This is a genomic window from Acinetobacter lwoffii (genome assembly GCF_024129735.1).
Taxonomy (GTDB): domain Bacteria; phylum Pseudomonadota; class Gammaproteobacteria; order Pseudomonadales; family Moraxellaceae; genus Acinetobacter; species Acinetobacter lwoffii_H.
Map to the genome: position 1 here is coordinate 1 of NZ_JAMXXK010000025.1, position 48,279 is coordinate 48,279.

Here is a 48,279-nt window from a genome sequence, read left to right on the forward strand (position 1 = left end):
ATCCTGGTCGTTAAAGTGTTTGTTTGCACTCATATTTTAACTGTTAGGACTCAGGTTTTTTTATTTAAAGCAAACTATGGGACAGCAGTGGCTCGAAAGCCTCTTTTTAAATGTGATTAAAAAAGATTAAGTATGAGAATAATCCATTAACCACGGAAGTTATTTAACAATGCCGATGTAATTGATTTATTGTGTGTTGCCACTTTGGTTTTTTTAGCTTTCTTTGAGTTGTCTTCGACACGTTCAATCTTGATCGCTTTGTACTTATCGCCATTTTCAACAACATTAAATTTCACGCGTTCATTGCGTTTTGGCTCGCCTTCTGCCGCAGGGAAGTCTGAAATATGGAAGAATACATCTCCCTCAGCGCAGCCAATAAAACCGAAACCTTTGGCAGGGTCATACTGTTTGATTTTGCCCTGATACAATTCATCTTTCATGCTATTGTCCTATCCTGAAAATGCCCTGTCTACATTATATAAAAAAGAGGCTGTAGTAGCCCCTTTTTTCATCATATTCAAAAATTAGTCTTTTTGAACTGAACCAAAGATTTTATCCCCAGCATCGCCAAGACCTGGAACGATATAACCATTTTCATTTAAGCCATTATCGATAGAAGCAGTAAAAATCACAACATCCGGATGCGTAGCTTCTACACGCTTAATGCCTTCTGGTGCAGCAACTAGAACCATCACACGAATATCTTTACAGCCGCTGGCTTTCAGTACATCAATTGCAGCCACTAAAGAAGAACCGGTCGCCAACATTGGATCAATGATCATTGCGATACGGTTTTGTACGTCTGGAACCAGTTTTTTATAATAGGTACGTGCTTCCAGAGTTTCTTCATCACGCTCTAAACCAAGTACTGATACTTTTGCACTTGGAATCAGGTTCAGGAAACCGTCAAGCATGCCAATACCGGCACGTAGAATTGGCACAACCGTGATTTTTTTACCCGCAATACGATCAACTGTAACAGCACCATTCCAGCCATCAATATCATGTTCAACCATTGGCAGGTCTTTAGTTGCTTCATAAGTCAGAAGCATGGTCACTTCTTGAGCTAACTCACGGAAATTCTTGGTACTGATATCTGCACGACGGAGTAAACCAAGCTTATGTCGAATGAGCGGATGACGGATTTCATGGATTGCCACGGGAGAACACCTAAAAGGTTAAAGATAAATTTCCGCTATTATAAAGGCTTTTATTGATTTGTATAAATAAAAAAGCCCCCAATCATGGAGGCTTTTTTGTAATAACGTCAATCTTTGCAGATATTAGTTAAAACCACTTTGAACCAAAGTGAAAATGAACTGTTGCAATTCAGGTGACATGGCAAAGAATGCATATTTAGATACTGCAATCACTGGATCTGGGTAGACACCGATCACAAGTACCGCAAGCGCAGCAAGAAGTACCATGATACCACCGACTTTTTGACCCCAATGATTCACCGCATCTAGACGTGGTGTTTCAGGTGGTGTCATGTAAAGCACAACCATCACACGTAGGTAGTAGTACAAACCGATACCAGAACCCAAGATAACCATCGCAGTCAGGAACCAGGCTTCGCCTGCAACCGCAGTTTTAATTACCAGGAACTTACCGATAAAGCCGGCAGTTAAAGGAATACCTGCAAGAGACAGCATCATCACCGTCAATACAGCAGTCAATACTGGACGGCGCCAGAACAGACCACGGTATTCAGCCAGACTACCCGCTTCATCCGTATTGTTATACGGACTAGACATCAGCGTAACAACACCGAACGCACCGATCGTGGTTAATACATAGGTAATCACGTAGACGTTTACACTTTCAAAAGTCGCGAAACCTTGAACCTGTAAGAAATCCGTATTACGTGAACTTACGATGGCAACCAGCAAATAACCAAAGTGTGCAATTGAAGAGTATGCCAGGATACGTTTCAAGTTCACCTGGCGAACCGCCAGCAAGTTACCTGCAAGGATAGACAGAACCGCAATAATTGAGATGATCGTGACGAAGCTGTCTGCCAGAATTAGACCCGAAGACAACGCATAACGAACAAACAGACCAATCATGGCTACTTTCGCAACAGTCGCAAGGAAAGTCGCGATTGGCGCTGGTGCACCAGCATATACGTCTGGTGTCCATTTGTGGAATGGTGCCAGCGATAATTTAAATGCTACTGCAAATACAATTAATGCCAGACCAATCACGACAGCCGGTTGACTGAATACAGTAAACAGTTTGCCTGGTTCAGCCACGAAACTTAAAGTACCTGTATATGCATAAATATATGCCATACCCATGAGCAGCATTGCTGACGCAGTTGCTGAAAGCACCAGATATTTCACACCCGCTTCAAGCGATTGAGAACGTTGATGTGTATATGCCAACAAGCCATATACAGGAATCGACATCAACTCAAGGCTGATAAAGAATGATGCATAGTGTGAGCTAGCCACCATTAGCATGGCACCCGCAACGGATGTCAGCATCAGGATATATAACTCTTCACGGTTATCTTTATAGGTTTCGATATACGCGTGAGATAGCGTTGCACATGCAAGTGCAGCAATCAGGATCACAAACTGGTACAGCATCGTAAATGGATCTACGATGAACAGATTCATCACGTTGGCAGGTGCAAACACGCCTGCCAACAAAACGAAAATGATATAGAACGCAGCAAGGTTTAAACCAATCACCGTGGTGGTAGCCACTAGGTTATGGTTACGCTTGATTGCGGTCAGCAACATCACGACGATCGCAGTTAACGACACGATCATCACAGGTGCTAGAGGCATAAGCTCAGAAAAAGACATTGTGAAGTTCATGGCTTATTGGATCTCCACATTTTCAAGTTGAGTCGTTACTTGATCAGCAACTTCAACCACTTCTTGAACTGGAATGTAGCTATTCGCTAACCACGCCATGCTTGAGTTAGAAACGTCAAGGAAGCTTTGTGGATATAGACCAAGCCAAAGTAGACCAAACGCACAGATCAACAATAATGCGATTTCACGTGCATTTAGATCTTTTAATGGATTTGTATAGTGCTGCTGTTGTGCTTCATTTGGTACACCAAACAGGGCTTTGTGAATCAGGATCAAACCGTACAAACCCGCAAATACCAAGCTGATTGCCGCAAGAATGGTAAACGCCGGAAATTTCGCATAAGCACCCATCAGGATCAGGAACTCACCAATGAAGTTACCTAGACCTGGAATACCAACCAACGCCGCAACGAAGAACATCAGGAAGAATGCAAGATACGGGAATTGACCACGCATACCACCCATCAAACGCATATCACGCGTATGCACACGCTCATATACCTGACCACACATAATGAACAGTGCAGCAGATGAAATACCATGTGCCAACATCATGATCATCAGACCTTGGAAGGTCAGGATGTTACCTGCGTAGATCGCAAGTAAAACGAAGCCCATGTGTGAAATAGAGGTATAAGCCAACAGGCGTTTCATGTCGGTTTGCTGGAAAGCACACCAAGCACCGTAGAAAATACCGATTAAACCAAGAATGATTGCGAAGTCTGCAAACTGTGCAGACGCTGCCGGGAAGAACGGAATCACGAAACGTAATAAACCGTACGCCGCAGTCTTAATCAAGATACCTGCAAGATCGACAGAACCCGCTGTTGGTGCTTGCGCATGCGCATCTGGTAACCAGCCGTGTAATGGGAAAACTGGAAGTTTTACCGCAAAACCGATGAATAAACAGATCATGAATGCATAAGCCACCGCTGGCGCCTGAGCGTCAAGCGTATTCGCCACACCTAATAGATAGTTGTAGTCGAAACGGATTTCGCCAGTCATGGTATAGCCCACAGTCACCAGACCAAGGATACCAATCAGCATCACCAAACCGGCAACCTGCGTGTAAATGAAGAACTTGTTAGCTGCATAAACACGTGACTTGCCTTCTGCCCCTTTATGACCCCAAAGGGCAATCAGGAAGTAGATCGGTACCAGCATCATCTCCCAGAAGAAGAAGAACAGGAATAAGTCAATCGCCAGAAACACACCGATGACACCACCTAAAGACCATAAAAGGTTCAAGTGGAAGAAACCAACGTTCTTTTGAATCTCGCCCCATGAACAGCCTACTGCCAATACACCCAGGAGTGCAGTCAAGCCAACCATAAGAAGTGATAAACCATCCACTGCTAAGTGAATGTTAATGCCCAGGGTTTGAATCCAAGGCAATTTGAATTCGGCAGCCCACGAAGGTGTAGCACCGCCTAATTCATAGTTGTAAGTACCAGTCTGCCAAAGGACTATGGTCAAGACCAAGGTCACCAGCATACCGATCAGCGCGATATAACGCGGCAAGTGTTGGTCGAGTTTATCGACCAACCAGCATATGAAACCTGCAATGAACGGAATGAGGATCAGAGCCGGCAAAATAATATTGTTTGGAGCTTCCATTTTATTTCCCCACGACCTGAATCACGATCAAGATCATCAGTAGGACAACGACACCGAGCCCCATACTAGATGCATATTCACGCAGTGAACCGGTTTGACGTGAACTTGTAAAGCTGTGACCACCTTTAACAAGTGCAGGAAGTACCAGCCATAGGCCATCAATTGGATCACGACCAAAGATCTTCGCGAACATTAAATATGGCTTCACGAAAATGAGGTCATACAGCGTATCGAAACCTAATGCGTTACGGCAGATGTTGACCAGGCCAGCACCTACAGAAGTGGCTGCAAAACGTTTGACTGCATTGTAAGCAAAAGCGAACAGCACGACACCGACTGCAAGACCTGTTAAAGCAACAGCGATTGCGATGTATTCAGCACCATGTGCACCTGCTTCAAGCGCTTCAGGAATAATGAAGGCTGGAATTTGGGCTGCATCCAGAATGCTCATTACCGGTGCTTTCAGGACGATCGCCAGACCTGTTGAAAGTACAGCAAGAATCGCCAGTGGCGCCCAGTAAGTTGCACCTTTGATTTCGTGATAAGGCGTATTTTCTTTGCCGAAGAATACAACCCAGATTAAACGGAATGTATAAATAGACGTTAAGAATGCACCTGCAACACCGACCCAGTACAGCGTGTTATATACTGGTAAACCAGCAATATGACTTTGCGTCCAGACTGCAGCAAGAATCGCGTCTTTTGAGAAGAAACCAATGGTCAGGAATGGAATCGCTGCCAATGCACCGCCACCAATCGCGAAACATGCAAACAGGAATTTGTTCTTGTAGAACAGACCGCCCATCTTGAAGATGTTTTGTTCGTGATGATAAGCCAGAATCACTGCACCAGACGACAAGAACAAGAGTGCCTTGAAGAATGCGTGAGTCAGCATATGGAACAGACCTGCCTGGTATGCTTCAGCACCTACCGCCATAAACATATAACCGAGCTGACTCATGGTTGAGTATGCCAGAATACGTTTGATGTCGGTTTGAACCAGTGCAGCAAAACCAGCCACAAGCAAGGTCACCGCACCTGTGATCGAAATAAATACCATCACTTCTGGTGCAAGTTCAAAGACTGCGAACAGACGGCAGCACAGGTAAACACCGGCTGTTACCATTGTTGCAGCATGGATCAATGCAGAAACAGGTGTCGGACCTGCCATCGCATCGGCTAACCATGTTTGTAACGGGATCTGTGCAGATTTACCTGCCGCACCCAAGAATAAGAGCAATGCTGTCCAGATGGTCAATGAAGAACTTTGCGTCATTACAGTCGCCGCATTTTCGACGATGTACTGAATGTTCAAGGTACCGAATTGCTGGAAGATCAGGAACATGGCAATCAGCAGGAATACGTCACCAATACGGGTCACGGTAAATGCCTTGATTGCCGCCAGACCGTTTGCAGGGTTCTGGTAGTAATAACCGATCAGCAGGTATGAACACAGACCTACGCCTTCCCAACCCAGGAATAACAACGCCAGGTTGTCACCCAATACCAGCAATAACATGCTTGCAACGAACAGGTTGAAGTAAGAGAAGAAACGTGCGAAGTCTTCTTCACCGCGCATGTACCATGATGCAAAGATGTGAATTAAGAAACCCACGCCTGTCACCATGCCCAGCATCAATAAAGACAAGCCATCCAGCTGCAAGCTGATGCCCGGAGCAAAACCGCCAACACTGAACCAGGTCCAGAGATGTTGCACAACTGCAGTTGAACCATTATTCACAAAGTCCATACCCGCAATCAGTGCGAACAGTGCAGATAAACCGACTGCACCGACACCAATCATTGCTGCAACAGATTCCGGAAGCTTGTTACGCCCCGCCGCTAACAGGACAAAACCAATGAGCGGAAATAAAATTGTTAGATATAAATAACTCATCCGCGCATCTCACTAGCAGCATCCACATCCAGGTGATGGAAGCGATGATAGAACTGAAGGACGATCGCAAGACCAATACAAGCCTCTGCCGCAGCAAGCGTCAGGATCAGGATAAACATGATCTGACCATCTGGCTGTGCCCATGCACTGCCCGCCAGGACGAACGCTAAAGCAGCAGCGTTCATCATGATTTCAAGGCTCATTAAAATAAATAGTAGGTTGCGTCGCACCATTACACCGTAAAAACCCAGTGCAAAGAGAATAGATGCAACGATCAAACCATGCTCTAAAGGGATGTTGCCCATTATTCTTTTTCCTCTTCTGCATCTGGTTCACGTTTACCTAAATGGAATGCAGCTACCAGGGCAGCAAGCAATAACATCGCGGCAACTTCAACCAACAACAAGTATTGCGTAAAGAGTGCTTGACCCACTGCTTTCGGGCCCACCATTTCTGTACCCATTACCAGTGAAGCTTGTGTGTAATCAGAGTTTAATACCCATACCAGTACCAAGCCGATCAGGAAGCTCATCAACGCCGGATAAGCCCAAGCCGATGAGGTCAACCATTTGCGTTCTTGTTCAACGGTCTGCTCACCCAGGTTCAGCATCATCACTACGAACACGAACAACACCATGATCGCGCCCGCATAAACAATCACTTCCAGCGCACCAGCGAATGGTGCACCCACGATCAGGAACATGCCTGCGACTGCAAGCAATGACACGATCAGACTTAATAAAGCATGTACCGGATTCGCGTTAGTGACCACGCGAACCGTAGAGACAATGGCCACGAGGGCCATTAAATAAAATGGCCACATCATGGTAATAGACTCCGTACATCAACAGGTGCACTTTCACGCTGTGCTTGACCTTTGTCCTTACCAGCAACTGCCATACCGGTGACACGGTAGAAGTTATAGTCAGGATATTTACCAGGACCAGAAATCAGCAGGTGTTCTTTTTCATAGACCAAGTCCTGACGAACATATTCGCCAAGCTCAAAGTCCGGGGTCATCTGAATCGCAGTGGTTGGACACGCTTCTTCACACATACCGCAGAAAATACAACGCGAGAAGTTGATACGGAAAAATTCCGGATACCAGCGACCATCTTCACGTTCTGCTTTTTGTAGTGAAATACAGCCTACCGGACAGGCAACCGCACACAGGTTACATGCCACACAGCGTTCTTCGCCATCAGGGTCGCGCGTCAATACGATACGACCACGGAAGCGTGGTGGCACGATTTCTTCGGCCGGCACTTCCGGATATAAAATGGTGTCACGTTTACGTGTTGCGTGGCTGAACACCATCCACAACGAACGAACGATTGACCCGAATCCAGCTAGAAATTTAAACATTTTGTTCTCCCTGCTGTCTTAGGCCTGATTCATCAGAATCACAGCACCAGTTACCAAAAGGTTAACCAACGCCAATGGCAAGCAAATTTTCCAACCAAAGTTCATCACCTGGTCATAACGTGGACGCATTAATGAACCACGCGCCAGTACAAACATCATTACAAAGAATGCTGTTTTGATAATGAACCAGAATGCTGCTGGAAGGAACGGAATATCAAGGTTGAATGGCGCAAGCCAGCCACCGAAGAATAACGTCACGATCAATGCAGAGATCAGTACCACGTTGACGTATTCCGCAACGAAGAACATCCCCCACTTCATACCGCCGTATTCAACATGGTAACCTTCTGCCAGTTCCTGTTCTGCTTCTGGTTGGTCAAATGGATGACGATGCGTTACCGCAACACCCGCAACCACGAAGATCAAGAAACCCAGGAACTGGGGAATTACAAACCAAACATCTTTTTGCGCTTCAACGATTTCACGCATGTTGAATGAGCCGGCAATTGCCACCACACCCATCAACGAGATACCCAAGAACACTTCATAAGAAATGGTCTGAGCCGCAGAACGTAAACCGCCCAGTAAGGCATATTTGTTGTTTGATGACCAGCCACCGAACAGGACTGCATAAACTGCAATACCCGCCATTGCCATAAAGAACAACAGGCCGATGTTCATGTCTGCTACACCTAAATAAGGTGATACAGGAATAACCATGAACGACAGCACCGCAGTTGCCATCGCAACTGCTGGCGCCATACGGAACGTCAATTTGTCAGCAAACTTAGGTGTCCAGTCTTCCTTGAACATGATTTTCAGCATGTCGGCAACAATCTGGAACATACCGCCCGGACCAACACGGTTCGGACCATAACGGTCTTGCCACAAGCCGAGTAAACGACGTTCAATAAAAGACATCAACGCAGCGATCAGTACTACAACCAGCAAGATCACAATCGCTTGAATGACTGAATAGGCAATTGGCCAGTTTTCAGCCCACAGCGGCGTTTGACGGATTAATTCTTGTTCCATGAATTACACTCCTACCGCGACTGAAACAGGCTCTGCAAGAGATACCGTCGGTGCCAGACCGATTGGGTAGCCAATATAACCTGTCGGTAAATATTCAATCACTTGAACTGGAAGAACGATTGATGTCTCACCTGCTTTCACCGTGATTGTCTGACCATCTTGAACATTCAGGCGCGCTGCATCCTGCTCACCCACTGCAAATACCGCTTCAGGAATACGCGTTTCCATCGCTGGTGTTTTTACCGTGAATTCACCTGAACCAAAAATATGGTGCATCGGTACTAGACGGAAGCTTTCAGCATTGACCAGAACAGGTGCCGGTGCAACGAATGTACGTGCCGGACGTTTTGCCAAACGGTCGAATAAACGAACGCCTGAATCACCACCTTTCAGTGAACCACCCACAGTTTCCTGGAACTTGTTCCAAGCTTGTGGCGAGTTCCAGCCTGCAGACCATGCAAATGGAACCAGTGGAGATGGAGTCTGGTCTCCGACATAACCTTCCATCGAGAATGTTAATGCAGAGTCTTTATCTGTAGGCTGTTTCGGCTCATGTACAGACAATGGCGAACGCATTGAAGTACGACCTGAGTAACGACGTGGTTCACGTGCCACTTTCAAGCCATGAACACGGAAGCCCGCATCAGGTGCAACATCCAGAATGCCTTCAAGCGCAGGAACGTTTTTCGCCACTGACTCGATCACATCATCCAGTAAAGTCCAAGAAATCGCTTTGCCTTTTACGCCTGTTTCCAGAGCGTGTAACCAGCGCCAAGATTCCTTGATCGCCAATTCAGGATTGTAGTAGCTTGGGTCATACACTTGGTAGAAACGTTGTGCACGGCCTTCTTGAGAAACGACAGTACCATCACCTTCAGCAAACGATGCAGCAGAAAGTACGATGTCGGCTTTTTTCACTGTTGCAGTTTCAGAGTGATCCAGTACGATCACATCTTTACCTGCAAGTGCAGCATCGACCTGTGCAGCAGGAAGACGACGGTAAAGGTCGTTTTCAACCACAATTACAGTATCGTAATCTTGTGCAAATGCTTGCTCTAGGCTTTGACCACCAAAGATTGCCATACCCATCGAGTTCACTTCAGGAACCGTCAAAGTCAGACCTGCATTACCCAGATTCTGTGCAACTTGTGCAGCAGCTTCCATAATGGCAGGATCTTGCAAGCTTGTACCTGAGATGATCAGTGGTTTCTTCGCAGCTTTTAAAGTGTCCGCAATGGTTTGTGCAAATGCTTTGGCATCGTCATCTAAACCAAGAATCGTTTCACCCGCAACTGCTGCAGCAACCGCAAAACCTAAACGCGCAATATCGTTTGGAGAAGCAACCACTTCACCTTCGGCAACATCAGACAAACGGGTTTGTGTCGCAGCCAGGATGTAAATCGGAGATTTGGCATCTTGGGCAATACGTTGTACCGGTTCAGCCAACCATTCTTGCGTACGGCGCTCTGCCGCCATCTCTTTGCCTTTATTTTTCGCAGCCTGGCGAACAGATAAAGCCATACGAGGCGCAGTTTGGGTCAGGTCTTCACCTAAGATCAGCACTGCATCGTAGCTTTCAATTTCACGCATGTTCGGGTTGTAAACACCCTCGGTTTGCATGATAGAAGCTGCCAACTCAACCAGGTTTTGCTCTTTTTGAGACAGACCTGTAGAGAAGTTCTCTTGACCCACCAACTCACGAAGTGCGAAGTTTGATTCAAGTGATGCACGCGGTGAACCAATACCCAGTACTTTTTTGCCCTGGATATTTGCAATGACCGTGTCGAGTGCTGCATCCACTGAAACAGTTTCAACAGTTGCACCTTGACGGAATTGTGGTTGACGTGGACGGTCTGCACGGTTCACATAACCTGTACCGAAACGGCCTTTGTCGCATAGGAAGTATTGGTTGACTTCACCGTTATAACGGTTTTCTACGCGGCGAAGTTCGCCATAACGCTCACCCGGAGAGATGTTACAACCTGAAGAACAGCCTTGGCATACGCTTGGCGCATACTGCATGTCCCATTTACGGTTGTAGCGAGCCGAATGAGTTTTATCGGTAAATACACCTGTTGGACAGACTTCAGTCAGGTTACCCGAGAATTCAGATTCTAAAGTGCCTGATTCCGGACGACCGAAATACACACGTGATGCGTTGGCATATACGCCAAAGTCCGTACCACCTGCATAGTCTTTGTAATAACGCACACAACGGTAACACGCGATACAACGGTTCATTTCATGAGAAATGAATGAGCCTAGCTCTTGGTTGTAATGGGTACGTTTGGTGAAACGGTAGCGACGACGGTCATGCTGCGTCATTACGGTCATATCTTGTAAATGACAGTGACCACCCTCTTCACAGACTGGACAGTCGTGCGGGTGGTTGGTCATCAAGAATTCAACAATCGAAGCACGGAAATCTTTGGCTTCTTTGTCTTCAATCGAGATGTAGGTATTGTCAGATGCAGGCGTCATACATGACATGACCAAACGACCACGGGTATCTTCCGGATTCGCGTATTGAGTCACGGCACATTGACGGCAAGAACCGACAGAACCTAAGGACGGATGCCAACAAAAGTATGGGATATCAATGCCAAGACTCAAACATGCTTGTAGCAAGTTTTCCGAGCCGTTGACTTCATACGATTTGCCATCGACATGAATTGTAGCCATAGTCGAATTCCTTAAGCTTGTTCTACGGAGCTAACTTGAGCAGCGGCATTCACCACCTTCGCTTCAAATTCGCCACGGAAATGTTTGAGTGCGCCCATGAGCGGTTCCATTGCACCCGGTGCGTGGGCACAGAAAGTTTTACCGATCCAAAGCTTACGCGTTAACTCTTGTAAGTGATCGATATCTTCCTGTTTACCTGTGCCATTTTCCAGCGCTTTTAACGCTTTCACTGCCCAAGGCAAGCCATCACGGCAAGGGGTACAGAAACCACATGATTCGCGTGCAAAGAATTCTTCCAGGTTACGTGTCGCTGAAACCATACATTGGGTTTCATCTACCACCATCAACAAACAAGTCCCTAAACGCGAACCTGCTTTCATGATGCTTTCCGCATCCATAGGAAGATCAATATGCTCGGCAGCCAGGAAGTCAGTCGATGCACCACCCGGTAACCATGCTTTCAGTTTTAAGCCGTCGCGCATACCACCAGCATGGTCTTCAATTACTTCACGTGCTGTTGTACCAAATGGAAGTTCCCATAGACCCGGGAATTTCACCTTACCTGACGCACCATAAATCTTGGTGCCTGGATCTTTCGACTTACCCGCAGATAAGTTGATATACCATTCAGGACCACGCAGCATGATTGCCGGTAAGTTGTTGTAGGTCTCTACGTTGTTGACAATCGTAGGACGACCCCAAGCACCTGCAACTTGCGGGAATGGCGGTTTGGTACGCGGGTTGGCACGGCGACCTTCAAGCGAGTTAATCAATGCAGTTTCTTCACCGCAGATATAACGACCCGCACCAGTATGCACGTGTAACTCGAAGTTCCAGCCTGTACCAAGGATATTATCCCCTAAGTAACCTTTGGCACGAACTTGCTCAAGTGCTTCATTTAAGTACTGAGCAGCTTCGATGTACTCGCCACGGATAAAGATATAACCATGTGTTGCTTCAAGCGTATAACCCGCAATCAGCATCCCTTCGATCAATTGATGCGGAAGATCTTCCATCAACAAACGGTCTTTAAAGGTACCTGGTTCCATCTCATCGGCATTACAAATCAGGTAACGTGGACCTGAGTTGTCGTTTGGCGCCATGAGTGACCATTTGATGCCTGCCGGGAAGCCTGCACCACCACGACCTTTAACAGTCGCTGCCTTAACCACTTCCAATACATCTTTAGGCGACATGGTCAGTGCTTTTTTAAAGCCTGCATAACCTTCCAGCGCTTCGTAATCATCTGCATTACGTACGTTGGCTTGTTTGCTTAAACGCCATGTTAATGGATGCGTTTCCGGGTTACCGTCGCCATAAATTGGTTTTGGTTCAGTATTCATACATACTTCTCCAACAGCTGTTTCACCGAAGTCACTTCAACCAGACCGTGCGTGTCTTCATCAATCATTAAGGTTGGACCTTTGTCACAGTTGCCCAGACAGCAAATTGGCAGCAAAGTAAAACGACCATCTGCAGTCGTTTGACCAAACTGAATGCCTAATTCGCGCTGGAATGCTTCTGCCAAAGTTTCCGCACCCATCAAGAAACACGCAATCGAATCACATAACAGAATTACGTGACGACCGACCGGCTGACGGTAAATACGGTTATAGAACGTTGCCACACCTTCAAGGTCTGCAACGCTCATGCTCAGCATTTGTGCGATGGCATTCATTTGCGCATCATCTACCCAGCCATTACGGCGTTGTACACACTTCAGCGCATCTAGACACGCTGCACGTGGGTATGGGTAGTGCCCCATGTGATGTTCGATATCGTGAATTTCGTCCTCAGTCAAAATTCCTTCAACATTCACACGTGGCTTTTTATCAGTCAAAATCATCATAATGCGTTTACCCCTTAGCGATCCACGTCAGCCATTACGACGTCAATGGTCGCTAAATAAATGATTAAGTCAGACATTAAGCTGCCGTTAATCACAGAAGGCATTTGCTGTAAATGCGTGAAGGTTGGTGTACGGATACGGGTACGGTAACTCATAGTTGACTTGTCTGAAGTCAAGTAGTAGTTCGACGCGCCTTTCACCACTTCCGCCATCACAGATGCTTCACCCGCCGGCATTACAGGACCCCATGACACGCTCAGGAAGTGCGTAATCAAGGTTTCAATATCTTGTAATGTCTTGTCTTTTGGTGGTGGAACAGCCAGTGGATGGTCTGCTTTGTACGCACCAGACGGCATATTATCTAAACATTGTTTGATAATTTTCAGTGATTCTTCGATTTCACGGTAGTGAACGATGACACGTGCATAGGCATCGCCTTCGTACTCAACCGGCACTTCGAAGTCGTAATTTTCATAACCGCTATATGGACGGTATTTACGTACGTCAAAGTCGATACCTGTAGCGCGTAGACCTGTACCTGTTACACCCCAAGCCAATGCAGATTTTGCATCGTATTGCGCAACATTACGGGTACGACCCACAAACACCGAGTTTTTCAGCGCTGCAGTATGGTATTCCTTCAAACGTTTCGGCATCCAGTCCAGAATTTCACGGATCAGGTGCTGCCAGTTGTTTGGAAGGTCATGTGCTGTACCACCGATACGGAACCATGCCGGGTGCATACGGTAACCGGTGATCGCTTCAATCGCGTCATAGATTTTTTGACGGTCAGCGAACATGTAGAAGACTGGCGTCATACCGCCGGCATCCTGAATCGCAGTACCAATGAACAGCAAGTGGTTATTGATACGGAACAGTTCAGACATCATCACGCGGATACATTGCGCACGGTCAGGAACCGTAATACCGGCCATTTGCTCTACGCCAAGCACGTAAGGCATGTTTTGCGCACAACCACCGAGGTAGTCGACACGGTCTGTATACGGAATGAATGAATGCCAGGTTTGACGTTCAGCCATCTTTTCCACACCACGGTGGTGATAACCGATATCAGGCACACAGTCTTTCACTTCTTCACCGTCCAGCTGCAAGATCACACGGAACGCACCGTGCGCAGATGGATGGTTCGGACCCAAGTTCAGGAACATGAAGTCTTCATCGGCATTGCCGCGCTTCATACCCCAATCTTCAGGGACGAAACGAAGATGTTCCTGTTCGTAGTCCTGTTTGGCTTTATCTTGCAAATACGGCGTATATTCGGTCGCACGTGCAGAATATTCTTTACGTAGCGGATGACCTTCCCAATAGGTTGGCAACAAGATACGACGGAGCATTGGATGCCCTTCGAAATTGATCCCGAACATATCGTAAGCTTCGCGTTCATACCAGTTGGCATTTGGCCAAATATTGGTTGCCGTTGGAAGATTCAAATCGCTTTCAGCTAAGGCAACTTTAATACGAATGTCAGTATTACGCTCGAGCGACAACAAGTGATAGAACACGGTGAAGTCAGACGCAGGTAAACCGTCGCGGTGCGTACGCAGACGCTCATCTACCGCTGACAAGTCGAACAACATCACGTAAGGACGTGACACTGTACGCAAGAACATTAAAACGTCTTGTACACGTGCGCGCTCAACCCAGACTGTCGGGAAATCCTCGAAAGTCGTTTGCACAAAGAAGTTCTCACCAAATTTGGTTTTGAGTTCTTCAATAATGGCAAATGCTGGGCGTGAATCAACAGGCGTTGATTCTGGCATAGCAATGTCAGTTTCAGCCATTGGCTTGGCTTCCTATTTAATACAAATTCAGTCAACCTAAACGACAATTACACCCATAGCGGGTGCACAACAAAACAACCTGTCGTTTAAATTATTTAATTTCATCCATTGAGCGCAGATTTTTCACAGCAACACGCTGGTCTTTCTTACGGTCACGTTCCGGCATCATCTTTGGCTTATACACTGGCTTAAGATCATCACCGATCACCGCAGAAAGCGGACGACGCTCTAGTTGAATCTGGTCTTGCAACAGCATTAATGCCTGAATCAAAGCTTCAGGACGTGGTGGGCAACCTGGAATATACACATCGACCGGGATGATTTTATCCACACCTTGTACGACTGAATAAATATCGTACATACCACCTGAGTTGGCACATGCACCCATTGAAATGACCCATTTCGGTTCAAGCATCTGTTCATACAGACGCTGAATTACCGGCGCCATTTTCACAAAGCATGTACCCGCCACAATCATTAAGTCCGCCTGACGCGGTGAAGCACGGATAACCTCGGCACCAAAACGTGACAAGTCATGCACGCCGGTCAAGGTCGTTGCATATTCCACGTAGCAGCAAGATGTACCAAAGTTAAATGGCCAAACTGAGTTTTTACGACCCCAGTTGACTGCTGTATGTACCACATCCTCTAAGCGAGTCATGAATACATTTTTATTCACTTCTTCTTCTAGCAACGGATCTTCTACAACAATACGTTCCTGAAGTGGATATTGGTCAGCATTCGGATTCGCACGGGTTAATGTATATTTCATCCCGTCTTACTCCTTATCAGATAATTGAGTTTGTGACTTTTTCACAAAACCAGATGATTGAGCCGGGATTTGACCCGTTGGATCCATCACCAATTCTTCAACCGAGTTGAAGCGCGTAATTTCTGCAAGATCCATATTTGGCGAACCAATCTTAGCTTTAATTCCTGCTGCCTTACGTCTGTCTGAAGGTGCCCAATTGAGTGCGCCTGTCGATAATTCGTAAATCAAACCAACAAGTAAAACTATGATAAAGATAGCTGCAGTTGCAAAACCAATCCAACCTACTTCACGAACAGAAACCGCCCATGCATATAGATAAAGTGCTTCTAAATCAAACACCACAAAGAAAATTGCAACTAAATAGAACTTTGCAGACAAGCGGATACGAGCTCCACCTGCGCTAACTACACCTGACTCAAACTGCTCCTGCTTGGCACGGCCCCATGATTTACCCCCGAGGAGTAATGGGACAGTCAGCATAAAGACGCATAAAAATGTAACGCCGATCACGAAGGCAATAATTGCCCATTCGTATGGAGTAATAGCACTCATGCGGGGATAACTCCTGGCAGGCCTATTTGTTAACAAAGAATGTATGTATTGGCCTTCAAATACACCAAACACAAAATTAATCCCGCCAATTGTACCTGATTTTGGATTTCACTTGCTAGTTTATAAGCCTTAGTCTTTGGGATGATTTTTTAGACATTTCAGCATTTAATTTGACTTTAATCATTCAGAATTCGTTTTAATCGTTTTCCTAAATTAAATTTTAATTATCTATTAATTTTTCTATAAATAGCGCTACCAGAAAACAGACTGATCGATAAGCTGCTTTTCTCGTCTACCCATTTAGATATAGTCCTTTTCACTATTGAATCCAAGTTAAATCGGATAAAAACTTATTTTAACAATAATTTTTTCTTTCAAACCAATTGATTTAACTTGATATTTAATATGATTTTTTACACTTAACGGTTGATTTACCTCCTGCAGCCACTTGGTAATCTTGGATTGGCAATTGTGTCTTTTTGCAACATGCTCAACGGACTGATTCAGAATATGTTATTTCTATTTCTAAACCACATCATGACATTAATAAAGTAACAATAAGGAGTCCTTGCATGTCTCTACGCTTTTCGCATAAGCCGAATTATTTTTTATTTGCTCAATTACTGGTTCGACATATAGAAAATTACATCCAGAAAAACCCCAACATAAGCCAGGCAGCTTTTGACTTACGTGACATCCATGCACTTTTTCAAGAGGACCATGCTTCTTCCAGCATCAATCTGGATGGCATTATGAATATCGCTGACGAATATAAAGTCGAAACGTTATCAGGCGACCAAAAACTGATTCAGCGTTATAACGTCGATGCGAAAAATACCAAACTGGTGATCGACTTTAACTCTGAAGCGCTACAAAGCTTAAAAGAGGGTAAATCACTCATTGAACCTGATGCGACCATTCAGGAATAAAAATCGCTCCTAATAAAAAACGATGCCGATGCATCGTTTTTTATGACTAAAATCATTTATACAATATCAAGCTAAATGATCACTCGCTTCCTCAGGCTTTTTTTCTAGCATCTTGCGCTTACTCTTCTTGACATAACGCTGTGCCGGCCAGGTCATGGTAAAACGCGCGCCACCCAGCGTCGGACTTTGATCCACCTGAATCGTACCACCAAACCAGTACGCAATCCGGCTGACAATGGATAAACCCAAACCATAACCACCCGAAGCACGGGTGCGGCTGTCATCCAGCCGGGCAAAGGCTTCAAAAATTCGGGCACGATCTATTTCCGGAATCCCCGGCCCATCATCTTCAACAGAGACATAGGCCTGACCATCTTGGTCCAGACCACCGCTAATCAAGATTTTATGATCACAATAACGGATGGCATTCCCCACCAGATTCTGAATCACACGATGCAGATAGCGACGCTCCGCCTCTACCGTGACTGCAACAGGCATTGGATGTAATTCAATGATTTTTTGGGTTTTCAGCGCCTCAGTTTCTTGTGCCACCTGATTCAGTACGTCATACAGATCAATCTGCTCAAACTCAATCGACGGCATGCCCTGTTCCAGTTTGGCATAGGTCATGATCTCATCAATCAGGGTATTCAGCGCTTCAATATCTTTATCAATCTGCTCCACCTGCTGCAGACGATAATCGTAGTCATCTTCATCCGCCATCATTTCCACACCAAAGCGGATCCGTGCCACCGGTGTACGCAACTCATGCGACACCGCACGCATCAGCTCACGCTGCGCTTCGATCAAACGCTGGATATGGTCTGACATATTGTTATAGCTAGATGCCAGTGTAGACATCTCGTCACTGCCTTCCACAGGAAGACGCAATGACATGTTACCCGATTTCATTTTGTTTAAGGCATAGCTGACTTCACGTAACTTGCGCTGCATCGGAACCAGCAGACCATAAACACCCAGACTCAACACAAACAGGCTTAATAAGGTAATACCGGTCGCCAACTGGAATGGCATCCAGTTAAACAAGGGTACCGGCCCCATGACCAATACTTGCGAGGTCGAACCAGGAATCGGTGAAATAATTGAAATTGTGGTACCACGAATAGAGGCATTATCGCGGTATAAAATGATGCTGTGATCCAGACGCAGACGTCCGATTTGCTCGGAGTCTAAAGGTAGATTCTGGACATTTTCGATAGAAACCGGATAAGAAAAATAATCCTGAATACGAGCCAGATATTCTTTTTCCTGACCTGGATAGTAGACCAGATAGTCCAGAATAAAGACTGGTAAGGCCTTCATCTGGCGCTCAGTAATACTGTCGGCCTTAATATAAAGGTAATGACCCGGGTCATCACGCAGCCCAACCACAATATAGGCAATACCCGATTCAGCGTCCCAACGCACCACCGCTTTTCGTTCGGCAATACGGCGCCCTTCAGCACGGGTAATGTCGACCTTGCTGGCTTCTACATAGTGAATGGGCAATTCCAGCAAATCGGAGGCATCAGAAACCCAATCCATCTTTTGCTGGAGATTTGGCTGGCGTGCAACCCCTTCACTGATGATATATGCCATACCATCAGTCAAGGATTCGCGATATTCTTGCGCACGCTGATAGTTGATAATCTGTACCAACAAATAGCCGAACACCGCCACCAAGACGACAAGGATGACGAGTCCTGCGTATATACGCAAAAATATACTGTGTTTAAACACCTATAATTTATCCTGCTTGTTCAAGCAACAAACCACATTTGCTTAAAGACCATTGGTCTCTTTAACGAAAAGATAACCTTTACTACGTACTGTTTTAATACGCTTCGGATTTTCTGGATCGTCACCGATTTTTGGACGGATACGAGAAATACGCACATCGATTGAGCGGTCTTGACCATCATATTCGATACCACGTAAACGCTCGAAAATATCTTCGCGAGAGAGAATACGGCCAGCATTCGATGCAAGCAACCATAACAGGTCATATTCTGCACTGGTAAAATCAACCAGATCGCCATTTAAGGTCACTGAACGGCCGCCATTGTCGATGACCAGATCATCAAATTCGATGCGCTGTGCCACTTCATCTTCAGGCACCTTGTCAGTACGACGCAACAATGCACGGATACGCGCCAGCAATACACGCGGCTGAACAGGCTTCGCGACATAGTCATCTGCACCCATTTCCAGACCCAAAACCTGATCCATGTCTTCAGTACGCGCAGTCAACATCAAAATCGGTTGATGATAATGTGGGCGCACTTCACGGCAAATGGTCAAGCCATCAGCACCTGGTAACATCACATCCAGCACCACCATATCTGGCTGCTCGGCAATAATCCGACGAATGGCACGGTTACCATCCGGCTCTACCCCCACCTCAAGTCCATTACGAATGAGGTATTCTTGCGTTAAACGAGCAAGACGCTCGTCATCTTCAACAATTAAAATCTTGGGTAACTTTTCTTCTTGGCTCATGTATTGCCCCTTATTTGGTGGATCTACGCTATAGGCGTATCCTTTTGAAATCCAATAGATACGTTTTTAATATGCTTGCAATATACACACGTTTACATTGTAAACAAGATAGCGTTCACCAAACTGATACATCAAGATAGCATTTTGTAATATTTTATCGTGCATTTTTTGGACAATTATGCTTGAAACAGTGGCTTAGATCTGATTTTCGATTTACACAACTATTACATGGACAAAATATGACTGCTTGATTCAGCACTTTTTAGTTATCCACAGTGTTATCTATAAGCACTTTCTTTGGACTTTGTTATGCTATGCCTTGCCGGATAAGGCTTATACAAAAATCAATAAAAATAGCGATATTTTTGCAATGATTAAAGCACAACTTAAGAAAAATATTTAGCTAAATGTCAATATTGATCTACCCTAAATTTTCCCGTATCTTGTGTGCAATTAATTTTAAAACCACTAGGTCTTGTGTTTATTCCTCAAATACTGTGGCATAAAATTTGCCCAGTTCAAACGGTCCATAAACATAAAAATAGATGACAATGGAGCTATGCTAAATGAGCGTAATCACTTCAACTCCTGGTCAACTTCAGGTGATTAAACGCACCGGTGATGTTGCCGCTTTTGATGCAGAAAAAATTTCTGTCGCAATTGGTAAAGCGTTTTTGGCGGTTGAAGGCCAACAAAGCGCTGACTCGAGCCGGATCCATGATCGTATCGAGCAACTGACGGAAATGGTATTAAATACCTTTAAACGTCGTTTACCTTCTGGCGGAACGATTCATATTGAAGAAATTCAAGACCAAGTTGAACTTGCGCTAATGCGTACGGGCGAACAGAAAGTTGCACGCTCTTATGTCATTTACCGTGAACAACGTTCTGAAGCACGTAAACAGTTGGGCGCACATCATCACCCGACCCTGCAAATTACCGATGCTGAAGGCAAACTCAAGCCACTGGATTTAAGTGCTTTAACTGCGCATGTTACTAAAGCAGCCGAAGGCCTTGAAGGCATTGATGTACAAGCGATTGTCGATGAGACCGTGAAAAACTTGTACAACGGCGTAAAAGAGTCTGACATCTCGACCACGATGATGATGGCGACCCGTACCCGTATTGAACAAGAGCCTAACTATACATATGTGACTGCACGTTTGTTGCGTGATGACCTGGTTGCGACTGGTTTGAAATTCCTGGGTCTACCTGTAGATACAGTTGAAGGCGATGCGCTGGAAACTTACCTGAAAAAAGGGATTGAGCTTGAGCTGCTTTCTCCAGAATTGTTGAACTTTGACCTGGCGAAACTGGCTGCTGCGATTCAACCGGAACGCTCTAACCAATTTACTTACCTAGGTCTGCAAACATTATTTGACCGTTACTTCATCCATTCAGATGGCGTACGTTTCGAACTTCCGCAATTGTTCTTTATGCGTGTTTCTATGGGCTTGTCGCTCAATGAAGAAAACCGTGAAGAGCGCGCGATTGAGTTCTATAACTTATTGTCTAGCTTCGACTACATGGCTTCGACGCCTACCCTGTTTAACTCAGGTACGTTACGTCCACAATTGTCTAGCTGCTACTTGACTACGATTGATGATGACCTGTATGACATTTATGGCGCGATGCGTGATAACGCAATGCTATCTAAATGGGCAGGCGGTTTAGGTAATGACTGGACACCAGTTCGTGCTTTGAACTCATACATCAAAGGGACTAACGGTAAATCTCAAGGTGTTGTTCCATTCCTTAAAGTAGCGAATGATACGGCTGTTGCAGTGAACCAAGGCGGTAAGCGTAAAGGTGCAGTATGTGCATACCTTGAAACCTGGCACCTGGACATCGAAGAATTCCTTGAACTGCGTAAGAACACTGGTGATGACCGTCGTCGTACCCATGACATGAACACTGCGAACTGGGTTCCTGACCTGTTCATGCAACGTGTATTCGAAGATGCTGAATGGACACTGTTCACGCCTTCTGAAACGCCTGATCTGCATGATTTGACTGGTGCAGAATTCGCTGAGCGTTATGCGCATTACGAAGCAATTGCCAAAGAAACAAACATGTTGCACAAGAAAATCCGTGCAAAAGATTTGTGGCGCAAAATGCTGTCTATGCTGTTTGAAACAGGTCACCCGTGGATCACATTCAAAGACGTATGTAACCTGCGTTCACCACAACAACACGTAGGCGTGGTTCACTCTTCTAACCTGTGTACAGAAATCACTTTGAACACCAGCAAAGAAGAAATCGCGGTATGTAACCTGGGTTCAATCAACCTGGTACAACACGTTCAAGGCGGTGTACTTGATCGCGAAAAACTGGCACGTACCGTTAAAACTGCGGTTCGTATGCTCGACAACGTGATCGACATCAACTACTACGCTGTTCCGCAAGCGCGCAACTCGAACCTGAAACACCGTCCGGTTGGTATGGGTATCATGGGCTTCCAGGATGCGTTATACGAAATGAATCTGGCCTATGGTTCTGATGCTGCGGTTGAATTTGCTGATGAATCGATGGAAGTGATTTCGTACTACGCGATTTCAACATCTAGCGATTTGGCTGTTGAACGTGGTACTTACGAAACATTCAAGGGTTCATTGTGGGATCAAGGTATCCTGCCAATCGACTCGCTTGACCTGGTTGCGAAAACTCGTCCAGAACGCATGTTCGAAGTGGACCGTACACAACGTCTGGACTGGGATACTTTACGTGCCAAAGTTCAAAAAGACGGTATGCGTAACTCGAATGTGATGGCAATTGCGCCAACTGCTACGATTTCAAACATCTGTGGTGTGTCTCAATCTATTGAGCCAACCTTCCAGAACTTGTATGTGAAATCAAACCTGTCTGGCGAATTCACCGTGATTAACCCGTACCTGGTACGTGCGTTGAAAGAACGTGGCCTTTGGGATGCAGTCATGGTCAACGACCTGAAACATTTCGAAGGTTCTGTGCAGAAGATTTCCCGTATTCCTGAAGAGCTTAAAGCCATCTTCGCGACTGCATTTGAAGTTGATACACGCTGGATCGTGGATGCTGCATCACGTCGTCAAAAATGGATCGACCAGGCGCAGTCTCTTAACCTTTACATCGCTGGTGCAAACGGTAAGAAACTGGACATCACTTACAAGATGGCCTGGTTACGTGGTCTTAAGACGACTTATTACCTACGTGCATTGGGTGCGACTTCTGCTGAGAAATCTACAATTAACACTGGCGCATTGAACGCAGTTAAACCTGCAACTGTTGCAGCTCCTGTTGTAGCAGCAGCTCCTGTCGTTGAAGCGCAAAAACCTGAAGCTCCTGCAGAGGAAGAAGGTTTTGCTCAAGCGGCGCCAGTGCCAATGGCATGTTCGATTGACAACCCTGATTGTGAAGCTTGCCAATAATGGAACTTCACAAATGGCAGAATTATCTAACTTGATTTATGCGTTTTCTGCACTAATTTCCTCGATTGCGTTTTTAGTGTTGATGTTAAAAATTAAAATAGTGTAATTAAGTTATGCCCCATAAGGGGCATAACCTCTGCCATTAAATTATAAAAAGGAAAAATACCATGCCTCCAATGACTCATAACTACATGTTAGGACTTGCGGTATTGCTGATTTCCTTTGGTATTACCTTTTATTTACCGATTGCTTATTTCTGGTTCAAAGTTCGCCAGCAGCGTAAGCAAAATAAGTAGTGGGGATGGTGCTGCTGTATAAAACTCGAGCATTCATCGACAAAACTTAATTTTGCTTACACAAATTAAGCGTATAGTAAGACATCTCAGCCAAGCTGAATGTCTCATAAAAGATATAAAGCAACGTAGAGAGAATTGATATGTCTATCCTAAGTTGGGACGATTTCGAAGATGATTCGCAAAAACCGGCTGCACCTGAACAGCAGCCTGCGCCCGTCAAGCCGCAAAAAGCGACTAATTCACAGATGGTATCTGATGCAGGCAACGCATCGCCGGATGTGGCAGCTGCACAACCCCTTAGAGCCACTCAAAACCGAGGATCAAATCCAACCGATTCGCTGGCAAGAGCATCTGCTTCCCTAGAGCAACTTGATGTTGCTCCAGGCCTTGAAGAGCTTGAAATGGGTGCGCAACGCGTACAGGTTGATGACAAGGCGATGATCAACTGTCGTGCTGACTTGAACCAGCTTGTTCCATTCAAATACGAATGGGCTTGGCAGAAGTATCTGGACGGATGTGCAAACCACTGGATGCCGCAAGAAGTCAACATGAACCACGACATCGCGCTGTGGAAGTCTGAAAATGGCTTGACTGAAGATGAACGTACCATCGTAATGCGTTCACTTGGTTTCTTCTCGACTGCCGATTCACTGGTAGCAAATAACTTGGTGTTGGCGATTTATCGTCATATTACCAACCCTGAATGCCGTCAGTACATCTTGCGTCAGGCGTTTGAAGAAGCGATTCACACGCATGCTTACCAATACTGTATCGAGTCGTTAGGCATGGATGAAGGCGAAGTCTTCAACATGTACCGCGAAGTACCAAGTGTTGCACGTAAAGCGGCGTGGGGCCTGAAATATACCCAGTCTTTAAGTGATCCTACTTTCAAAACTGGTACACCTGAAAATGACCAGATCCTGCTTCGCAACCTGATCGCATTCTACTGTGTCCTTGAAGGTATCTTCTTCTATTGCGGTTTCAGCCAGATCCTGTCGATGGGCCGTCGTAACAAGATGAATGGTGTTGCAGAGCAGTTCCAGTACATTCTGCGTGATGAGTCAATGCACCTGAACTTTGGTATCGATATGATCAACCAGATCAAGATCGAAAACCCGGGTCTATGGACCACTGAATTCCAGGAAGAAATCATTCAGATGATTCTTGAAGGTACGATGCTGGAAATCGAATATGCACGTGACACTATGCCACGCGGTGTACTCGGCATGAATGCTGGCATGATGGAAGAATACCTGAAGTTTATTGCTAACCGTCGTCTGGCGCAGTTAGGCTTGCCTGAGCAATTTGCTGGTGTGAACAACCCGTTCCAGTGGATGTCAGAGATGATGGACTTGCGTAAAGAGAAGAATTTCTTCGAGACGCGTGTAACAGATTACCAAACTGGTGGTGCGTTAAGCTGGTAATTAGAAGATTAAAAAAATCCCGCTCCTGTAGCGGGATTTTTTTATATACAATTCAGTGTAATTCAATGCATAAAAAAATCTGACCAATCATAGTAATAATCATATAAAAACAGGCATGCAAATATGCTATTATCCATATGAAATTAAAAATAATTTAAAAATTAAACACAAAGAAAGAGGACAAAAATGAAAGGGGTTATTTTAGATTATTCTATCCAGCATAATGCTGGTGTGATTAGTGGGGATGATCAAAATCGCTATAACTTTAAAGGTTCTGACTGGCGTGGTCAGCGTCCCCCGGCAAGCGGAGACAAAGTAGATTTTGCAATTGATACTGAAGGACAAGCGATTGATGTATATCTAGCAATTGGGAATGCAAACAGTACTATTCAAAATTTATCAGTTCACTTAGACAAGATTTCCAATCAAAATCAGTCTGAAGAAAATTTCAATATAGTTGATTGGTTTGTAAAATGTCTAAAAAACTATGCAAATTTCACGGGTCGTGCACGTCGTAAAGAGTTTTGGTTCTTTGCCCTCACCCAATTTATTATATTAATTATTGCTCAAATTCTTGATGCAATACTTGGTTCTGAATTCTTATTTTATGTGCTAACTGTTCTTGCTTTATTTATACCAGCCCTTGCCGTATCTATACGCCGATTACATGATATTGGTAAATCTGGTTGGTGGTATTTAATTGGCTTAGTACCCTTAATTGGATTTATTCTACTGATTATTTGGTTTGCCACTGAAACAAAACAGAATAATAATGAATGGGGACAACCTGCTAAATAAAGCAGACAAAAAAAGGGCGATATCGCCCTTTTTCAATCATCATTTAGCCATATTTTCGGGCAAAATCTTCTTCTGAAGTACATAAATAAATAATAAACTCAATAAATGCGACAATCGCTGGGATAAATGTCCAGCAGAAAATCAGATAGACAATTCCCCAGCCTATACGACCTAAATAAAATTTATGAACACCAAATCCACCTAAGAAAAGTGCAAGCAGTGCCGCAACAATTCGATTTTTTTGTCCAACTTGATTTGTAAAAGGATTAGGAGCTGACAACAAATAAACGTCTTTCGCTTGCCCCTGTCCTAATGTCTCAAAATCTACACGCTGTCCACGTGCTGGCAGAGTCTGACCTCTCCACTCACTACCAATGAATTGATAACGGTTCTGATCATCTCCACTAATAATACCGGTATTATGCTGCACTGAATAATCTAAAATAGACCCTTGCATTATTATCTCTTATTACATGTTATCTACAGGTTAAATTATAAACATAACACTATAAAAAGACACTATATTTCAAGTTATTATTAACGTAGAAAAAGATTTTCAATTTACTTACTTCATATTTATTCTAATCAAATATTAGATAGAAAATGGAGGAACTTTACAAGTTCACCCTCCTCACCCGTGATCAGTCTGCTTATCTCACCGATCGATATTCTAAACGAGTCGAAAGTGCCGAGGAACTATCGAAACGGGTGAATCAGCAAAAGATCTAGTTTTATCTCAAATCCTCTGATCAACTTTTCAAAACTTAAATATTAAAAAATCCCGCTCAGGAAACGGGATTTTGTTTTTTTGAAAATTTAACAGCCCTAAATCATTTCAATTAAAATTCTTTTGTCACACTCAAACCAGCGCTCCAGTTCCGCCCTTCTGCCGGCTCAAAGAAACGGTTATTGCTTTCATTGACAATCACCGAACCAGAATAATCTTTATCAAACAGGTTATCGACACGCGCAAAAGTATTCACCGCCCAATCCTGCATTTTCCAGTGATAACCCACATTGGCGCCAGCAACCGTGTAGCGTGGTGCAGCATCAGAATTCAAGTCATTCACATAAATCTTGTCCGAGTAACGCACATCCAGACCTGCATGTAGACCTTTTTCAGGCTTCCAGCCCAAACTTAAAAATGCCTGATTTTTGGCAATCCCCGGAATATAGTTTCCTGATTCAACTCTCGATACTGCAATACTGCCATTCTGATTTAAAATTTCAGGAATATCTGCATCAAAAGTAGCATCAATATAGCTATAGCTGGCCTGTGCAGTGAGGTCACGCCATAGGTTTTTATTCCAGGAGAGTTCAATACCTTCTCTTAAAGTTTTATCCGCATTACGGAAAGTAGAGCGACCATTGTCATTACCTGCAGAAACAATGTCATCCTGAGTCGTCGTATGGAAAACTGCAACAGTAAAATCACCTAATGTATTGGCAGATTTCAATCCCATCTCATACGTTTCACTTTCTGCTGCTTTTAAACTAAAGCTCCGGTGTTCTGCAGTATTTGCAGGATAAGACATTTCGGTAAAGGTGGGCGTTTCAAAGCCTTGTGCATAACTGGCATAAGTCATCAGCTCAGGTAAAATCTGCCAGCTTAAGGCCATGGATGGTAATAATTTATCATAAGTGGTTTTACCTGAATTATCACCATTCACATCAGTAATATAATGATCTTCTGATTTAAAATGCACATTGCTATAGCGCAGGCCGGCATCTAAAGTCCAATCGGGAGCAAAATGATAAGAAGCTTGCAAATACGGATCTAAATTCCACAGGGTATTATCTTCATCTCGACGCAGTTCGCCTTTGACTCCCAAGCGATCACCTAAAAAGTTTTGATAGCCTTTACGGTCTTCGGTCATGGCATCTACGGCGACACCTGCAATCAGTTTAGTATTTGGTAGAATATCTTTACCCGTCCAGCGTAAATCTGTCCCATAAAAATTACGGTCAAAATCAATGACACCACCGGGATGATTTCGGGCTAGTTGAACTGTATTAGGTTTACAAATATCAGTATTTTCTTCATATGCACACTTTGGAATCGACTGATATTGCGTGACTGCGCGCTGTCCCCAGTAGGCCATGCCATACAGTTCATGCTGGTCATTGATCGGTTTATTCCAGGTCAAACCTGTTTGCAACTGCTCAATTTCTTTACGTGCATTATAAAGAAGGACGTTGGTCGCGACCTGTCGGGGTTTGACCTTCCACTGTTCTCGGGTTAAACCGCCCGGATCATTCGCTGCAATTTTAACGTAGTTATTCATCCAGTTGATTTTAGAACCATCTTCCAGATCCCAAGTCAGCTTGGCATTATGCAGAACTTTATGTGCACCGCTGTGGTCACGGTAACCATTGGTATCAAAATAAGACGAGCTAATGACATAGCTTGGCTCTGAAGCATTCTCTGAACCGCCTTGCAAAACCAGCTTGGTCTGCCCTTTATTCTGGCTCCCTGCAGAATGCCCCAGTTCAATTGAGTCAGCGCCTTGCCCCTCTCGCGTGGTGGTTAAAATCGTCCCCCCGGAAGAGTTGCCATACAGCGAGGAAAATCCACCACCTAAAACCTCAATATGGTCCAGACTGTTCAAATCAATATTCGAGGTTTGTCCCTGCCCATCCGGCATCGTTGCAGGGATTCCATCCACATATAAACGCACACCACGCACACCGAAACTGGAGCGTGCGCCAAAGCCTCGCATCGAAATTTGCAGGTCCTGGGCATAGTTTTCACGATTATTTAACTGTAATCCTGGAACACCTTTTAATGTTTCCGAAAGGTTCACATTCATGCTGTTATCTTGTTCTTGATTCAGATAATACACTGACGCCGGTGTGGTCAATCGCTCCCGATCGGTACGGGTCGCTTGAATGACAATCGTGTCTAACCTTTGGACTTCTTGTGTGTCATTTTCTGCATAAATATTCTGACCTGCGCAAGCAATCAGGCAGGACAAGGTCGATCTCACAAATGGAAGTTTCGGGCTTTGATACATAAATGACAGGCCTTATTTGAAAGTGGTTTAATGCGGCAAATACCTTATCGAGATGGCGTACATCTCATGATTCAATTCATTTTGTTTTAAACATCGATACCAAATAAATGTACTGATTCGATGACATATAGTTCGCTCAATGGATAGAAAAACTTTGAGCTTAAAATTCTGTGTTCGGTAAATTCAGACTTGATTAATCCTTTATCTGAATAGCACTGAAAATCAGCCATATACAAAGAATATTATTTTAATGTGATCTGAATGAAATTGATCTTTCAGCAACAAATCAACATCATTTCTCTGTGTCCTTAAAAATGGATATAGGCATTCAACAATACATAATAAAAAAGCCTGACGAATCAGGCTTCTTCATACTTAATTAGAGATTCAACTATTTATTGTCTGGCAAGGCATAAGCCACCAGAGAGTCACCCATTTTAGTCCCAAAGGAACCATGACCACCCGCCATAATGACCACATACTGCTTTCCATTGGCTTCATAGGTCATTGGTGTAGCCTGGCCACCTGCAGGTAGACGGCCTTTCCACAACTCATCACCGTTGTTCACGTTAATGGCACGGATATAGTTATCTTGAGTTCCGCCCACAAACATCACGTTGCCCGCAGTTGAAATAGGGCCACCCAGCATCGGCACACCCATTTTGAATGGTGGCAATGGAATGCCCGGCATACTGTCACGAATGGTACCGATACGGCGTTTCCAGGCCACTTCATGAGTATTTAAGTCCACACCTGCAACAAAGCCCCAAGACGGCTGTTTACACGGCAATCCAAACGGAGACAGGAACGCACTGATTTCAACGCCATAAGGCACGCCATACATCGGTTGAACGCCGGCTTCTGTACCTGCACCTTTAGCCGTCTTAGGACGGTTCGGATCTTGAGGAATCAGTTTTGATACAAATGGCAGGCCAATCGGGTTGGTCAGTGCAATTTGACGGTCCGGATTCACCGACATACCGCCCCATTCAAACACACCCAGGTTACCCGGGAAGACCAGCGTCCCATTTTCAGAAGGTGGGGTATAAATGCCATCGTAATTCAATTTGTGGAACGCAACACGGCAGACCAACTGGTCGAACATGGTCGCACCCCACATCTGTTTATCGGTCAATTTATCTTGTGGCGCCAGATTAAAATCAGAGAACGGTTGAGTTTTAGAATAGAACTCACCTTTGGTTTGGGGTCCACGTTTCACAGATTGTGGTACCGGTTTCTCGGTAATCGGCACAATCGCTTTACCATTACGACGATCCAGCACAAAAGCATTCCCAGTTTTGGTCAAGACATAAATGGCTGGAACCATATTGCCACTTTTGTCTTTAATCTCGGTCAATGTCGGCTGTGAAGGTACGTCCATATCCCACAAATCATGATGGGTAGTCTGGAAGTTCCATACTAGCTTACCAGTCGTCGCATTCAGGGCCAGCATCGAGTTGGCATAACGCTCGTCCAGTTCAGTACGATGACCACCGTAAATATCCGGTGTACCGACACCCGTTGGTACGTAGACGATATCCAGCTCTGCATCATAGGCTAAAGGTGCCCATGCATTAGGTGAATTATGTACAAATTTTTGACCCGGTGCAGGAATCAAATTCGGATCTTCAGCGCCTGTGTCAAATACCCAAAGCAGTTCACCGGTATTCACGTCATAACCACGGATCACACCCGATGGTTCTTCAGTTGAATAGTTGTCGGTAGTTGAACCCGCAATAATAATGGTGGTGCCGGTTACTACAGGCGGTGAGGTTGGAATATAACCGCCCGGATATGGGAATGGCATATCTTTTTGCAGATCGACTTCGCCATTTTTACCAAAATCAGAACAGACTTTACCGGTGGTCGCATTGACCGCCACTAAACGCCCATCATTGACCGGTAAAATGACTTTTTGTGGACATTCAGCAGAGCTGCTTTTTTTCGCAGCGAGACTGCTTTCAAAACCAGCCGTATTGTTGACATCATAATAAGACACGCCACGACAGGTTAAATGCTGATAGGTATGATCAGCTTTCAGCTTTGGATCATAGGTCCATTTCGCCTTACCTGTTGCCGGATCAAGCGCAGTCAATTTCTGGTGAGTGGTACAGATGTACATGTTGTCGCCCACCTTGATTGGGGTAACCTGATTGGTGGTTTCACCCGAGTCATTTTCAGTCTTGAATTCGCCCGTGTGATATTCCCAAGCCACCTGCAAATCTTTGACATTTTCAGTATTAATCTGCTTTAACGGTGAATACCGTAAACCGGACTGGGTACGACCATAAGCAGGCCAGTCTTCATCTGCCACACCGGGAATTGGCTGGTGAGTTGCAGGCTGCTGGGATTTTAATTCACCGCGAATTTCTTGCGGGTCATTAAATACAGCATAAATCATGACAGCGATGGTAATGGCTAATGAAGCACCCAAGGCAATTTTCGCGGTTTTAGCATGATCAAAGCCACGTGTTACCGCCGGAATAAGCAGCGCTAAACCAAACAGACCTAAAATATCCAAACGCGGCGCAAGTGCAAAGAAATCTGAACCGACTTCCCACAGCCCCCACACCACTGTCGCCAAAACGAATATGGCATAAACAAGGAGTGCAGCACTTTTTCGTTTATACAAGAGAACTGCGGTCGCAATAAAGAGAATACCTGCAATGATGTAGTACCAAGACCCACCCAGCACTGCAAGATAAATCCCTCCAATCAGCAGTCCTATACCGAAAACAGCGGCAATGACCGCTAAAATCGTTTTCAGTACTGAACCTGATGATGAAGTATTCATATTGAACACCTATAAAAGTTTTTTTGAAAGTCCATGCACATGACAGGCATGAGCACCCTTATTGTTAAATTCTGAGTTATAAATACATCAATGTCTTAAGCAGGCATTGCCCATTACTGCAACAAAGCACCTAGAGATTCAATAGTGTATTTGCAACTAAAAACTATATTTTAAAATGACGTATTAAACTTGATTCCGCCCACCCAGACATTTTCACCATCTTTATATGCACCGACGTGACGCACATATTGCACATTCGGGCGAATGGTGAGCCAATTAGTGGCATGTAAGCCATAATAAATTTCTGCATCGATTTCTTGATGACGGTCAGCACTGACATCGTCATTCATGTTGATGCGTGCAATACCAAATGCGATTTCATCTTGAGGGCGTGAATCCATTGCACCCTTATAAACCAGCCCGATATTTTGCATATCACTGACATTATTGGTTTTGGAGTCATGCACTGTCGCATTCACAAAGCCGGTCAAACCACGCGAAGTATCTCCGTGATGTGCAGTCAATTGTTGCTTGGCAACAATCCAGCCCCCATGGTGATGATCGGTTTGATCTGGATTGGAAATGACTTCAGCCTCTGCTGTACTGTAGTAATAACCGGCACGGTATTCACCCGGTAGTTTCTGTTCACCCAGTTTAGGCGCCCAAACCACTTCTGCAGGAAGCATTGCCCCTTTGGAACCATCCGTACTCAGGTTAAATCCTTTACCACGTTCCAGATTCTCAGGGTTGTATTCATAAGCACCGACTTGGGCATAAAATTCAGGGTTAAGGTTATATTTGACTCGTGCAGCCCATTGGCTTACCGGCCAGTTGTACCACTGATCGCCAACCCAATTCCCGACTTGTGAACCGCATAGGGCCAGATTCTGGAAATCGCAGTCAAAACTGTTGAAGTCTTCGCCCTCACCAAAGCGTCCGACTTTCACATCCAGTTTTTGTTCCAGGAATTTTTTCTTGATCCATAAATCAGTCAGACGCCAGGTTTGACCACGGCCCCAGACCTCTTGCACTGAACTCAGATGGTCGTTTAAAGCAGCAGTGCTTTGAGACAGTGACTGACCATTACGCTGGGTGACAGTAATTTGCGCTTCGGTATCTTGCCAGCCTGCAATTTTTGCCAGATCCAGATGTGCCCCAAAAACAAACTGGTCCGCATATTCAGTTCTATGGCTTGAAGATCTTTGCGCATCAATCAAGCTTGCCATTTCACCCGTATAACCAAAACTGAAATCATAGCCCTGATTTTGGAGTGCTGTACGTTGCCCGTTCCAGTCACCGAGCATCCACTGGCTTTCCGAACTGAAAGCAGCTTCAGCATGCACAGTGGTCGTGGTTAAGATGAAAGAGGCACAGCAAAGGTAAACGGCCTTCGATAATGGGGAGAGATACATTGAATGTGATACCTTCATCACAATATGAAGCTTTTTATTATACGCCTGTTGATTTTAAAAAATCGTTACTAATAGATAAAAAGTATGAATAAAATGTTATATTTATTAGTATTATTATATGCTTTTTGTAAATTTAAAATTTATAAGTATCTGTTTATCATCATATTAAATTTAACAACATCAAACCATAGTTCCAAAGAAAAATTTGATATTCATCAGATAGATTTAGCTTTAATTTCTTATAACAGGTTCAGCGATAAGTCAGCGCCATTAATGTTTAATGTTCTTCATTTCAAATCATGCAACGCTACATTTTTTGTTGATTGAATACTGAATCACTATTGCGATAAGGCTTTTAAAAACATGAGAAAATTACTGTCATTCCACTATGATTTTTTAAAAATTAGATTATGCTAAAGTTATTCTGATAAGAAATTACGTCGCTTTAAAACAATAATCTAGCTTAATAGACGAGAACAAGCATGAAAGGTTCAATCCTTGATTTTTCTATTCAACACAATACCGGTTTTATCTCGGGGGATGATAATCAGCGCTATAGCTTTAATGGCGCAGACTGGCGTAGTGAGCGTCCACCTTCACGCGGTGATCGGGTCGATTTTATCGTTAATACCGCGGGTGAAGCCTCTGAGGTTTATTTAGCCTTAAGCAGTTCTATTTATCTGGGAGAAAAAATTTCCACTCAGCTCGGCAAATATTCCAATCTGGATCAGGCCGAGGAAAATTACAGCAGCATTGACTGGTTTGTAAAATGTCTGACCAACTATGCAAACTTTTCCGGCCGTGCACGCCGTAAAGAATTTTGGTTCTTTATGCTGTTTTGTGTAATTTTAGGCATTATTGCTGAGGTCATAGATACAGTTTTAGGCACTAAACCGCTGGTGAATAGCCTGCTTAATCTGGCACTTCTAGTCCCAAGTCTGGCCGTTGGCGCGCGTCGCTTGCATGATGTAGGGCGCTCTGGTTGGTGGCAATTACTGGCGCTTACCGTGATTGGTATACTGGTACTGATCTGGTGGTGGGCAACTGAAACCAGGCAACAAAACAATGAATATGGTGCTCCTGCCAAATAACCGAACCTTACAAATCCCGTCTTGATGCGGGATTTGTTTATCGATTATTTAATGACTAAATATCAGCAAAATCAGACTTTATCCATGCTGCAAGATCAATTAGTGAAATTTCCAGATGCTGTATGGGTGCAAATCTATAAAGATAAAATGCAGCTGATGAATATAGATGGCACGATTACGCATACCCTGCTACCCGATGTGCCCTATGCCCATCCGCGGAGTATTATTGCCGACTTTGATGCAGCCGCGGTGACGCTGAAACGGCTGTTACCATCGTCAATGATGAAGAAACTATCTAGCTCTATAGCACTGCTGCAAATTATGGATCTGCCTGAAGACGGTTTAACCGAAGTTGAAAAGCGCGCGTTACTCGAACTCGGTTATGAAAGTAGCGTGCAAAATGTCATCCTGTTTGACCATGCAGGAAATGCACTGACCAAAGCCAAAGTTCCACCCCAACATCGAATGACGATCATCAACATTTTACTGGTGATCATCATTATGGTGGTGTTGGCATCGACCTGGTTTTTGACGCTTTAAATGTTCGTCCAAGAGCAAAAATTCCGCACGCTGTGGGATTTTTATTGAGATAACCATCTAATAAGAGAATCGATCTGTATAGATGAACCAGCTTATAGACAAAAAAACTCTAAAAATCAGCTCAAATAAAATAAGCAAAAATTAGGGTTTATTTAAAATAATCTAGCAACTGATTAAAGCGGTCTATTTGATATTTAGGCTGTGCCAGTGCTAACTCTTCCTGACTACCATAACCATAATTTACCGCAATAGTATCAATACCATTTTGACGGGCACCAAAAATGTCATGCTCACGGTCACCCACCATCAGGCATTGATCGGCCTGTAATTTTTGCTGCTCTAAAATATACTGAATCAGCTCAGCTTTATTGGTTCGCTCGCCATTCAACTCACTACCATAAATGTCGGTAAAATACTGGGCCAGATCAAAATGTTCCAGAATCTGTTTGGCATACACTGTCGGTTTTGCTGTAGCGACAAACAAGCGATAACCACGGCGTTTCAGTTCTGCCAGCGTTTCTGCTACACCCTCAAAAACATGATTTTCATAGAGACCCTTGACTGCAAAGCGCTCCCGATAACCCATCAAGGCCTGTTCAGCCAGAACATGATCGGCCTCAATATTTAAAATTTTGGCAAGCGAGGCTTTTAAGGGCGGACCAATAATCCAGTCGATATTGATCTCGTCACTAATCGGATGACCGATCTTTTCCAGACCATAGCGTGCAGACGTCGTAATCCCCACTTTCGGATCGGTTAATGTCCCATCCAGATCAATTAAAATATTCTTAATCACCGCCCATCCCCTCTCATTAGTACCGATATAAATTAATATCGAGAGTTCATTCAAATTTGCCTATACTAATGCAATTTTAGTGAATGAAGGACATCATTTTGCGCCCTACCGTACTTTGCTTTTCCGGTTTAGACCCTTCAGGTGGAGCCGGCCTTCAAGCAGATATTGAAGCCATTGGTCAAAGTGGTGCACATGCGGCAATTGCCTGCACAGCCCTCACTATTCAAAATTCACAGCAGGTTTTTGGTTTCGAAGCCACTTCCAGAGAATTGCTGTTGGCACAGGCCAATGCGGTGGTCAATGACCTGCCCATTCGTTGCGTAAAATCTGGCATGTTAGGCACCACAGACAATATCGCAGCACTGGCCGAGTTTCTGGCTGCACATCCAGATTATCTGTATGTGCTGGATCCGGTTTTGGTCGCGAATAGTGGCGGTTCGCTGGGTAATCAAGAAACGCTGGTCAAAGCATTTACCCAGTTGATTCCATTAGCCGCTATCTTAACGCCGAACACGGTTGAACTACGCGCCCTGACGGGTGAGCAAGACCTCAAACTGGCCACTCAAAAATTATTTGAAATGGGTGCACAGGCAGTTTTGGTCAAAGGTGGCCATGAAGATACGCCAGATTACATTCAGAACAGCCTATATATCGCAGGTGAGCTGGTCAACGAAACTCGCTGTCCACGTCTGCCAGGTGAATATCATGGTTCAGGCTGTTCACTGGCCAGTTTCATTGCCGGACGTCTGGCCATGGGTGATCAGTTGAAAACTGCGGTACAGCATGCTGAAACCTGGTTATTTGGGGTATTAAAAAATGCTGAAATTCCTGTTCCAAATGGCCAGAGAATTCCAAAGCGTTTTTAAGATCACACTTCTTAAAATCAAAACTAAAAAAGCCTGAGTCATTCAGGCTTTTTTATCACTGCTATTTTTTAAACAATACTATTTGGCCTGATAAATGATTTTGCTTACATAGGTCGGTAAATTCCAAGCACCACCGGCGAAGCCTTTGCATTGTACGGTCAGACCACTGAAGCTTTTGACAAATTTCTTGCCATTCCAGGCCCATTCGTTCTGACTCAGACAATCGCCCAAACCACGCACTTTATGCCCGGAAAATATCTGGCCTTGGTTAAATGTTTCTCCCGAGGTCGTCACCAACTGTTTAAATTGCTTGTTTCGATCCATCAGCCAGAAGCCACTACCCATATTATAAGCCCCACGCCAGCATGGAATCTGAATCAGTTGATTCTGGGCATTAATGGGATAAATGGTCATAACACCATCATCCAGAAAACGCTGGCTAAACAGCAAATCACATTGATCTTCCTTGGTGGTGGCTTGCAGTTTTCGAATCATCTGCTGACTTGTTGCCGTATTCAGTTTTGCTTGAGTGACTTTGCCTGACTGATATTTTGGTATCTGAATTTTCGGTATCGCTGCAGCTTTGAGCACCGCCTGATTGGATTTTTTCCCCGGCCTGATCAAGGCTGAGGGCGTAGAAAGTCGACGCTGAAATTCATCCATCTTGAGTAAAACGGCACTGGCACCGGAAGTCGACAGGTTCCAGCGTGATTGCGTATTCTTAAATACAACCGGAGCTGTTCCCTGTACAGCTTTTAGCAAGGCTCGCGTTTGATCAGTACTGAGTTGCCCTATTCCCTCCCGATTCAGACCAATCACACCATAAGGTGTGCTGGCAATTTGTAGCTGAAGCTGTCGTGTAGGTGTGGCAGCAGCTAAGGGTAAAATCTGGACTTGGGCTTTGATACTACTGTTTGCACCCGCAGCACGCTCTAGTAGCACCGAAACCGGCTGATCAATATCTTGATCCGATTGATAACCGGCAGCGCGGCAGGTGCCGGTATTATCACAGGCAATTTCCCAGTCTTTATGTGAAAAATGCAGTCCCTGCATGGCCGCTAGACTTAATGAGCTGATACTGGCTAGACCAAATGTGATACTCATGATTTTGATGCTGTAGATCCATTTTTGTTTCATCATTTAGTCCTTATTTAAAATGCTTGCCGAGGTGGCTGGCTGCATCTGCTCAATCTGCTTCTGTTTATCTTTTTTCTTACGCTCGTTGCTCAAAGTCGCCATTAAATCCTGTGCCAAAGCCTTAAGCAGAATCATATCTTCGGCCTGCATCTGTCTCGGTTGTTTATCCAGCAGACATAGACTCCCAAGCGCAATTCCATTTTTATCTTTTAAAGGCACACCAGCATAGAAACGGATATGATGCTGTCTTAATTCTGACAGATGTGGAAAGCGCGGGTCACGCTGCAAGTCTTCTATCACCAAAGGCTCATTCTGATAGAGCAAATGGGTGCAGACTGAATCCTTGCACATTTGTCGGGTTGCAACAGGCTCCTGAGTAAAAGGACTGATTGGAATATACATTTCATGCTGATTCAGCCAGGAAATTTGTGCGTAATCAACGTCAAAGGCTTGACGGGCTTCTTCAATATATTGTTTATAAAGGGTCTGATGACGATGATCCAATAACCCCAATTCATTTAAAGCCTGCTGCCGTTCTTTTTCATTCTTGATCTCCAGATTCTCAAACCAGCTTTCCCCTTCATTCAAGGTATAAGTTTCGATAGTCAGAATCAGATCATCGACATTATTGACCAGTGCCTCCAGCTCAAAACGTTGTTGCAGTTCATCCAGAAGCTCCAGCTGCATCACGCTCCAAGTCGCAAAAATGATTTTCAGTTCAGGATATTGCTGTGCCAATCGATATTTCAGCAACCGGATCTGTGCCGCAGGCGCATGATGAAAAATAGACACACATAAAATCTTGATCGAAGCTGGTAATACAATACCCTTTCCTGATTCACTCGATTGAATCAGCACATCCAGATCATTTCGGGCAGCAATATTTTTGAGATTTAGGGCATGCGCCAACATGGCAGAAATCTGGGTGTCAATTTCCCAACGCGCACCAACACAATAAACTTCGGGCTGCTCGGCACTCATCTTACTCGGATAGGCTTTTTGAAACGCATGATTAAAGAACTGCAAGCCCTGATAAAGACGCAACCGGTGTTCGGCAGTAACATCAGTATCATGCCCTTGAGAATAAATCCGAATGGCTGGAATGGCTACTTCGCCATAGAACATCTGTACACGACGGGCCACTTCCTCTGCACTGGGCTTTTTCGGTAATTGCGCACAGATGTAATCATTGGCTACCCGCATTGCATCATTGACTTCATCAGCCACCAGTCGCTGGTAAAAGCGTTCGGAGGGTGACAATACTGGCGTACTGCCAAGCAAGGTTTTGACAAAACCCAGTGCCGGTACATAATTGGACAAAACCAGCAGGCAGGCAGTCAAAGGCGTCGACAAGATCAGCCCTACCGGTCCCCAGAGGGTGGTCCAGAACGTAGCAGCCAGAATAATTGCCAAGGTAGACAGGCCGGTACTTTCCCCATAGAGCCACGGTTCAATCACGTTATTGCTGATCAGTTCCAGCACCAGAATCAAGCCCACAGTCCAGAGCACCATGTCCCAGCCCGGATCAACGGCGAAAGCCAGCGTAATCGGGAAAATAGCTGAAACGATCGGACCAACATAGGGCACAAAACGCATAACCACCGCGACCAGTCCCCACATGATCGCTGCTGGCACACCAATCAATAACAGCCCAATCGCCATGGGAATACCATAAGTAACATTGACCAGCAGCTGCATGCGCAAATAGGTTCCGATACTTTTGGCGGCATCATCCAGCGCATCGGTGCCGATATTCAGATTACCGCCCAAGAGTTTCAGAAAGCGGTCATGCAGATCTTTGCCATTGAATAAAATCAATACCATAAACAGAAACACAATCCCGATAATCGCCAGCGGATTCAGGATTTTATTCAACCAGTCCAGCGCAGCCTCTTCACTCGTTGGTTCCAGGCCCACCACTTTGACATTCTGCACATTCGGGTCTTCTGTTTCCTGTTCGGGGGTGTCTATCGAATTTTCTACCGTGTCAAAGGTCTGGATCGCACCATCCCACATACTCGGTCCCTGACGATAGTTTTCGAGCATTTTCAGTTTCTGCTGGATGGTGTCCTGATATTGCGGCAGTTCCTGACTCAACTTGCCGAGTTGCACTCCCAGATAAGTTGCAGTGCCGCCCAGAAATGACAAGGTCAGGCACATGACCAGGCCAATCGCCGCCCATTGGGGACAGCCCCAGCGCTTTAAGCGAGAAACCAGAGGAGAAAGTAAAAATGCCAGCAGAATGGCCAGAGCCAGCGGAATAAAAATATCACGACCAAAATACAACGCCGTCATGACCACAGCAGCAATTACAAAGCCTGCCATCATTCTGAGTGCATGTTGGGTGCGCTGCCGCTCGGACTGATCCGGCATCAATACTTCAGTCTGTTGTTGCAGGTTGGCCTGTCTTGGTTTTACTTGACTGTTCTTGTTGTTATCCACCTGAAAAGTCCTAAAATATTATTCCTTCAACATAATTTAGGACTTTCTATATTTTTGTTACAAAGGTATTCCTGTAATCATTTGCAAAGATATTTCACTTAAATCTTTTCAGGTGAGTGGATTAACTCACACTTTTGATCCGGCGCATTTTCCGGGTTTCGAGTTGCACAGGAACTGAAGTATGTTGATGCAGCAATTGCCATTTGCCCTGCTGCTTGCTCAGGCACATGCTGACCCGACACCAGCCCAACTGGAAAATCGGTTCAATCACCGCATAATTCACCCGGACATAACCATCGACTACAGCCAGATCAGAAGTGACATGAATATTAATATCTTGGCGTTCGATGCGTATTCCTTCCGGCATAAAGCTTCGATATTGTTGCCAGAGTGCCTGATAGGCTTCAACACCTTTGACTTCCATACTGACATCGACCAGACGAATCTCCGGTCGGCATAATTGAACAATATCCTGAATATCGAGTCTGGCTATGGCATTGTCCCACTCCTGAAGAAATGCCATGACTTCCCGAGCCAATTGTTCATCCCCAAAAATCTGCATCAAATTTTCCTCAACCGGACAAGTCAGACCTGAAATAGGAATTCAATCAACTCACCGGATTTCTGATCTTTTGTTCTTATTATTTTGCCTGTGCTAAAGCGTTATTCTCGCTTTGCTCTTCCCACTGCCTGATTCGGTTCAGCTCACCTGAAGATTATTTTTTTAAATTATTTTTATTTCAATCAGGATGAATATGCCGTTTCTAGATTGGATGATTCAAAAATCAGCAGCGATTAAAAGTTACTTTAGAACTTTTATCGCATGCCTGTAAATGACATAAAGCGTCATTTAAAAATAGAAATAATTTTAGATCTGAATAAGATAGCGAGCTGTTACAGCCCAAGTCGATCTGTTTATAAATTTCGTATGGCATTGATAAAGTTTTAAGGCATTTGATCCATGTCATATCAACAGATAAAAGCCATCATTCAAATAATGGCTTTACGATAAGTCTGCTTTGGCATTTCAATGATTTCGACACAAAGCTGTATTTTTAATTCAGGCTGTGGCGCAATATATTGCTGCATGACGTCGAGCACCAATTCGGAAATCGCCTGACGAACTTCGACACTGCGCCCGCTCAACAGTGAAACTTTGGCATGCACATAGGCCTGATCTGTAACAAGATTCAGTCCAATCACATAATCCTGCTGCATAATCGCACGACTTTTTAAATCATTGGGATCGGTGACATAGCCGGCGTTAAAAAGTGCCTGATGGCTCGCGACCAATAAGGATTTGATCTCGATATGTTGCAGATTATCAGAATATTCCAGATGCAGGTGCGGCATTAAAGGGATCTCAAATCGAAACGTGAGGATCAGAGCGGCAGGAAAATGATCAGCCCCGAATTTCAGCAATAATGAGAATAATACGATAGATCAACCGTATTATTCTCTCGTCAGAATTTTAGTCCAGGGCTAAGTTTAAGCTTTCTTCACATATTCGGATTTCAGTTTCATCGGGCCGATTCCCTCGATTTTACAATCAATATCATGCCCATCTGCAGCATCAGGCAACAAACGGATACTTTTGACTTTGGTGCCCACTTTCACCACTGAAGATGAACCTTTGATTTTCAGGTCTTTAATCACCGTGACGCTATCACCATCTGCCAGCACATTGCCATTGGCATCCTTAATGATCACTTGTTCTTCAGTGACTTCACCTTCTTTCCACTCATGTGCGCATTCAGGACAGATCAATAGATCGCCATCTGCATAGGTATATTCAGATTGACATTTTGGACAGTTTGGCAGACCCATAAGAACCTCGAAAAAAAGAGAAAAATAAAATAAATGAAACAAATAAGCGCACAGTATAGCATCTTTGTCTGGAGCACTCATGGATAGGACATGAGGATGCAACCAACACAGGAGATCGAAGGAATTAATTGTCTGAAATCTGCGGATTAACCAGCAAAGACAGGAGTTGCAGTGATTCTTGCCAACTCAAATGACACACCGCGGGCGGCACCACATCCGGATAACCCACCTGAATAATATGCAAACCGGTACCGATTGAGACTTTTTCAAAGATGATCGTCACCTCTATTTCCCCCTGCAGGTCGGGGGTAGAAAACTGATCGGTATAGCGCAGCAGCTGATTGGGAATGACCTCATGATAAATGCCGTGAAAATGATGCTGGGTCCCGGTAGAAAAATTGGTAAAGGTGGTTTTATAGCTGCCGCCGGGTTTAACTTCCGCATGTTCTACTTTGGCAATAAAGCCATGTGGTGCCAGCCATTTGGCCAGTGCATCCGGATGCACAAAGGCACGATACACCCGCTCCGGTGGTGCGCTGAACACACGATGCATTTTTAAGGTGTAACTCATTTTTTCTTGTCCTTTGTTGTTATTATTTTTTTATTGCAGGATATTCCCTGCATTTGTTGTGGCTAAATTATCAGCCTGAGTTAAGTACTCATCTGAGTTATTTTATCCAGTTTTGAGCTGGCTATATATAATGAGTATGTATCTATACTTAAGCTCAAATCTTCGTATAGCAATTAAATAGAGCAATAAAAAAACCCGGCAGCACCGGGTCTCTTATTTTAAATGCTTTAAATACAAGCATGCTCAGCTACTACGCAGGCTGCTCTCTTCGTCATCCAGCTCATCATCATAGACATAGGCCATGCAACCCCAGCCATCATATTCGCCCTGAAATTGTGCCGCGATTTTGCTGAACCATTGTTCCAGATCCACGATATCTTCGTAGGCAGGCTCCATATACACATAAATCGTGATGATCCATTCCAAGGTATCGCTTTCTTCGTCCTGAAACAGGCTGATTTTTTGCTCTTCTTTTAATAGATGCAAGGCACAACGATCCGCCTGCGCTTCATCCGCAAAGGCAATCGAAAATTCAATTTCATGTGCTTCTTGCAAGTCGTCGCCATCCTGATGCATTTGCCACAGTACATTGCCATTTTCATCGTCAGGGAATTGATTGTAATCACGTGACATAGAAGTATCCTTATTATGATGCTGTTTTATTCTGCATTTAAGATTAGCTGATTTTTGTACAATTATCGAGATACAGACAAAAAATATTATCTTTTAACCATAAATAAACATATGATTTTTATAAATATAAAAATAAGTAAGGGGATCAATATATTCAAGATTCCTCAAGGCCAAAAATCCTGAAAAATATCAGGATTTAAACCAACTTATGGTATTCAGAATACTCTGGTAAAAATCTTCTAGACCTATGATATGAATGTCATGATTTACGCGATGTGTGGATGCAGATGATCCTGTTCCAATTGCAAAACCAGCGCAGCAAACTTGAGCTCCTCTAAACGCAGATTGAGATAGGATTCTTGAATCATCGCCTGACTCAGTGCCTGCCCGGTATAATTCAGCAAGACATAATCATCCTTTAAGGCTTGCAGCATCTCGCCCAGATTTTCTGTGCTTAATTGAGAGAGATATAAATCTGCCTTACAGTTGAAAGCCAGACTAAGGATTTCAATAGTACTTCGACGGCGATTGTCGTCGACATAATTACAGCTCGCAACCTGCTGTGTTTCTATGGCCTGCTGAATTCTGTCACGGACATTGCGTAAATGCCGAACCGCATCCGTTTCGCTATAACCCTCAATCAGCTGCTGTAAAACCTGTGTTTCAGAAAGTTGCAAGCCGAAGCGTTTGACCTGTATTTTATGCTCTAAAGCACTTAGCACTGCCTGCAAACGATGCTGTTGTTTGGCTTGCTCATAATAGCCCTGTAAACTTTGTCGAGCCTGCTGTTCAACTTCAATTAATGCTTGCGCCTGAAACTGGGCAAGATAATCTTTTACTCTTGCGATATAGGCTTTGAGATCATCAATCATGATCGAAGCATCCAGCTTGGTCGCTTCAACAAAGTTTTCAGCCTGCAAAGTCCGGTTAATAATATATTGCTCGATATCCCAGATATCCTGATATTTTTTATATTTATTCAGCGCAATGTTTAAACTGCCATTCTGTACCCGTAATTGGGTGATTTCATAATTCAATTCATCGACTTGAGTTTCATAATCTGCCAATTTGCTGCGTGAATGATCCAGGTTTTCCTGTAAAAACTGGATATTGCTGCGTAATGAAGCCTCTACCTTTAAGCTCCATAGCAATGCACATATTAAAATACTCGCGAGAACGAAGAGAGCCATACTGAGCATCGTTCTTTCCTTTAACCCCGGGCAGCGCCCTAAACCATCAAATTAAAAATTTATTATAAAGTCATGATTAATTTTGCATCACTTCGGCCAGATAAGCAAAGCCATTGATCACCACTAAGTCATTCATTCATTTTATTTTTCTACAAAATTTTTATGTGAAAGTCATGTAGGACAGACTGCTTTCCGGCTCAAATCAAATCTATTCTGAAACAACTTACGATATTTTTTATATCAAAGGATATAATTTGAAAGTTTAAAAATAATGAAAGGAAAATTAAAAAACCATAAAAATAAAGGCATCAGGCCTATAGTGGGAGATAAAAGAATAAAAATTCTCTAGGCTCATCATCAAGAGATAAACCGAACATTAAAAATTTATGTGCGGTAGTGACAACCGATCAGGCAATGGATCAGTAGAAAATTTCATTTGAACATGCTTGTAAAGCTACTCATCTCCAAGCTACTATCGAAATAAATTCTCACACTTTTTATTCGGGTTGCCCAGTTTAAGAGCTTGATCCTGATCATATTTATGAGATTAAAAAGCATGTGTCCGGTTGAATCTAACTATTAAGCAGAATCAAATTAGAACGGTATGGCTGCCTTAATTTCGACCGTGACACCACTCAAAGGCTGGATAAAAGCCAGATAACTGGCATGCAAGGCCATACGATTTAAAGGACTGCGCTGGGGTTCAGGATGATAAATTTTATCGCCAGTAATGGGATGACCCAGATACAGCATATGTACTCGCAACTGATGAGAACGGCCTGTGATGGGCGTGAGTAAAACCCGACTAATGTCTTGCTGGGGCAAATATTCTATTGCCTGATATAAGGTTTTGGCAGTTTTGCCCAGTTCATAATGCACCATCTGACGCGGACGGTTTTCCCAGTCGGTCATCAAAGGCACTTCGACGCTGCCCTGACCTTCAAGTTTGCCTTGTACCAGTGCGACATAATTTTTATGCACGGTACGTGCCTGAAACATTTTACTCACCGCAACTTCTGCATCACGGTGTTTGGCAAACATCAAAATACCTGAAGTGGCCATATCCAGACGATGGGTGATTTTAGCCTGCGGATACTGGTCCAGAACCCGCAAATAAGCACTGTCATGATGTTCAGCTAAACGCCCGGGAACCGACAATAATCCGGCCGGCTTTTCAATCACCACCAGATCATCATCTTCATAAACAATATGCAACGGTTCTTGCGGTGGGCAATAGACAAAGTCGGGGTTGATGGGCATTTTAGGAATACAGCATCTGGAACAATGCGCGCAAAATAACAAGCGGCTTCTAGGCTGTCAATTACCGTGCTTGACCAGCTCAGCTTAATCTGCCAGATAATAATCGACCGTCGAGACCACGCGTACTTTTTTCAAATACGGCGTATTGCTGTCGCGATCTTCAATACTAAACAGCCCCTGATTGGCGGACTTGATTTTGCCCAGACTGCTTTTTGAATCTGCAGCAAATTTTTCCGCTACACTGCGCGCATTTTCGGTGGCCTGTTCAATCATCGCAGGCTTGATGTCATTCAGCTTAGTAAATAAATATTCCGTTCTTTGTCCGGAATCATCTCCGGCAAAGGCAATGCCTTTTCTGCCCAAGGCCACCAGACGACTTTGTGCCGCACGCACTGCATCTATTTTGTGGGTATAGACGGTGATGGTCTGGCTGGCGGTGTAACGTAGCGCGACATTGGCATCCCCGCCATATTGCTGCGCGTATTTATCGGTGATACTCGGTGAAGCACTGGTAATCTCTTCCGCGCTAAATCCTTCATTTTTTAAGAAGGTCTGAATTTCCTGGGTATTGGTTTGCATGGTATCGTACAACTCGGCCAGATCCTGACTGCCGGCATTAAAGCGGATTGGCCATACCGCCACATCGGCTTTGACTTCGCGTTCCGACAAGCCTTTGACCGAAACTATACGTTCATACTGTTTAATTTTCAGCGCGCTATTGCCGAGAATCCATCCTGCAATAATCATTCCCAAGCCGATCAAGGCACCTAAAATCAGGGCCGGTTTGAATTGATTCATCCTTCAACTCCTTTGAAATCTTTTTTCGTTCTTATTGATCCTGCCACGCTATCAAGTAGCGATAAAATGATATTAATCCAATCTTATTTTTATCACTTGAAAATTCAATCACAACATCGCACTTAGCTTTGATTCATCAGATAGATTGCAATTAACGGCGTCAGGTTAAATAGCAGAATCCCAATTTTATAGAGCGCCATACCCGAATAATGAATCATATCGAAACTGGTATCTGACAGCCGAAACCATTTTCCATGCACCTGCTTCATCCAGTTTCGGGCAAAGACATAGACCACGAACCAGATCATGAGAATGACATAATTGATGAGTATGCAAAACAGTAAAAAACGACACCAGATATCGAGATTCATGAGGATTCCCCTAGGGGGCAGCTGATGTTTTTAAAATAACAGATCGTGTTGAGAAATGAAGAGCTTATTTGTATCTTGCGTAGATGGATATTTTTCTTAAATTTATGATTTATATTTATTTTAATTTTTTATTCTGCGTATATTACTAGAGAATTTTTTAGGGTGTTGGGAAAACTCGCAATGGTTTACTTCAACTATCATTCTTTGTAAGACCTGATCTTATAGCCTATAAACTTTTGGTCTATAGCGTCCTAAGCCGGATCGAGACCTTTTGGGTTCGTACTGCACTCGCGTTTTGCGCCGCTCACAGCATGCTACTCTTTCCGATCCCATCACACCCTTGAAAGCTATATTAGGCAAAGATGGACGGGATTAATTTCCTATGTTTTTTTAATTTCGATTAAATCTGAAAATTTATTTCACTATTAACCCAAATATAGAGAAATAAATTCCATTTTTTATTTTTTACGCTTTTTTATTCGCCAAAATGAGACTTTATTGCAATTTATATTCAGGTCAGGATTGCTGTTTTATTGAAAGAATGTTCCCTGAATCCATTGCGCACTAAACCACCATGCACTGATCGCTGACATCCCGCACAGAAGATTGGCTAAGACCTTGTTGAGCCTGGTTAGCTCAGAACTATAAATTTTCAGGTTAAGCAGGTAAGCGATCACAGCGTAAAACGAGCCAATCGCGCCCCCGAAAAGAATCAAGATGAGCGGCCATGCGGAATAGAAATGGGCTTTTTTATCTAATTTTCCTGACTCTGGTGCGTGCTGTTGAATATCCATAGGTGATAGCCCTCTTTTTAATATATGCACTTGCACTATTTCTAGGCAGGTATTTACTCTTTAGAAAATATTTGCCTTCTAGGACTTTCACTGAAGCAAGAAGCAGACCAGTTTTATCGTACAAAGAGCAGTCGGGTATGATGATTGATATAGGCATTTAGTCCATCGCCATATTGAGCGAGCTGTTTCATGTTTTCGACATGCTGATAACCGGCACTGCTATAGCTATAAGTGTAAACTTTCGAGGTTTTCTTGAATTGAACGCGAATAAACTCGTTACCAATCTCGTAATTGGCAACACCTGAGTCGTGATTAAGATCAAGATAATGTTGCAATTGAGCTGCCCTAAATACTTTGAATCTAGAGTTTTAGATGGGGTTTTATTGATTATTTTTCAATCAATCTTAAACTATAAATAGGGATGTTTAAATAGCAAAAAGCCCTATCGAGTAATAGGGCTTTCATTCAAAACAGAGGGTAACTGTTTGAGTTGTTTTGCTTAGGCATTCTTATTGTTAAATTGATTGCCTTGGCATTTGGTACACGGTGGTAAACGATCAGTACCAATTTCTAAGTAGGTGCGGTGTCCGCATTGAACACAAAAATAGAAGCCTGTTCCGGGTTTTTCGCCAGCAGTAACCATCTTTGTTCTCCATGGTTTTAGAAATGGTCTGACTAGTATAACCCTCTGGTAATGAATGTCTATTGTCCATTTTTGTAAATGATAGTGTCGTTTGGGCAAAGTAGTATTTCTAATTATTATTTAGTAACTCATTAATTAAGTGATAATTTATTATTTTTTTCAAGTTAAGTAGTTTAATAACATTGAGATAAGTGATGCATAAGGCCAAGTATAGCGCAGTGCGTTAATACAAAATTATCACCATAGCCATATGAAATTTTGGTGGTGTTTCAAAAAGTATGCTGGCATTAAACGAATCCATTATTGATATAAAAGAACACTAAATCAAAGGCTTTGAAATGATTTTCAAGC

Annotated in this window: 44 protein-coding genes and 1 pseudogene; 9 read left to right on the forward strand and 36 right to left on the reverse strand. The window is 44.0% G+C overall.

Translation table 11 applies throughout. From position 1 onward, the window contains the following. Positions 1 to 146 precede the first annotated feature (146 nt). From NI469_RS08630 to ndhC, 15 genes are all read right to left on the reverse strand, one after another. Complete coding sequence (locus NI469_RS08630) at positions 147 to 440, reverse strand: cold shock domain-containing protein (protein ID WP_004732065.1); 294 nt, start codon at positions 438 to 440, stop codon at positions 147 to 149. A gap of 84 nt (positions 441 to 524) precedes the next feature. Further along, positions 525 to 1,160 (reverse strand): uracil phosphoribosyltransferase, encoded by a 636-nt coding sequence (gene upp, locus NI469_RS08635; RefSeq protein WP_004280765.1) that lies wholly within the window; start codon positions 1,158 to 1,160, stop codon positions 525 to 527. A 123-nt stretch (positions 1,161 to 1,283) separates the two neighbouring features. Then, positions 1,284 to 2,828, reverse strand: a complete 1,545-nt coding sequence (gene nuoN, locus NI469_RS08640) for an NADH-quinone oxidoreductase subunit NuoN (protein WP_004645875.1) — start codon at positions 2,826 to 2,828, stop codon at positions 1,284 to 1,286. 3 nt (positions 2,829 to 2,831) lie between these two features. Further along, positions 2,832 to 4,445 (reverse strand): NADH-quinone oxidoreductase subunit M, encoded by a 1,614-nt coding sequence (gene nuoM, locus NI469_RS08645; RefSeq protein ID WP_004280767.1) that lies wholly within the window; start codon positions 4,443 to 4,445, stop codon positions 2,832 to 2,834. Between the two features lies 1 nt (position 4,446). Next, on the reverse strand, positions 4,447 to 6,342 hold the full coding sequence (nuoL, locus tag NI469_RS08650) for an NADH-quinone oxidoreductase subunit L (protein WP_253148105.1): 1,896 nt from the start codon (positions 6,340 to 6,342) through the stop codon (positions 4,447 to 4,449). Then, the gene (gene nuoK / locus NI469_RS08655; protein ID WP_004280769.1) at positions 6,339 to 6,647 is read right to left on the reverse strand and encodes an NADH-quinone oxidoreductase subunit NuoK; all 309 of its coding nucleotides are present in this window, start codon (positions 6,645 to 6,647) and stop codon (positions 6,339 to 6,341) included. The genes nuoL and nuoK overlap by 4 nt, the downstream gene beginning before the upstream one ends. Beyond that, positions 6,647 to 7,165, reverse strand: coding sequence for an NADH-quinone oxidoreductase subunit J (gene nuoJ / locus NI469_RS08660; RefSeq protein WP_171054322.1), 519 nt, complete (start codon positions 7,163 to 7,165; stop codon positions 6,647 to 6,649). The genes nuoK and nuoJ overlap by 1 nt, the downstream gene beginning before the upstream one ends. Continuing rightward, complete coding sequence (nuoI, locus tag NI469_RS08665; protein WP_004280771.1) at positions 7,165 to 7,707, reverse strand: NADH-quinone oxidoreductase subunit NuoI; 543 nt, start codon at positions 7,705 to 7,707, stop codon at positions 7,165 to 7,167. Before nuoI ends, nuoJ begins: the two co-directional genes overlap by 1 nt. A gap of 18 nt (positions 7,708 to 7,725) precedes the next feature. Then, positions 7,726 to 8,742 carry an NADH-quinone oxidoreductase subunit NuoH gene (gene nuoH, locus NI469_RS08670; RefSeq protein ID WP_004280772.1) on the reverse strand — a complete coding sequence of 339 codons (1,017 nt, stop codon included), beginning with the start codon at positions 8,740 to 8,742 and terminating at the stop codon, positions 7,726 to 7,728. A 3-nt stretch (positions 8,743 to 8,745) separates the two neighbouring features. Continuing rightward, a complete protein-coding gene (nuoG, locus tag NI469_RS08675) occupies positions 8,746 to 11,424 on the reverse strand; it encodes an NADH-quinone oxidoreductase subunit NuoG (protein WP_253174859.1) in 2,679 nt (892 codons plus the stop codon). A gap of 11 nt (positions 11,425 to 11,435) precedes the next feature. Further along, entirely contained in the window at positions 11,436 to 12,767 is a 1,332-nt protein-coding gene (nuoF, locus tag NI469_RS08680; RefSeq protein WP_253174861.1) for an NADH-quinone oxidoreductase subunit NuoF, read from the reverse strand. Next, entirely contained in the window at positions 12,764 to 13,273 is a 510-nt protein-coding gene (nuoE, locus tag NI469_RS08685) for an NADH-quinone oxidoreductase subunit NuoE (RefSeq protein WP_253174863.1), read from the reverse strand. Before nuoE ends, nuoF begins: the two co-directional genes overlap by 4 nt. Before the next feature lie 14 nt (positions 13,274 to 13,287). Beyond that, on the reverse strand, positions 13,288 to 15,075 hold the full coding sequence (nuoC, locus tag NI469_RS08690) for an NADH-quinone oxidoreductase subunit C/D (RefSeq protein ID WP_253174865.1): 1,788 nt from the start codon (positions 15,073 to 15,075) through the stop codon (positions 13,288 to 13,290). Between the two features lie 91 nt (positions 15,076 to 15,166). Next, positions 15,167 to 15,847, reverse strand: coding sequence for a NuoB/complex I 20 kDa subunit family protein (locus tag NI469_RS08695; RefSeq protein ID WP_004280778.1), 681 nt, complete (start codon positions 15,845 to 15,847; stop codon positions 15,167 to 15,169). 6 nt (positions 15,848 to 15,853) lie between these two features. Next, the gene (ndhC, locus tag NI469_RS08700) at positions 15,854 to 16,399 is read right to left on the reverse strand and encodes an NADH-quinone oxidoreductase subunit A (protein ID WP_044111083.1); all 546 of its coding nucleotides are present in this window, start codon (positions 16,397 to 16,399) and stop codon (positions 15,854 to 15,856) included. A gap of 572 nt (positions 16,400 to 16,971) precedes the next feature. Here ndhC and NI469_RS08705 point away from each other — a divergent pair. After that, positions 16,972 to 17,328 (forward strand): hypothetical protein, encoded by a 357-nt coding sequence (locus NI469_RS08705; protein WP_005252677.1) that lies wholly within the window; start codon positions 16,972 to 16,974, stop codon positions 17,326 to 17,328. A 66-nt stretch (positions 17,329 to 17,394) separates the two neighbouring features. Here the strand turns inward: NI469_RS08705 and bfmS are convergent, their stop codons facing one another. Together bfmS and bfmR are read right to left on the reverse strand one after the other, a co-directional pair. Beyond that, positions 17,395 to 19,068 carry a sensor histidine kinase BfmS gene (gene bfmS, locus NI469_RS08710; RefSeq protein WP_253174867.1) on the reverse strand — a complete coding sequence of 558 codons (1,674 nt, stop codon included), beginning with the start codon at positions 19,066 to 19,068 and terminating at the stop codon, positions 17,395 to 17,397. Between the two features lie 42 nt (positions 19,069 to 19,110). Beyond that, a complete protein-coding gene (gene bfmR, locus NI469_RS08715) occupies positions 19,111 to 19,827 on the reverse strand; it encodes a response regulator transcription factor BfmR (RefSeq protein WP_004280782.1) in 717 nt (238 codons plus the stop codon). 566 nt (positions 19,828 to 20,393) lie between these two features. Between bfmR and NI469_RS08720 the strand changes: the two genes are divergently transcribed. From NI469_RS08720 to NI469_RS08730, 4 genes are all read left to right on the forward strand, one after another. Next, complete coding sequence (locus tag NI469_RS08720; protein WP_004732078.1) at positions 20,394 to 23,231, forward strand: ribonucleoside-diphosphate reductase subunit alpha; 2,838 nt, start codon at positions 20,394 to 20,396, stop codon at positions 23,229 to 23,231. 167 nt (positions 23,232 to 23,398) lie between these two features. After that, positions 23,399 to 23,527 (forward strand): hypothetical protein, encoded by a 129-nt coding sequence (locus tag NI469_RS15875; RefSeq protein ID WP_276534087.1) that lies wholly within the window; start codon positions 23,399 to 23,401, stop codon positions 23,525 to 23,527. Positions 23,528 to 23,667: 140 nt separating this feature from the next. Further along, the gene (locus NI469_RS08725) at positions 23,668 to 24,951 is read left to right on the forward strand and encodes a ribonucleotide-diphosphate reductase subunit beta (protein WP_253174869.1); all 1,284 of its coding nucleotides are present in this window, start codon (positions 23,668 to 23,670) and stop codon (positions 24,949 to 24,951) included. Positions 24,952 to 25,137: 186 nt separating this feature from the next. Continuing rightward, positions 25,138 to 25,749: a DUF805 domain-containing protein gene (locus NI469_RS08730; protein ID WP_005247911.1), complete on the forward strand. Its 612-nt coding sequence runs from the start codon at positions 25,138 to 25,140 to the stop codon at positions 25,747 to 25,749. Between the two features lie 43 nt (positions 25,750 to 25,792). Here NI469_RS08730 and NI469_RS08735 read toward each other — a convergent pair whose 3' ends face one another. Then, positions 25,793 to 26,206: a TM2 domain-containing protein gene (locus NI469_RS08735; protein ID WP_005247913.1), complete on the reverse strand. Its 414-nt coding sequence runs from the start codon at positions 26,204 to 26,206 to the stop codon at positions 25,793 to 25,795. A gap of 146 nt (positions 26,207 to 26,352) precedes the next feature. Here NI469_RS08735 and NI469_RS08740 point away from each other — a divergent pair. Further along, positions 26,353 to 26,478: pseudogene (locus NI469_RS08740) on the forward strand (arsenical resistance protein ArsH); the annotation flags it as partial. A gap of 110 nt (positions 26,479 to 26,588) precedes the next feature. Here the strand turns inward: NI469_RS08740 and NI469_RS08745 are convergent. From NI469_RS08745 to NI469_RS08755, 3 genes are all read right to left on the reverse strand, one after another. Further along, the gene (locus NI469_RS08745) at positions 26,589 to 28,763 is read right to left on the reverse strand and encodes a TonB-dependent receptor (protein ID WP_253174871.1); all 2,175 of its coding nucleotides are present in this window, start codon (positions 28,761 to 28,763) and stop codon (positions 26,589 to 26,591) included. A 391-nt stretch (positions 28,764 to 29,154) separates the two neighbouring features. Continuing rightward, positions 29,155 to 31,557, reverse strand: a complete 2,403-nt coding sequence (locus NI469_RS08750; RefSeq protein ID WP_253174873.1) for a glucose/quinate/shikimate family membrane-bound PQQ-dependent dehydrogenase — start codon at positions 31,555 to 31,557, stop codon at positions 29,155 to 29,157. A 170-nt stretch (positions 31,558 to 31,727) separates the two neighbouring features. Then, entirely contained in the window at positions 31,728 to 32,969 is a 1,242-nt protein-coding gene (locus NI469_RS08755; RefSeq protein ID WP_253174875.1) for a carbohydrate porin, read from the reverse strand. A 482-nt stretch (positions 32,970 to 33,451) separates the two neighbouring features. Between NI469_RS08755 and NI469_RS08760 the strand changes: the two genes are divergently transcribed. Both NI469_RS08760 and NI469_RS08765 read left to right on the forward strand, forming a co-directional pair. Continuing rightward, the gene (locus tag NI469_RS08760) at positions 33,452 to 34,060 is read left to right on the forward strand and encodes a DUF805 domain-containing protein (RefSeq protein ID WP_253174876.1); all 609 of its coding nucleotides are present in this window, start codon (positions 33,452 to 33,454) and stop codon (positions 34,058 to 34,060) included. A 24-nt stretch (positions 34,061 to 34,084) separates the two neighbouring features. Next, positions 34,085 to 34,600, forward strand: a complete 516-nt coding sequence (locus tag NI469_RS08765) for a hypothetical protein (protein WP_338149852.1) — start codon at positions 34,085 to 34,087, stop codon at positions 34,598 to 34,600. Between the two features lie 148 nt (positions 34,601 to 34,748). On the opposite strand, the gene NI469_RS08770 is transcribed toward NI469_RS08765, so the two are convergent. After that, entirely contained in the window at positions 34,749 to 35,396 is a 648-nt protein-coding gene (locus NI469_RS08770) for an HAD-IA family hydrolase (RefSeq protein WP_253174878.1), read from the reverse strand. Positions 35,397 to 35,494: 98 nt separating this feature from the next. Here NI469_RS08770 and NI469_RS08775 point away from each other — a divergent pair, with 98 nt between their 5' ends. Next, positions 35,495 to 36,262, forward strand: a complete 768-nt coding sequence (locus NI469_RS08775; RefSeq protein WP_253174895.1) for a hydroxymethylpyrimidine/phosphomethylpyrimidine kinase — start codon at positions 35,495 to 35,497, stop codon at positions 36,260 to 36,262. Between the two features lie 78 nt (positions 36,263 to 36,340). On the opposite strand, the gene NI469_RS08780 is transcribed toward NI469_RS08775, so the two are convergent. The 14 genes from NI469_RS08780 to NI469_RS08845 all read right to left on the reverse strand — a co-directional run bounded on the left by NI469_RS08780 (position 36,341) and on the right by NI469_RS08845 (position 47,928). Next, positions 36,341 to 37,399: a DUF1176 domain-containing protein gene (locus tag NI469_RS08780; protein ID WP_253174880.1), complete on the reverse strand. Its 1,059-nt coding sequence runs from the start codon at positions 37,397 to 37,399 to the stop codon at positions 36,341 to 36,343. Positions 37,400 to 37,402: 3 nt separating this feature from the next. Continuing rightward, a complete protein-coding gene (locus NI469_RS08785) occupies positions 37,403 to 39,841 on the reverse strand; it encodes an AI-2E family transporter (protein ID WP_253174882.1) in 2,439 nt (812 codons plus the stop codon). Positions 39,842 to 39,962: 121 nt separating this feature from the next. Next, the gene (locus NI469_RS08790) at positions 39,963 to 40,403 is read right to left on the reverse strand and encodes a YybH family protein (protein WP_253174884.1); all 441 of its coding nucleotides are present in this window, start codon (positions 40,401 to 40,403) and stop codon (positions 39,963 to 39,965) included. A gap of 428 nt (positions 40,404 to 40,831) precedes the next feature. Then, a complete protein-coding gene (locus NI469_RS08795) occupies positions 40,832 to 41,194 on the reverse strand; it encodes a 5-carboxymethyl-2-hydroxymuconate Delta-isomerase (RefSeq protein WP_253148093.1) in 363 nt (120 codons plus the stop codon). 135 nt (positions 41,195 to 41,329) lie between these two features. After that, positions 41,330 to 41,668, reverse strand: a complete 339-nt coding sequence (locus NI469_RS08800) for a zinc ribbon domain-containing protein YjdM (protein WP_004645911.1) — start codon at positions 41,666 to 41,668, stop codon at positions 41,330 to 41,332. Positions 41,669 to 41,792: 124 nt separating this feature from the next. Then, positions 41,793 to 42,239, reverse strand: coding sequence for an SRPBCC domain-containing protein (locus tag NI469_RS08805; protein ID WP_004732106.1), 447 nt, complete (start codon positions 42,237 to 42,239; stop codon positions 41,793 to 41,795). A 243-nt stretch (positions 42,240 to 42,482) separates the two neighbouring features. Then, entirely contained in the window at positions 42,483 to 42,872 is a 390-nt protein-coding gene (locus NI469_RS08810) for a ribonuclease E inhibitor RraB (protein WP_004281735.1), read from the reverse strand. A gap of 266 nt (positions 42,873 to 43,138) precedes the next feature. After that, positions 43,139 to 44,071, reverse strand: a complete 933-nt coding sequence (locus NI469_RS08815) for an SNIPE associated domain-containing protein (RefSeq protein WP_253174887.1) — start codon at positions 44,069 to 44,071, stop codon at positions 43,139 to 43,141. Between the two features lie 585 nt (positions 44,072 to 44,656). Further along, the gene (locus tag NI469_RS08820; RefSeq protein WP_253174889.1) at positions 44,657 to 45,322 is read right to left on the reverse strand and encodes an RluA family pseudouridine synthase; all 666 of its coding nucleotides are present in this window, start codon (positions 45,320 to 45,322) and stop codon (positions 44,657 to 44,659) included. An 84-nt stretch (positions 45,323 to 45,406) separates the two neighbouring features. Next, a complete protein-coding gene (locus NI469_RS08825) occupies positions 45,407 to 46,120 on the reverse strand; it encodes an SIMPL domain-containing protein (protein WP_005106159.1) in 714 nt (237 codons plus the stop codon). Positions 46,121 to 46,242: 122 nt separating this feature from the next. Next, positions 46,243 to 46,491 carry a DUF6868 family protein gene (locus tag NI469_RS08830; protein WP_253174891.1) on the reverse strand — a complete coding sequence of 83 codons (249 nt, stop codon included), beginning with the start codon at positions 46,489 to 46,491 and terminating at the stop codon, positions 46,243 to 46,245. 530 nt (positions 46,492 to 47,021) lie between these two features. Continuing rightward, positions 47,022 to 47,285: a hypothetical protein gene (locus NI469_RS08835; RefSeq protein WP_004281730.1), complete on the reverse strand. Its 264-nt coding sequence runs from the start codon at positions 47,283 to 47,285 to the stop codon at positions 47,022 to 47,024. A gap of 113 nt (positions 47,286 to 47,398) precedes the next feature. Next, positions 47,399 to 47,620 (reverse strand): hypothetical protein, encoded by a 222-nt coding sequence (locus NI469_RS08840; protein ID WP_253174893.1) that lies wholly within the window; start codon positions 47,618 to 47,620, stop codon positions 47,399 to 47,401. 164 nt (positions 47,621 to 47,784) lie between these two features. Continuing rightward, positions 47,785 to 47,928 carry a zinc ribbon-containing protein gene (locus NI469_RS08845; protein ID WP_004645925.1) on the reverse strand — a complete coding sequence of 48 codons (144 nt, stop codon included), beginning with the start codon at positions 47,926 to 47,928 and terminating at the stop codon, positions 47,785 to 47,787. Positions 47,929 to 48,279 lie beyond the last annotated feature (351 nt).

What these genes read in the sequence shown, in the direction of transcription:
- NI469_RS08805 (WP_004732106.1), bottom strand. Translation starts at nt 42,239, where the DNA reads ATGAGTTACACCTTAAAAATGCATCGTGTGTTCAGCGCACCACCGGAG.
- nuoE (WP_253174863.1), bottom strand. Translation starts at nt 13,273, where the DNA reads ATGATGATTTTGACTGATAAAAAGCCACGTGTGAATGTTGAAGGAATT.
- NI469_RS08795 (WP_253148093.1), bottom strand. Translation starts at nt 41,194, where the DNA reads ATGCCGCACCTGCATCTGGAATATTCTGATAATCTGCAACATATCGAG.
- nuoI (WP_004280771.1), bottom strand. Translation starts at nt 7,707, where the DNA reads ATGTTTAAATTTCTAGCTGGATTCGGGTCAATCGTTCGTTCGTTGTGG.
- NI469_RS08730 (WP_005247911.1), top strand. Translation starts at nt 25,138, where the DNA reads ATGAAAGGGGTTATTTTAGATTATTCTATCCAGCATAATGCTGGTGTG.
- NI469_RS08745 (WP_253174871.1), bottom strand. Translation starts at nt 28,763, where the DNA reads ATGTATCAAAGCCCGAAACTTCCATTTGTGAGATCGACCTTGTCCTGC.
- NI469_RS08765 (WP_338149852.1), top strand. Translation starts at nt 34,085, where the DNA reads ATGCGGGATTTGTTTATCGATTATTTAATGACTAAATATCAGCAAAAT.
- nuoF (WP_253174861.1), bottom strand. Translation starts at nt 12,767, where the DNA reads ATGAATACTGAACCAAAACCAATTTATGGCGACGGTAACCCGGAAACG.
- NI469_RS08830 (WP_253174891.1), bottom strand. Translation starts at nt 46,491, where the DNA reads ATGAATCTCGATATCTGGTGTCGTTTTTTACTGTTTTGCATACTCATC.
- nuoM (WP_004280767.1), bottom strand. Translation starts at nt 4,445, where the DNA reads ATGGAAGCTCCAAACAATATTATTTTGCCGGCTCTGATCCTCATTCCG.
- NI469_RS08845 (WP_004645925.1), bottom strand. Translation starts at nt 47,928, where the DNA reads ATGGTTACTGCTGGCGAAAAACCCGGAACAGGCTTCTATTTTTGTGTT.
- nuoJ (WP_171054322.1), bottom strand. Translation starts at nt 7,165, where the DNA reads ATGTGGCCATTTTATTTAATGGCCCTCGTGGCCATTGTCTCTACGGTT.
- NI469_RS08760 (WP_253174876.1), top strand. Translation starts at nt 33,452, where the DNA reads ATGAAAGGTTCAATCCTTGATTTTTCTATTCAACACAATACCGGTTTT.
- NI469_RS08705 (WP_005252677.1), top strand. Translation starts at nt 16,972, where the DNA reads ATGTCTCTACGCTTTTCGCATAAGCCGAATTATTTTTTATTTGCTCAA.
- NI469_RS08755 (WP_253174875.1), bottom strand. Translation starts at nt 32,969, where the DNA reads ATGTATCTCTCCCCATTATCGAAGGCCGTTTACCTTTGCTGTGCCTCT.
- nuoK (WP_004280769.1), bottom strand. Translation starts at nt 6,647, where the DNA reads ATGGGCAACATCCCTTTAGAGCATGGTTTGATCGTTGCATCTATTCTC.
- nuoN (WP_004645875.1), bottom strand. Translation starts at nt 2,828, where the DNA reads ATGAACTTCACAATGTCTTTTTCTGAGCTTATGCCTCTAGCACCTGTG.
- NI469_RS08750 (WP_253174873.1), bottom strand. Translation starts at nt 31,557, where the DNA reads ATGAATACTTCATCATCAGGTTCAGTACTGAAAACGATTTTAGCGGTC.
- nuoH (WP_004280772.1), bottom strand. Translation starts at nt 8,742, where the DNA reads ATGGAACAAGAATTAATCCGTCAAACGCCGCTGTGGGCTGAAAACTGG.
- NI469_RS08835 (WP_004281730.1), bottom strand. Translation starts at nt 47,285, where the DNA reads ATGGATATTCAACAGCACGCACCAGAGTCAGGAAAATTAGATAAAAAA.
- NI469_RS08780 (WP_253174880.1), bottom strand. Translation starts at nt 37,399, where the DNA reads ATGAAACAAAAATGGATCTACAGCATCAAAATCATGAGTATCACATTT.
- nuoL (WP_253148105.1), bottom strand. Translation starts at nt 6,342, where the DNA reads ATGAGTTATTTATATCTAACAATTTTATTTCCGCTCATTGGTTTTGTC.
- NI469_RS08695 (WP_004280778.1), bottom strand. Translation starts at nt 15,847, where the DNA reads ATGAAATATACATTAACCCGTGCGAATCCGAATGCTGACCAATATCCA.
- NI469_RS08815 (WP_253174887.1), bottom strand. Translation starts at nt 44,071, where the DNA reads ATGCTCAGTATGGCTCTCTTCGTTCTCGCGAGTATTTTAATATGTGCA.
- NI469_RS08820 (WP_253174889.1), bottom strand. Translation starts at nt 45,322, where the DNA reads ATGCCCATCAACCCCGACTTTGTCTATTGCCCACCGCAAGAACCGTTG.
- NI469_RS08630 (WP_004732065.1), bottom strand. Translation starts at nt 440, where the DNA reads ATGAAAGATGAATTGTATCAGGGCAAAATCAAACAGTATGACCCTGCC.
- NI469_RS08720 (WP_004732078.1), top strand. Translation starts at nt 20,394, where the DNA reads ATGAGCGTAATCACTTCAACTCCTGGTCAACTTCAGGTGATTAAACGC.
- NI469_RS15875 (WP_276534087.1), top strand. Translation starts at nt 23,399, where the DNA reads ATGCCTCCAATGACTCATAACTACATGTTAGGACTTGCGGTATTGCTG.
- NI469_RS08825 (WP_005106159.1), bottom strand. Translation starts at nt 46,120, where the DNA reads ATGAATCAATTCAAACCGGCCCTGATTTTAGGTGCCTTGATCGGCTTG.
- nuoG (WP_253174859.1), bottom strand. Translation starts at nt 11,424, where the DNA reads ATGGCTACAATTCATGTCGATGGCAAATCGTATGAAGTCAACGGCTCG.
- ndhC (WP_044111083.1), bottom strand. Translation starts at nt 16,399, where the DNA reads ATGAGTGCTATTACTCCATACGAATGGGCAATTATTGCCTTCGTGATC.
- NI469_RS08725 (WP_253174869.1), top strand. Translation starts at nt 23,668, where the DNA reads ATGTCTATCCTAAGTTGGGACGATTTCGAAGATGATTCGCAAAAACCG.
- bfmR (WP_004280782.1), bottom strand. Translation starts at nt 19,827, where the DNA reads ATGAGCCAAGAAGAAAAGTTACCCAAGATTTTAATTGTTGAAGATGAC.
- NI469_RS08735 (WP_005247913.1), bottom strand. Translation starts at nt 26,206, where the DNA reads ATGCAAGGGTCTATTTTAGATTATTCAGTGCAGCATAATACCGGTATT.
- NI469_RS08790 (WP_253174884.1), bottom strand. Translation starts at nt 40,403, where the DNA reads ATGCAGATTTTTGGGGATGAACAATTGGCTCGGGAAGTCATGGCATTT.
- nuoC (WP_253174865.1), bottom strand. Translation starts at nt 15,075, where the DNA reads ATGGCTGAAACTGACATTGCTATGCCAGAATCAACGCCTGTTGATTCA.
- NI469_RS08800 (WP_004645911.1), bottom strand. Translation starts at nt 41,668, where the DNA reads ATGGGTCTGCCAAACTGTCCAAAATGTCAATCTGAATATACCTATGCA.
- NI469_RS08810 (WP_004281735.1), bottom strand. Translation starts at nt 42,872, where the DNA reads ATGTCACGTGATTACAATCAATTCCCTGACGATGAAAATGGCAATGTA.